Origin of the sequence: Pantoea sp. S61 (assembly GCF_016625145.1) — a bacterium.
GTDB lineage: Bacteria > Pseudomonadota > Gammaproteobacteria > Enterobacterales > Enterobacteriaceae > Pantoea > Pantoea rwandensis_B.
Window position 1 is genome coordinate 1,020,665 of the sequence record NZ_JACVUO010000001.1, and the last position, 54,468, is coordinate 1,075,132.

The window sequence follows — 54,468 nt, forward strand, 5'->3', positions numbered from 1 at the left end:
GCAACGCCATATCAATGGTGTGTTGCAGTTGAACATCGCGAAATATGCTCTGCCAGCCAAGATTGGCAGCGTTGTTGCGGTTTGAAACTGTATAAGTATCAGCAACGGGTAATGCTGGCTTTTCCAACGGCGGATTTAATGAGCACCCCCCAAGCAATAAAACGGCGGCGATCCATGGCTTATGCATTGGTGCCTCCTTGCGTTTTTGCACGCCATCTTTGACGTGATTGCATTACCACCACAAAGAACACCGGAACAAAAATCACCGCCAATATGGTCGCGCTGACAATTCCACCAAAAACGCCCGTGCCAATCGCATGTTGTGTTTCACTACTTGCGCCGCTTGCAAACATTAGCGGCACCACGCCCAAACCAAAGGCTAACGATGTCATAATAATCGGGCGCAATCTCAGTCGTGCAGCCGTCATGGCAGAGGCCATAATGCTTTGCCCCTCTTCATGCAGCTGTTTAGCAAACTCAATAATCAGAATGGCATTTTTCGCGGAAAGGCCAATTACCGTGATTAACCCCACTTTAAAGAACACATCATTAGGCATTTCCCGCATCAGGACAGCCGCAACCGCCCCAATTAAGCCAAGCGGAACCACCAGCATCACGGCGAGTGGAATTGCCCAGCTCTCATATAACGCAGCTAATACCAGGAACACCACCAGCATTGAGAGCGCCATCAGCATCGGTGCCTGGGCAGCAGATTGTTGTTCCTGTAACGATTGCCCCGTCCATTCAACCATAAAGCCCTTAGGTAACTGTTGCGCCAATCTTTCCATCTCTTTCATGGCATCACCACTGGAGACGCCAGGCGCTGCACTGCCCGACAGGCGAATCGCAGGATAACCTTGGTAACGTACTTGCTGGAGCGGCGCGTCAGACCAGACTGGGTGAACAAAGGTTTTTAATGCGACCATATTGTTGTCACTGTTACGGACATACAGGTTAAGAATGTCATCGACTTGCATACGATCCTTCGCATCAGCCTGAATGATCACTTGTTGCATACGACCTTGGTTCGGAAAATCATTAACATACAATGACCCTAACGCTGCAGTGAGGGTTTCACTGATGGTGGCAAAGGTCACCCCCATGGCATTCGCTTTTTCTCTGTCAATCTCCAGCCTGACGCTATTACCGGGCGGCAAACCATCGGGATAGACCTGCGTGACCTTGTCACTTTTTGCTGCTAGTTGTAGCAATTGCATTTGTGCAGCTTGCAGTGCGGCATCGCCTTGATTCGCGCGATCTTCAAGGCGCAGCGTAAATCCTGAAGACGTCCCGAGGTCTTCAATCGGCGGCGGCATCAAGCTCATGACCGAACCTTCAGGAATGTCAGCCATTGCCTGTTGCGCGTGCAGCACTTCTTGCTGGGTTGAGGTTGCACCGCGATGTTGCCAATCCTTGAGTACGGTAAATGCCAGCGCAGTGTTGGCACCCGAGCCAGAGAAACCAAATCCGACAATTGATTGATTGGTAGCAATACCAGGTCGTGTGTCCACCGCCGCTTCATATTTCTTCACCACCTCAAGTGTGCGTTGCTGGGTCGCATCGGCAGGCAGTTGAAATGACGTCATGAAATAGCCTTGGTCCTCTTCGGGCAGAAAGCTGGATGAAAGCTGATTAAACGCCAACGCCATAGCGGCGCTAATGGCCAGAAATGCCAGCATCATGCGACCGGAGCGTTTAAGACTGGTAACAACCCATCCCTGATACCGCCCTGTCAGTCGGTCAAACCCCCGGTTAAATGCGGCAAAAAATCCACGAGAAGCGTGGGCGGGTGGTACAGCCGTGAGCAAAGTAGCGCACAGTGCAGGCGTTAAGGTTAACGCCAACAGTGCGGAGAACAGAATGGCGGTTGCCATCGAGAAGGCAAACTGACGGTAAATGACCCCGACCGAACCGCTGGCGAAGCCCATAGGAATAAATACTGCCGTCAGCACCAGCGTGATGCCAATGATCGCACCGGTGATTTCACGCATTGCCCGCTGTGTTGCTGCGCGCGGTGGTAACTGCTCTTCACGCATGATGCGCTCCACGTTTTCCACTACCACGATGGCATCATCAACGATGATGCCAATCGCCAGCACCATGCCGAACATGGTCAAAACGTTGACGGAGAAGCCAGCGAGCAACATCACGGATAGCGTGCCCAATAACGCAATCGGCGCGACAATGGCCGGGATAAAGGTGTAACGGATGTTCTGCAAAAACAGGTACATCACCAGAAACACCAACACCATGGCTTCGAGCAGTGTGTGAATGACCTTCTCGATGGATATCTTTACGAAAGGTGCCGCATTGAAGGGCACGGAAAAATGAATATCAGCAGGCATCGCTTGGCTCAATGCGTTCATACGCGCGATGACGGCATCTGCCGTTTTAACCGCATTGGCCCCCGGTGACAGTTGGATCGCCGCACCGGTAGAGTTTTGCCCGTTTTCTCGCATCATAAAGCTGTAGCTCTGAGCACCCAGTTCGACACGCGCCACATCACCCAACGTCACTTTTGACCCATCGCTATTGGCACGTAATACAATGGCAGCAAACGCTTCCGGCGAACTCAGTTGGCCTTCCACCGTCAGGGGAATGGATACCTGCTGCCCTTCCAGCGCGGGCTCATCACCTACACGACCCGGTGCAATCTGCGCATTTTGTTGGCTAATGGCGGTTGAAAGATCGTTCATGGTGAGGTTGAAAGCCACCAATTTGGCAGGTTCGACCCACACACGCATAGCACGCTCAGCGCCAAAAAGCTGAATACGCCCGACGCCTTGGACCCGGCGTAGCTCTTCGACCACGTTACGCGCCATATAGTCGCTTAACGCCTCGCTGCTGGTCTTTCCCGCTTTAGATGTCAGGCTAACAATCATCAAGAAACCTGAGCTGGCGGCTTCAACCTGCAAGCCATTCTGTCGGACGACTTGCGGTAGTCGCGGCTCAATGGTTTTGATACGGTTTTGCACATCCACCTGTGCCAACTCTGGATCGGTTCCGGGCTTAAAAGTCACCGTGATGGTTGCCTGACCTGAAGTGTCTGTGGATGACTCGAAGTAAAGTAGATTTTTGACGCTCGACAGCTCGCGTTCAATCAGCCCCACCACAGCATCATTCATCGTCTGCGGTGATGCACCGGGATAGGTGGCGTAAAGCGACACGCTGGGAGGCGCGACCGAGGGATAACGCGCAACAGGGAGTTGAGGGATAGCGATGGCACCAAACAGAATGATGAACAGTGCCAATACCCATGCAAACACCGGACGTTTAATAAAAAATTGCGCCATGATTATTGCCCCCGTACCAAGGCATAGTCACTGGCCACTGCAGCAGGTAGCACCGCTGCTACTTTCACACCATCACTGAGTTTATCCATGCCCTGGATCACCACGCGCATGCCGGGGCTGAGCCCACGGGTAATGCGGTAATGACCCTGGAGGATGTCGGCGACATCAACCTCGATCCGCCTCACCCGCTGTTGATCGTCCACCACCCATAGCGCTGGTTTACCGTTTTCACGGACTATCGCCTGCTGCGGAACCAGCAGAGCGTCATCAACATGTTGTCGTGGGATTTGTACTCGAACAAACATTCCTGGAAGCAATATGCGATCTGGATTAGGCACCTGAACACGCAGCATCACCTCACCCGTTCCACTGTCCACGGCGATACCCGAGAACAACACTCTGCCTTGCTGCACATACGCGGCGCCACTGGCGCGCAATACGGTCACTGGCAATGCCGTTGTTGGATTTTGACCGCTGAACTGCGCACGCAACGCATCGTATACCTCTGCGGGCTGGCGCACATCAATGTAAATGGGATCAGTTTGATAAATACGCGCGAGTGGCGTGGTATCGCTAGCGGTAACGTAAGCCCCTTCGCTCACCAGCGTTTGATCGATCCTCCCGGCAATCGGGGCATCTACCGTGGCGAAACTGAGATCCAGCTGCTTACGCGCCAGGGTGGCTCGTGCCTGCGCGACATCGGCTGAAGCCTGCTTCTCAGCGGAGAGAGCATCGTCGAAACTTTGACGACTCACTGCCTCACTTTTCATGAGCGGTCGTAAACGCGTAGTTTGCTGCCGAGCCTTTTCCCACACTGCCTGCGCGCGCAGCAACGCGGCTTGGGCACTTTCAACATCGGCTTTAAAGGGCGCAGGATTGATTTGATACAACGGCGTGCCTGGTTTTATTTCAGCACCCTGCTCAAACAGTCGGCGCTGAATGATACCGCTGACTTGCGGGCGAATTTCCGCCACGCGCAATGCGGTTACGCGGCCAGGTAAAGTTTCACTGATGGCAAGAGACTGTGGCTGTACGACGGTAACGGCAACCTGCGGCACCGCTGCGGCAGGGGGCTCTGAGGTTGGATGATCGCATCCTGAGAGCAGGATAGCTGAGACGAACAGCCATCCTGTCAGAGTGAGCGTTTTGCAAGTAAGCATCTGCGAGTTCTCGTGGCAAAGAATAGAAAAACCAGTCAAGCGCCGATGTTAACGAAGGGGTGTTGGGCAAGCGTCGAGGTTGTGTTGCGATTATGTGGAGAGCGTAAAAAAGGCGTGATACACGCCGTTTGGTAGAAAATCGATCAGAAAAAAGAGAGCGAGTTGCGTTGTAAAAACGCCAGTTCTTCCGCTGTGGATGGGCGATTAAGGCGCTGATTACGATGTGGATAGCGACCAAACGCCTCGATAATCTGTCGATGTTCTAACTCACTCTGATAGTAAGAGGATCCTTTCAGCGCACCGAATAGCACTTCAGCTTGTTGATGGACAACACGAGACTCGGCATGCATCCAGGGAATCAAGAGAAAGCCTTTTTCATCCAGGCTCAGTGATTTATAACCCGGAATTTTCACCGCTTCCTGCGCGAGCAATAGCGCCATGCCATCTTGCTGCCAGGCGAGAGCACTGTCCCGATGGAGATTGCGGGAGAATTGATCCAGCACGATGATTTCGGCCAATCGCCCTCGAATGTCTTTCCGCCAGGCCGATAATTCACCGCGACGAGCCGCTTCCCAGCAATCATAAAAACCACCTCGTATCGCTTCATCAAACCCGTCATTCTGTTTGAACCAATAGTTTTCATGGCGCGCGTTAAACCAGAATGCCAATACGGTTTCATACTCCATCCTATTCCCCACAGATAATTCCCCTGATAACCATAAAGGTTAGGCTAAAATCGTGGTGGTTATCTGTTAGACTCGCGCGGGCGAAGTAGGGATAAGGAAACCACTGAGGTGAATACATGAGTAATCAACTGGATGAGCGACTACAAACCGAGCTGGATAGAATCAACGTAGAAGAGCAGCGTAATGACCGCCCCTACTTTGATATCTCTTTTATCAAAAATTATCCCGGTTTATTCAGCCTGATGTGGATACTGTTTGTTCTTACCATGGCGCTGCTGTTGTACTCCGACTCTTTCGGCACCATCGAATATGTGGTCTGCATCCTGATTTTTGCGGTGTGTAATTTTTTCTTCTTCTTCCATGTCAATCCGTCGTACAAAGCGAAGGATATCGATAAAGGTGCCTGGAAGAATTGTTACACCGGTGATTGGTATATGGAAGTCCATGTTCGGGGCGCTTTTGTCGATGAACTGCTGGACAGCGCCATTCTGACCGAGAGTGAAAAAACACGGCTGAAAGAGATGCGCGCCAGGAAAGGTTATCTGTACTTTGCTGATATCTATCGTTTAAGGCATTAAACCCTTACAGCGCGTCGCTCCCACGACGCGCTTTCCATGCTATTTCACCACCGGATGCTTAGCAAACTGCAGTGCCTGCATAAATTTATCGTCCAGATGCAGATGCTGCCGCACCAAATCTGCTGGCGTACTGGCCAACCATTGATTCAATGAAATATCCGCGTAGTAATCGCTTTTAAATAATTCTAAAAACCGCAGCGGCTTATCGCCGATATTTTCAATGTAATGCCCCATGGCGAAAGGAACATAGCCAACATCACCCGCGCGGAAATCGAAGGTCCGAGCCTGCCCCGATGAGGCAAACACGCCCATGCGCCCTTCACCTTCCAGATAGTATTGCCACTCATCGTTGTTGGGATGCCAATGCAATTCCCGCATAGCGCCGGGCTCAAGTTCCACCAATGCAGCGGCGACGGTTTTTGATATGGGGAAATTGCTGGTATCGGTGATGCGTACAGTGCCACCTGGAAGTGAGATCGGTTTTTGAGCCAGCATTTTGTGTGAGAAATTCAGCGCAGATTTCACGCCACCTTTAACAGCGGCTGAAGCTTCGCCTTCCGGCGCTTTCCCGGCAAAAATATACTCGTCTGCCGGTGATGGCAGCGTGTTGAAAACGTCCGCTGAGACGCCAAAATTTTTGGCGAGCACTTCAGGCGGAATGTGTTTAAACCAATCGCTAAGCAGGAAAGTGCTGTCCTCATCAAAGTTACCGTTATCAAAGGCCAGTAAAAACTCACAACCGTCGGGACCGAGTCCCTGGATTGAGTGCGGTACGCCAGGCGGGAAGTACCACAGGTCACCCACGCCAACATCATCCACAAACCATCCACCCTGGGTGTCCAGTGCAGTGATACGTGCATTTCCATAGAGCATGTACGCCCACTCGCCCTCTTTATGCCAGTGCAGTTCACGAATGCCACCATTATCAAGCCGCATATCTACACCTGCGATGGTGGTGGAAATCCCTAATTCGCGTTGTGTCACCTGCCGCGTCCACCCTCCGCTACCTTTGCGTACATGCGCATCGCTAAAAGAGAAGCGCAGATTCGGTAATGTACCGCTGTCTGTTGCGGGTGGATCGACAATATCGGGATTGAGCCCTTCACGGATAGGATCGTGTGGACCGGGGTCGCGGGGATGGTGGGGATCGTTTGCTGGGTAAGTGGCCACTGTTGCATCGTGGGCATGAACTTTACCCGCTGCCAACGCCACGGTGCCACCCGCTGCAAATGCCATGAAGGTTCGACGAGATAAGTTTTCTAATTTCATACCTGTTGTTTCCTCAGTTTCTTATGGTCTTAATAGAGCTCATTAACCATAGTGAAACTGTGGCATTGCGATGTAACAGCCTGCGGGTCGGTTCAAATTAAGGATTTAATCGAGCAAAGAAACTAATCTCATCAACAGGTTAAAATAAACAAATTGTTGATTAAATATTGAGGTTCTGGCACGTATCCAAAGGAATATAAGGCACAAATAGGTTAATTCAGCCCAAATAAACATTAGGAAAAATTATCAAAAACCATTGCAAGGTTAATGGAATGTTACAAATGATAAGCTATTCGCTTCTACCCACCTGCTATTTGATGAGGTTTAGCAGACAACCCACTGTTGTCTGCTGCTGTGAATCTATTGTTGCCGCTGGAGGCATCGGGATAAACGGAAGAAGGCTTTCAGGATTGGAAAGCCAAACTTTCTAATTGAGATGTTCTGGTTTTTCAGTTCTAAACCCCAAGCCAATTAAACGACCAAACAGATGGCGCAAGAAAGGGAAACGGCTGATCATCTGCGGCACTTTACTCGGCGTAGTGCGCTTACGTTTATTACTGCTCATTTTAATTTGCAGGAATTGCGTGGCAACAGTGGGAAACTGTCGACGCTGTTGCACTTTCTGCAGATCACGTACTGTGACATGGCCTTTTTTCAGTGGAAGAGTGAGGCAATTGGCCGCTGCCACCGCATCCTGAATCGCCAGATTGACGCCAACGCCGCCAATCGGCGACATCGCATGGGCGGCATCACCAATGCACAGCACGCCGGGCTTCATCCACTGATCCAGCCGGTCGATGCGAATCGACAACAGCTTCAATTGATCCCAACCGTCGAGTTCCGCCATGCGCTCAGCGCTGAAGGGGGCGACTTCAGCGATAGCCTGTTTTAGCGTCTCCAGACCAGCGAGCTTTAATGCGTCAAACTCTACTTTATGGATGGTGTAGCCGCACTGCCAGTAGTCACCGCGATCAATCACAATGAAATTCTGCTTTGGCCCTTTATGACCCATACCCCATTCGGGATCGGTTTCCTGTTTGCCCAGCCGGAACCACAGCACATCACGGGATGAGCCAAAGCTTTTACTCTGCAATCCGGCTTTGGCACGTACCTGCGAGTTACGCCCATCCGCGCCAATCACCAATGAGGTATGAATGATGCGCGTCTCGTTACCCTGTAACGTTTTAACACCCGACACCACACCCTCTGCATAGATCAAATCATTAAAAGCGGTGGATTGTAAGAGCGTGAAGCCGGGAAAAGCGGCCGCTTTGCGCGCGAGAAAATTGAGGAAATCCCATTGCGGCATAAAGGCAATAAAGCGGCACTGCACCGGCAAGCGCGAGAAATCAGCCATCGTGATCTCCTGACCGGCTACTTCTGCCTGTAATTTTTCGGCTCGCTGATGCGGTAAGGTCAGTAGCTCATCCAGCAACCCGAGATGGCGCATGATCTCCAGCGTCGAGGGATGGATGGTATCGCCACGAAAATCGCGCAGGAAGTCGGGATGTTTTTCAATCACCACGACGCTTAATCCTGATCTCGCCAGTAAATAACCCAGCATTAATCCTGCTGGACCGCCGCCGACGATACAACAGTCGGCGGTGAGTTCTGTTGGTTTCATCCTGACCTCAGTACAAAGCAATTGATGATAATCGTTATCATTTATATAGCATCGTGATGAGGTTTAAGTGGGAATAAATGCCGCAGTATCTACACGTGCATTTATCTGAGGTGCGTCAGACGGGTCGTTCTCCGCTCCTCAGAATTTCTTAGTTAGGCTGTACCCGCTCATCAAGCTGAAGCTGCAAAAAGGTCAGATCGAGCCATCGGCCAAATTTGCAGCCTACCTGATTTAATCTGCCGCCATCACTGAAACCCAGCTTCTTGTGCAGCGCGATTGAAGCGCGGTTCTCCGACTCAATCCCGGCAATCATCATGTGTTTGCCCTGCTCGCGCGCCCGCTCGATCAAGGCGGTCATCAGCATGCCACCCACCCCTTTGCCGCGCCCGTTTTTATGGACATAGACTGAATGCTCCACGGTATGACGGTAACCGTCCCAGGGACGCCAGTCACCATAGGAGGCGTAGCCAATGACGGCTTGCTCCTCAACCGCCACCAATACCGGAAACCCTGCGGCCTGGCGTGCAGCAATCCACTGGATGCGGTTAGCAATATCCACGGTATTCTCATTCCAAATCGCGGTGGTGTTGAGTACTGCGTCGTTGTAGATCTCCGCGATCGCCCCTGCATCGCCCTCTTCTGCTGCTCGTATTTGCATGATGTCTTCCTCGTCACTATAGTGGATGATTCGTTTACTATCGTAGTTATCCATTATGTTAGATGAATTGTCCAGTAAAGAAGATGACATCAATGCGCGCATTGGTCAGAACATTAAAATCGAACGAGAAAAGCGCGGCTGGTCGTTAACCGACCTGGCAGAACAATCCGGTGTTTCACGGGCGATGATTCACAAAATAGAGCGAGGTGAAAGTAGCCCTACCGCGACTTCACTGGCGCGCCTCGCCGGTTCATTCGCGATGAGCATGTCACAGCTGATCGCGCTCACCGAGGTACAAGCGGGTACATTGCTGCGTCATGCACAGCAACCGGTGTGGCAAGATCCAGAAACCGGCTACATTCGTCGCCATGTCTCGCCTGGCGAAATTCCGTTGGATGTCGTGAGTGTAGAACTACCGCCGCATACTGATGTGCCCATGCCAGCAATTTCCTACCTTTCACGTCGCCAGTTAATTTGGGTGCTGGAAGGCACTTTACGTTTTCAGGAAGGCGATAATCTGTTCGAAATGAATGTGGGTGATTGCCTGGAGTTGGGCGATCCCATGGATTGCGTGTTTAGCAATGCTACCGATGAAATTTGCCGCTATGCGGTATTGGTGCTGAAACCGGCAGTATGAGCCTTAATGCGAAGAGACAAATTCAGAAGCCTGTTGTGCAGGCGGCACCGCGAAATTGCGCTGCATGCGTTTGATCTCCTCCGCCGGTGGCAGCCCGAACAGACGTTTAAATTCACGGTTAAATTGCGAGGCACTTTCGTAGCCCACCGCATGACTTGCCGCCGCCGCCGTCATCTCCTGACGCACCATCAGCATACGCGCCTGATGCAGGCGGACCGATTTCACGTATTGCATCGGTGATTGCTGCGTGATGGTTTTGAAATGCGCGCAGAACGTCGGCACGCTCATGCCTGCCTCATCCGCCAACTGCGCGAGATTGAGCGTCTGCGCATAGCTGGCATGAATGTGGCGCAGCGCTTTGCCTACCTTGCCGAATTGCCCCTGCAACGTCAGCGCGGCACGCAGTGCCTGACCTTGTGCACCCGTCAACACACGATAATAGAGTTCACGCACCAGTGCAGGGCCGAGGATCTGTGCATCCAAAGGATGACTCAGGGCCGTCAGGAAACGTAGCACTGAATCTCGAAGCGGCTGATCCATGGGACTCGACATCATGCTTTGCGCCGCTTTCGCCGTAAAAGGCACTTGCTGCTGCTCTAATTCCAGCAACAATGCTGTCGCCACACTGAAATCAAGGTGCATGTAGATCGCCAGCAACGGGTGTTCTTCGCTCGCCGCGGTTTCCATGGTAAAGGGAACCGGCACAGAAACCGCCAGATAATGTTGCTCATCGTAGAGATAGACCTGATCACCGAAGAATCCGCGTTTACTGCCCTGACAGACAATCACAATACCGGGATCGTAAAGCACCGGCGTGCGCGCTAATGGGCGATCTGAACGCAAAATGCGCACATCAGAAAGTGCCGTCAGGTTGTATCCCTCGCATGGGGCGAGATTCTTGAGCAATTGCACCGTACGCGTTTGCACATCTGGTTCTATCACCACTCCTCCTCACTCATAAGATTAGGCAATAAAAATAGAAGATACGGCCTTATAGCACTGACTTACAGAGAATATTATGCATGCATCATTCATGTCGGGAGAAAACGATGTCACCTTCTAAAACCCTTTTGATTACCGGTGTCAGCAGCGGATTTGGCCGTGCGCTGGCGCAGGAAGCCTTAGCAAACGGCTATCGTGTGATCGGTACAGTGAGAAATGCCGAAGCAAAAGCGGCGTTTGAACAGCTTCATGGGCAAAACGCGCTGGCTTTTGAATTGGATGTCACCCATTTCACCGCTATTGATGCGCTTATTGCTGACATTGAGGTACAGCAAGGTCCGATTGATGTTCTGGTGAATAACGCGGGTTATGGACACGAAGGAATTATGGAGGAGTCTTCACTGGAGGAAATGCGCCGCCAGTTCGACGTCAATGTGTTCGGTGCCGTGGCGATGACCAAAGCGGTATTGCCTTTCATGCGCCAACGCCGTCGCGGGCATATCCTTAACATCACGTCGATGGGCGGATTTATCACTATGCCAGGCATTAGTTATTACTGCGGCAGCAAGTTTGCGCTGGAAGGTATTTCAGAAACCCTGAGTAAAGAACTTGCGCCCTTCAATATTCATGTTACTGCTGTTGCTCCCGGCTCATTCCGTACTGATTGGGCTGGCCGCTCCATGGTGCGCAGCGCACGCAGCATCAGCGATTATGACGCGCTCTTCGATCCTATTCGTCAGGCACGCGAGGAGAAAAGTGGTAAGCAGCTTGGTGATCCACAAAAAGCCGCCCGCGCGATGCTGGCTATCATTGAAAGCGATAACCCACCTGCGCATTTGCTGCTTGGTAGCGATGCATTGAAGCTAGTGCAGGATAAACTGGCAGCGATGCGTGCAGAGATTGAAGCGTGGGAAGCGCTGACACGTTCTACCGATGGGGAGTAGCGGTATTGTCAGCATAAAAGACAGCGAGTGGGCCAGAAAATAAAGTTGGCGCACTTGAAACAGAAATGTAAAACAATGAAGCCCCATGATGAAGGGGCTTCATTATCACTGAAGAACACTTAGACCTTTACGATCCATGATGTTAAGTAAACGGATCGCAGCACCGTTAGGTTTTTTTTCTTCGCGTTCCCATTTGATCACCGTTGCTACTGACATTCCAACGCAAGCAGCCAGCATGGCTTGGCTCAGCCCCAAACGCTCACGCAGTTGCCTAATCGCTTGACCTGACATCATAGGCAGAACAGGAAGAGCCGCACGTAACTCACGCAATCTTACCCTTGAGTCGATTTTTTCTTTTAGCTCATCGGAGACCGCGCCAATTTCATTAAAATCATGCGCGATTTCTTGAAGATCCTTGAGGTGATTAACCATCACATTTTACCTCTCGCATTTTCCCCATATTGATAGCCTGCGTTGCCTGATCTGCAGTGAGATTGAACAACTCTTTAGCAAGCTGCTTATAAAGTATGAGATCAGATTCTGCCATTTCTCGCATTGTGCTTTTCACGGTTGATTTAGCATAACCGTTAACGAAAAAGAGGTGTTTACCCATTTTGAAAGCTATGACAGCTCTTGCTCCGCTACTTTTACCTTTGCCCAAAGGAATGCGTTTCTTATATACCCCACCGCCCAGATTAGCTTCATACTGGCCCGCAATAACCTCTAACGCTGCAGTGCATAACCTGCCGTCGTCAAGACCCTCAGTTTTCGTGTTTCTATCGAATGGCTTTAACACATAAATTGCCATGACGTCTCCTTACTGTGATTCGATTAGGACGCTCCTTGTCCCCACATACAAAAACTATGATACTGAGTATCACACCTTCACTCAACACCGTGTTTTTAGCAAAAATGATTTTTCATGATGCTCAAAACTGCGGCTTTTATATAAGCATTTGTAATTAATGGACTAGCATTTTTTGCAAAAACAGCCTTCCTAATGTTTGGCCATATTCCTGTACAACAGGCTTTTCTTTGTATAACTTTATTGGGCCTTGTGCTCATTAGTTAACCTGGAGGATGGAACCATGCGTCAGGATAAAAACCTCTCATCAACGTTGGATGCGATTACACGTTACTTTAATGAAGCCTCTCTGCCTTCTCAGCAGGAAACCTTGGGGAAAATAGTGGTGGAGATACTGCGATCAGGACGTTCGCTGAGCCACAAGACATTGTGCACCAAGCTTATTTGCCGGCTGGAGCAAGCCAATAGCCCGGAAGAAGAACTGCATTTGCAACAGCTTATTGGCCTGATGTTTACCTCCGAACGATAACCCTGAGAACATGCGCACCGACCTGACATCGGACAAAGTGGCTTCCGCCTCATAGGTCATTTCACGTTAGACTGAATCCACTTTGTTACCTGTCGCAGGTCTGTTGCGGTCAACAGAGAACGTGTATGAACAGAAGTGATGAAGAAAGATTAACGGATATCGTCATGGGCGATGCCGTGTTGCAACTGTTGCAAAAAGCGGGGCCCGTCACCAATAGCGCCCTACTCGATAAGCTGCGTTTTATGGCGTCAATGGAATCTAATTCAACCCGCCAAAAAGCACTGCAGCGCGCCATGGCAGAAGTGATGAACAACATGCAATCATCCAACACCGAAGGCGTCACGCTTAAAGATACTAATAACGTCACACACATTTTTCGCCATCGCGATAATACGCGCAAAGACACACAGCATTAAAAAAAGGCCTCAGGGCCTCAACGTGTTATTCAATTCACATTATTCAAGGCTGCAATGGTTATCCATTCCAGCCTTTTCTTTTGCTGCGGCGGCTCACTTTTCCTGCAAACAACGATGCTGTTGTAGCTCATAATCGATAAAGGCTGCAATCATCGCACGGTAAACCTGCTCAATAATCTCTTCGGATAACCCCTGCGCTTTTGCCTGACCTCTGACTTTATCAATCACCTGTTGGACACGGTCGGGGGCGCGCACCGCTGCACGGTCTTGTTTAAACTGTGCAGCGGCCTTAACACACTCTCCACGCCGAGCAATCAGAGCCACCAGTTGATGATCCAATTGATCAATTTCTTCACGAACTGCCTCAATAGAGTCAAATTCCATCAAGATTTCTCCTTTATAAATGGGTTATCGCGAACTTTAGCGCCTTTTTCTTTCAGCAGATAAAAACCGCAGGGATTTTGTACGATGATGTGCTAACGTCAGATTTATTCCCCAATCTGCCGCGAGCCGATGATGTCTTGGTTCATTACGTTGACCACAGTGACCACCACCACCGCATTCGTCGGCGGCGTGAGGGCATCTGTAGCGAAAACGTAAGCGTACAGAATCCTCAACCCGTCAGCCAATGGACGGGGATCGTCTCCGTTCATCACCCAGTGAAAGGAGACACACCATGCCATCCCCAGGTAAAAAAGCGCTATTGATTGTCGATATGCAGCACGGCTTGTTTTTTGCGCCGCAGCAGCCATTTGCCGCTGAAACTCTGCTGAACAATATCAACAGGTTGATTGCCCGAGCACGCGACGTAAAAGCCCCGATCTTTGCTGCCCGCCATACCGGACCGGAGGGATCACCTCTTGCCGAGAGCAGTCCGCTCACACAGCTTATTCCACAATTGGCGATAGATGCCGGGTCGGATGGTGTGTTTGTGAAGCGCTACCCCAACTGTTTCCGTGGCACGACGCTTTTGGCTTCGCTACAACTTGCCGGAATAGAAGAATTGGTGATTTGTGGTATGAAAACAGAATATTGCGTGGATACGACTTGTCGGGCAGCGGCGGATTTAGGCTTTCGCGTGGTATTAATCAGCGATGCACATAGCACGACAGACAACGGGCAGATTAGCGCATCCCAGATCATTGCCCATCACAACCAAACGCTATCGGGTCCGTTTGCCCAACTGGCGGCAACGGCTGACGCACTATTTTAAATGTTTGGGCACGGTCAATACCGCGCCCTGACCTCAGTAGCGCGCCCGCCCGCTGAATCCTGCACCTGGCACAATACTTTGATAAACCTGGGTGCTGGATTCTCCCTCCTCATTCATTAAGCGCGAGATAAATCGATCTGCCCACCAATGACAATCATACAGATGGATGTTTTTCATCAGCCGCGCATGTCGGTTTTGTCGTTCTCTGAGCGGCAATTTCAGAGCGGTATGGATCGCATCGGCAATGGCATCCGGATCGTAGGGGTTAACGATCAGTGCGCCGTCCATATGCTCGGCGGCACCCGCAAATTGTGAAAGGATCAACACGCCAGGATTCGCAGGGTCTTGCAGTGCGGCGTACATTTTTGCCATTAAACTCATCCCTGCCATGAGTGGCGTCACCAACGCCACGCGCGACGCACGGTACACTCCGGCTAACTCTTCGCGGCTGTAGTGATGGTTAAGATAGCTAACGGGATACCAGTTGAGCATCCCGTGTACGCCATTGACTTCCCCGCAGATATTTTCAAGATCGTGGCTGATTTCCTTTTGACGGTGCGCATGACCGCTGGCGGATGACGCCAACTGCAACAGCATGACGTTACCCGCATATTGATTGTGTTGACGCAACAACACTTCGATAGCACTGATGCGATAAGGTAAGCCAGCGCTGTCATCAAGATGGCCGCCACTGAGAATGCTATTTTCCGGCAGTCGCTCCCGACACTGCTGCTCCATAAACTGGCAGCTGTTGCTCTCCTGCAGTGCCAGCACATCATTCAAATCGATGCCAACCGGGAAGACACCGGTCGAAATCAGACGACCATGAATACGAAACAGGGTTTTACCCATGCGTTCTGCGCGGAACTCGCTTTCAATCCACAACAGGAAGTTATTCATATCCTGCGCGGTCTGAAATCCCAGCACATCGCAGCATAACAACGATTCCACCAGCCAGCGCCAGTCGGGGATCGCTTCAAACATCTGCCCCGACGGAAACGGTTGGTGGAAAAACAGGCCAATGCGCTGGGTTAACCCGGCATCGCGCAGCATTTTTGCCACGGGGATAAAATGGTAATCCTGAATCCAGATCGCATCATCAGGCATCGCATATTCCGCGATAGCACGTGCATACACCTCATTGAGTTGGCGATAGCTGTGCATGCTTTGTGGCGTGAAATGCGCGAGGTCGGGCCGTTGATGGAATACCGGCCATAACCCCTGATGGACATACCCTTGATACCCCTCTTCCCGTTCACTACGCGTTAATGGGAAGCTGAGTGTGTCGTAATCGTTGCCATGTCGGAATGACAGATCACGGGTGATTTCCGAAGTCGGCGGTGCTTTTTTACCGTCCCAACTGATCCACAATCCGCCACGCCGCGTCAGGATGCGATCGTAAATAGAAGCGAGCGTCGATGATTGATGCTGATTGTGTGATACGAGAATGAGGCCGCTCATACTTTCTCCTGATTATGCCCTGGCATCCGGCGATGCTCTGATTAGACCGCTCGCCATATAAAAAAGGCGTAAAGAAAACGGGAACGGGCATAAAAAATCAGGAAAAATCAGACTACATCAACTGTATGCCAAAGCGCTTTAGCAACGTTGCCCACAGGACAAAAAGCACGATAGTTAACAGGCAACTCGCCACCAGCGTGGGCCAAAATCCCCAGCGATGATAGAGAAATGGAAAGGCGACAAACATCGGCAGGGTTGGCACCACGTACCAGAAGGTATACCAGGCGTGGCTGGCGATCTTTGCCTGGCTCTGACCTTCCAGTTTCATCCAGATCAGCACCAATACCGTCACTAATGGCAGCGCCGCAATCAACCCTCCGAGACGGTCACTGCGTTTCGCCACTTCAGAAATCAGCACCACCATGCCCGCCGTGATGGCGTATTTTACGATGAGCCACAGCATGGTTTGCTCCTACTTCAGATAGGAACGAATAACGCTGACAATCTCTTCCAAATCCTGACTACGCTCCGCTTCGGTGGCAGATTCATTCATCAGGTGCTCTTTGATATGCCCCTCCAGCAGTTCTGCCATCAGACCATTAACTGCCCCGCGTACCGCTGCTACCTGCTGCAACACTTTCAGGCACTCCTCACCCGATTCCAGTGCGGTCTCGAGCGAAGCTGCCTGCCCTTTAATACGACGTACGCGGGTTAACAGGCTTTTCTGATGCTTGAGTGTATGGCCCATTCTCGGCTCCTGTTGATCTTAATGTATACTGGGGTATAGTATATTTTCTTTGAATTTTTTGATTTTACGGCACTGCAATGCCGCTTTCAACTTATCACGACACGAGATGCACACCATGAATGATTTCGCTGCCCTGCTTAGCCAGGGCACGTCTAGCGCGTTGCTGTTTATCCCCAGCGCCATCTTGCTTGGGGCGTTGCACGGCCTGGAGCCGGGTCACTCTAAGACGATGATGGCAGCATTTATCGTCGCCATCCGTGGCAGTGTTCGCCAGGCGGTGATGCTGGGTCTGGCAGCCACTTTTTCCCACACTGCGGTGGTATGGCTGATTGCGATGGGCGGGATGTATATCAGTCGGCAGTTTACCGCCGAAGCTGCCGAACCCTGGCTGCAGTTGATCTCGGGCCTCATTATCATTGCAACAGCCGTCTGGATGATCTGGCGTACCTGGTCTGAAGCACAAGCGTGGCATCAGCACCACGATCATCACCAAACGCATGAGCATCATCATGAACATGGGCATCATTATGAGCATGGACATCATCATGAGCACGGGCATCATCATGAGCACGGGCATCATCATGAGCATGGGCATCATCATGAGCATGGGCTTCATCATGAACATGGGCATCATCATCTGCATGGACATCGCCATGCACATGGACATCATGGCGAATTGGCCAGGTTCGCGGAAGGTTCTCAAGAATATCAGGATGCACACGAGCGCGCGCACGCGGAAGACATCCGCCGACGCTTTGATGGCCGTGAAATCAGCAATCTGCACATTCTTCTCTTCGGTCTGACGGGGGGGCTCATTCCCTGCCCCGCAGCGATTACGGTCCTCCTTCTCTGTCTGCAGGTTAAGCAGTTCAGTCTTGGTGCGGCGCTGGTGGTCTGCTTCAGCATCGGCCTCGCGCTTACGCTGGTTACCGTCGGCGTAGGTGCGGCGCTTAGTGTTCGGCATGTATCCCGTCGATGGAAAGGTTTCGCCGATATTGCACGCCGCGCACCTTACTTCTCTGGTGCCCTCATTGCCATCGTGGGCGTCTATATGATGTTCCATGGCTACAGTGGCCTCACCCAATAAGGAATTATTTCCATGTCTGTAAAATCACCCTGTACTGATGTCTGTATTTTTGAAGGAAAAAATGGCTGGTGTCGTGCCTGCGGCCGTACGCGTAAAGAGGCACAGGAGTGGCGGAAAATGTCACCCTATCACCGCAAGGCGATTGAGCGCGCATTGAAAGATCGCGTTGCGACGTTGCAAATAAAATAGTTAGGCGTTTCGTTCAATCATGCGCACCAATTTATTCACTGCGGGAGTCCGTTCGCGTTTACGATATAAGAACCAGATGGATGAAGGAATAACGGCACCGGGTATTTCGCGATAAGTAATACCCGGTAATTTTAATTGGGTCACCAGAATAGCCGGTATTACCGCGACACCATTCCCTAATGCGACATTTGCCAGCACTTCATTTAAACTTCCCGCCGACCAGCTACGACTAAGAATAAAACCACCACGCTGGGCAAAGGTAACGGTGCCAGACACTTGTTCGGGCAAAATAAAGGTTTCTCCTTTAAGTTGCGCAGGTTCGATGGGTTGTTCCTGCGCAACCAACGGGTGGTTATCCGGCAGCGCCAATGCGAAGTGATCTTGCTCGACTTCAATGTATCCGACATCGGCAGGCAATGGCACAGGACCGCGCACAAAGGCAACATCAATAGTACGTTCACTGACCTGAGTGGCCAGTGTATCCATGACTGATTCACGTGCATTGATTGAGATATCAGGCGCGCTGGCACTAAAGCACGTCAATAACCGGGTTAAAATGCCTGATAATAGTGCGGATGCCACATAGCCCACGCGGATATAGCCGCGTTCGCCGCGTGCGGCACTGCGCACTCGGGATTTGGCCTGCTCCGCATGTTGTAGCGTCTCGCGCGCCTCTTGTTGGAAAATTTCTCCAATCTGCGTTAACTCGACTTTCCGTTGAGTACGGTAAAATAACGGCGCACCTAATTCTTCTTCCAATTGATTAATCTGCACCGACAGCGTCGGAGTGGATATATTGAGATTCTCTGCCGCCACGCCATAATGCAGCGTTTTTGCCAATTCCAGAAAATAGCGTAGATGGCGCAATTCCACGTTTTAACTCCTACTTATCTTGGGTGATGAGCCTGTCGATCATTACCTGAAATCAAAACTCCAGCAATAAAAATGTTGTTAGGTTTTACCTAACAATAACTCCAGTGCGGTTTATTGAATGACTTCATTGATAGATTCAAGCTGTAGTGCATTCACCACCTTACTCGCGGGAGAAAAGATGTCCTCTGCTACCATCGTGCTCGACCATCGCCATCTGAATCGTGTTTTACTCGTCGCCTCAATCGGGTGCGCATTGACGGTAATCGACACCAATATCGTTGGCGTCATGTTGCCGACCATCGCTAAAGGTCTGCATGCTTCTTTTGCAGACATGGAATGGGTTATTGGCGCTTACGTGCTGAGCTTTTCTTCACTTCTTTTGCCGGCAGGGTCGCTGGCAGACAAATTTGGCCGGCGCCGTCTCTTTCTCGGCGGCATCTTACTGTTTGCGCTGGCCTCACTCGCCTGTGGCATGGCGACCAGCGTTTTGGCACTCAATATTGCCCGTGCGGTTCAAGGTATGGGCTCCGCATTTCTGCTGGCGCCAGCGCTGGCAATTATCGCGCACAGCTTTCGTGATAGTCAGGCTCGTAACCGCGCATGGGCGATTTGGGGCGGTGTGATGGGATTGACCATGGTGCTGGCACCGTTGGCTGGCGGCATGATCAGTACGTTGCTTGGCTGGCGCTGGACATTTTTTGTCAATATTCCCATTTGTGCCCTGCTGATGCTGGCCGTCACCCGCCACATTGAGGAATCCAGGCATGAACACGCGGGTAAACTCGATTTACCCGGTATCGCGCTGTTTATCGCAGGCATGTTCTGTTTGACCTGGGCATTGATATTAGCGCCGCAACATGGCTGGGTGAGCCGTGAGGTGGTGGGCAGATTGTGTCTCAGCGCGTTGTGGTTTGGCCTGTTTATTCGCGTAGAAAGTGGCAAAAGCAGGCCGATGTTGAATCTGCAACTTTTCCGCTCGTTCCCCTTTATTGGCGCAGTATTAGCGATGTTTGCTTACGCTGCCACCGCGCAAGTGATGACCTCATTGCTGCCGCTGTTATTACAGAATGTTGAGGGAATGACGCCGTTAATGGCCGGGGTGGGTATGCTGCCTTTCGCTTTGGCAATGCTGCTGTTTCCTGTTGTGGCGCGCTGGCTCGGCAAACGCCTGCATGCCGCCACTTTACTGGCGCTTGGCCTGGTCACTGTTTCCTTTGGCAACATGGTGATTGCGACTGCCGTATTCCACCACCATTTGCTGCTGAGCCTGGCGGGTATGGCCATACTCGGCAGCGGCGGTGGGCTACTCAATGGCGAAACCCAAAAGGCGATTATGGCAACCGTGCCTCCGCAACAAGCAGGAATGGCATCGGGTATCAGCACCACAGCCCGTTTTTCCGGCATTTTGTTAGGATTTGCCACGCTGGGCGCGATTCTGGCGGCCAGCACACAGTGGCATTTACAATCAGCGATGCTACACGCGCAGTTGCCCCTTCAACCCGGTTTTAGCGCACAGGTTATCGCCGGTGATTTCAGCCATGCACTGGCAATGTATGACGCCGTTCATCAGGTCTCGTTACACCCACTCATCATTACCAGCTACGCCGATGGATTTGCCAGCATGTTGTTGTGTGCTGCCGCATTTGCCCTGTTTTCCGCCATCGTCATGCTCTATTCGGCGCGCAGTTCGCGTCAGCCAACGACGCTAGCCCAGCGCTAATTTTCACGCGTGGGATCGACTGTCGCACGCATAACCCGTCCTTGTTGAGGAGCAATAATGAAGAAGTTAATCACCCTACTCTGCTTAAGCAGCCTGCCACTGTTTGCCCATGCGGCGACGTTTTCGCTTAAGTCAGCAGACTTTGCCGATAACGGCGTGATGAAGAAAGCATTGGGTGGCAATGATAAGAACAATCTCTCCTGCAGCGGCGAAAACCTGTCGCCCGCACTGAACTGGGCCAACCCGCCCATCGGCACCCAAAGTTATGTGCTACTGCTGACCGATCCAGCTGGTGCTAAAGGCTTGGGAGTGACGCATATGCTGGCATACAACATTGATGCTACGCGTAATAAATTCCAGCAGGGTGAGTTAAGCAAAGGGGGAGACTTTAGCTATGGCACTAATACGCCCGGTACCCAAAGCTATTATGGCCCCTGTCCACCCGCGGGCGCAGGCTATCACCACTACAACTTCGTGCTGGTGGCGACCGACCTTGCGAAAGGCAGTTTACCCGCAGGGCTCAGTCACAATGAGTTAGTCGCAAAATTGAAAGGTCACGCGCTAGGTTCCGCAAGCCTGGTCGGGCGTTTAGGGAATTGATTGCAGCGGGTCGCCCGCGTGGCGACCCAATAAAATTAGTGTCGAATCGCACAACCACACTGCGACATTTCACCCGGCACATATTTACCGTGATGGGAGTGGCGCACCTGCAACTCACCCTGCTGCCAGGCGTTGCCTGTATCAGCACGGTTTTCCAGTAAGCGATTCAGTGCTTCGTTGACCAGCAAGTCACGACGCTGTGCCCAACTGGTCAGATGCCAGGTTGAGGCGCGCGCTTCATCCACATCGTCAAAGCCTGCGACCGCCACATGTGCGCCCTGGCCAAAATCGCGCACTGCCTGCAATGCACCAAAGGCCAGCACATCACTTTCGCAGAACAGTGCATTAATGCGCTCCGCTGCACGGGTTTTCTTCAGGTAGGCCATCATGGCCTGATAAGCCAGTTCACGATCGTTAGCCCCGGCCACCAGCTGAATGTTCAGCGTTTTGTGTTCTGCCTCGAGACTGGACACCAGGCCTGCCATTTGACGCGCGGGATCGGCGTGCTGCTGGCTGTGCATAAAACCAAAGCGCTGATGTCCTTGAGACAGTAACAATAACCCCATCTCGGCGCCCGCATCGAAACCATCAGCCATCACGACCTCAGCACCTACTTCACGGCTCTGGCTTAAATGCACCGTCGCCACGTCAGGCAGTAGTTTTGCTGCGGTATGCAATTCATCCTCAAACAGGGATGTCAGAAACACCAACCCCGCCAGCGGCAGAGATGCGGCATTCTGCAACATACGTTGATAGTTTTCTGCTGAATCAACATTCAGCAACAGCGTCACTAAACCACGCGCATTTAACTGGCGCGTCATTTCATTCAGCATCGTGACAGTATTGGGGTTGGTGAATTCATCGCTGACGATGCCGATGATATTAGGATTAACGGCCATGAACGAGCTCTCCTGCAACTTAGCGTGCGGTCATTATTTTGTAGGTAACGTAAGACACTTCACGTTACCCGATTAAGCCACTATCGCCAATCATCAGACTTGCTGTCTCTTCTGAATTTTAACGTCGGGTCAGGGCCAGGCGAATTCCCAGGCCAATGAATGTCATACCGACGATACGATCTAACAGCTTTTGCAGGGTAATGTTGCGCGATACTGCACTCGCAGCACCGCCCGCCAGCAGGGCAAACGTCACATCAGTGATCAGCCCAATCACCGCGTATGTCAGTCCCAACAGCAGGAAGGAACTCGCATGATAGTGACCATCGACCACCACGAATTGCGGGAAGAAAGAAATGAAAAACAATAACACTTTGGGATTAGTGATAGAGGTAATAAAACCTCGGACTAAAAGATTACGCGTATTGGAGCGTGGCAGCTGATTCTGTGAGCTGCATTCCTGTGGTTTGGTGATAAACGTTTCCCACATCATCTTGCTACCTAAATAAATAAGATAAGCAGCCCCGATATATTTAATCACTGTAAATAAAATCGGCGAGGCGGTAATTAACGCCGTTAAGCCTATTGCACTGGCCAACGCATGAGTACAGCTGCCGAGCGCCACACCGCTCGCAGATATCACGCCGCTCCGTCGCCCATTGGCCACGCTTTGCCCGACCACATACGCGAGGTCCGGGCCCGGCGTGATACACAAAAGGAATACCGAAACGAGAAACAGGGGGAAATGAATGATATCCAGCATGCTAACTCCTTGTTGATTTAGTATTTATTGTACTGATTACAATCTTGCGATCCAAAGAGAAGCCTATTTCATTTGATTATGATGTGATGAAGGTCATTTCCCAGACTTCCCTCAATTAAATCGACGATTTAGCCACATCAATACAGAATGCGCACGCATTGCGCCATCACACTTTTGTCGCCGCTAAAGTATGAGTGACAGAACTAAACCTCATCGTCATGGAGATCAACTTGTGGCAACACTTACCCTACGCGTAGCGCGACCGGTTTCACAACTGGAGCGCAGTCGTAAACTTTATCAATCAGGATTGGGACTGGATGTGATTGGCGCCTTTGAAGACCACCAAGGCTTCAATGGTGTGATGCTGGGAAAAGCAGATGTGCCCTGGCATCTGGAATTCACACAATGCACTTCGCATCCGGTCATCCCTTCACCCTCATCAGAAGATCTGTTGGTGCTGTATTTACCCGAGCGTGATAGGTGGCAGCAAACATGCCAGCAAATGGTATTGGCGGGATTTGTACAGATTGAATCATTCAACCCATATTGGGATCAAAACGGAAAAACGTATCAAGATCACGATGGTTATCGAACCGTCATACAGTGTCAGCAGTGGCCGTAAACTCTCGCATGCCTGACCGTGACAGAAATGCGCGGGGCGCCAACGCGCCCTGCGCATTACTCTTCGAGTAGAATCGAGAAACCGCCGTAAATCATTCTTTTGCCATCAAAAGGCATGTTTTCGCCCATCTCTTTCATTCGCGGATCGGACATCATTTTCTGATTGGCCGCATCACGCACTTCACGTGAGGGATATTCAATCCAGCTGAACACCACTGTCTCTCCCTCTTCCGCTTTCACCGACCTATAAAAATCCGTGAGCTTGCCTTCAGGTACATCATCTGCCCAGCACTCCACGATGCGTGTGGCACCAAACTCTTTAAACAGCGGCGCTGCTTTGGCCGCCATGGCGCGGTAATCCTCTTTATTGACTTCAGGCACCGCAACGACAAAACCATCTACGTACGACATAGGCTATTCCTCCGTCGTGCTGTATACGGCCGACACTGGCCGCAGAGTAAAGTGTACAAATGATGTGCAAATCATGAGCAACTGCAGCACTGAAACTGCGTGTTGCCTCGCAGATTCCTGCCTGCGGCTGAAATTGCGTTACACTGTGCACCTCGATAGTTACGCCATCAGGATAGTTATGCGCATCACCATTGATTCGGCCGATCAGCCGTTTATTCACCGTTTGCTCGGAGAAGAGATAGAGCAAGTGGATACCCAATCCAGCGACACGCGTTTGCAACAAGCCCTCGACATCGCTCGCCAGCAGAAAAATCACGAAGCGGAACTCGACTGGAAACGCAATACGGTGTTTATAGCGTTGTTTATTTTCCTCTATGCCGTCCTGGGTGCCTCGCTGACGCTGGATCTCACCGCACAAGCACCCAGCCACAAAAGTTTGGTGTATGCATTAGAAGCGGTCCCCGTGCTGATTGCCTTTTCCGGTCTGTTTGTCTCGTTGTTATTCCTGTTCTTCACCCGCAGCAGCGCACGACGCCTGCGCAGTTGGGATCAGGGCATATTTGTGCTGGAGAAATACGTTGGCACCAACCTCTATAAGCAAATCAATGAGATGGGCGCTCGCACCACCAACTATTCGCAATCAGCCATTAACGTTGCGCTTGCCCTGTTTATTTGTGTGACCTGGGTGGTGATGTACAACTACTTCACCTTCACCACCAGCGGCGTGATTGGCAGCGTGATTTCTTTGTTCATCACCACCATGACCTACGTGATACTCGATATTCAGTTGCTGAAGTCAGGCACCTCTATTGCGATTGATGAGCCGCTGATTCCGGCTGACGAAGATAAAGAGAAGAAATAATCCCCTGCATCAGGTGGCCTGAGGGCCACCTCGATATTTCTTGCCTATAATCATGCTGACATACCCTTAAATACGGATCAGGATCGACTAAGGAGCAGCAATGAAAATATGGCCAATCGCCGCACTTGCCGCGTTATCGTTAACGCTGGTTGCCTGTAAATCCCCGACGCCGCCAAAAGGTGTCACGCCCATCAGCCCTTTTGATGCCAATCGCTATTTGGGCAAATGGTACGAAATCGCCCGTCTGGATCACCGCTTTGAGCGCGGCAAAGATCATGTCACAGCCACTTATACTCAACGCAACGATGGCGGCATAAACGTGCTGAATCGTGGATATGATCCGGTGAAAAAAGAGTGGAGTGAGAGCGACGGCAAAGCCTACTTCACCGGTAAATCGGATACCGCAGCGCTTAAAGTCTCCTTTTTTGGTCCGTTCTATGGCGGCTATAACGTGATCGCTTTGGATGATGATTATCAATATGCGTTAGTGAGTGGACCAAATCGGGGCTATTTATGGATCTTGTCGCGAGAGCCGAAGATTCCGACTCAAGTGAAAAAACACTATCTGGCTGTCGCGCAGAGACTTGGGTTTGAAGTGGATAAGCTGATCTGGGTAGATCAAGGTTAAAACTGCACTCGGGGATAAAGTGATTTTATCTTCATCCCTGTTTAGTTCAGCATAACCGGGCGTGAGATTCTGGTTATGCTGCAGAGAATCTTCAATCGGCGTATGACCAAACACTTGCAGGCTTGCAACATATCACGGGTTCCCCCTGATTGGATGAGGGGCACCTCATTCCGTGATAACAGCTGATAAATGATTCATTTAAACGAATCCCTTATTTATTAATCATATAACCTTGCATATTTATAATGCGCCTCTCTTCGCAAGATTACCCTTTCAAAAAACCTGCTAAAATACGTCATCGTCTATGTTTTATCAGTATCAAATACTCTTATCTAAAAATTTCAGAGCTCTGGTCATTCTGACTTAACAATCAACATGTTGAGTCAACACATCAGGCTGCTGATAGCTTTTTTTCATTATCGCATTGCCAGTGGTGAGGAAAAAATGAATGAAATAACAGAAGAATACCCCAGAATAAATTTCAGATTAGTATGGGGCTTACTGATTGTATTAACACTCTTTTCGCTACACTGCCCAGCGAGCGAAATTAACCTTTATTCCATTAACACGGGTTCCTACGTTTATCACCTGACCGGGAATCATGGGCAATACACTGAAAATTTTGAGAATAACTTCTTCTCGGTTGAAAGAAAGTTGTCCGAAGATTCAACCTATAGCGTACTGATCGGCACCATGAAAAACAGCTTTGATGACCGCTGTCTTGCGTTAGGGGTGAGAAAAGACTGGAAAACCTGGGATGATGGCTGGACCTTTAAAGGTATCTACGGCTACACCGGTGAGTTTTTTTTCGATGCCTTTAAGGATTGTGGCGACCACGGTTCCTATCACGACTTTAAAAAGGCCACCGGAATAGGATTCTCACCCTATATTTATCATGGCTTTCAATATAATTTCACACCCTATTTCGGCATTGAATCGGGGATTATAATCCCCTCGGTATTTGTCATCACCATTCAATGGAGTTTTCGATAAGCTCTGAACTTTTTTATTCAAAGTGTTGTTTTTTTAAGCCAATCGGCGATAACAGAGGTGAGTCTAATAGGTTGCTCGAGGGGTAGCATATGACCACTGTCACCGATAATTTCCATATCGCCCCCCAATAGCGTGACAATTTCTCGGGATTCTTCAAGACCACGCAAGCCATCCCCTTCAGATGCAATGACCAATATTGGGCAACGAATCGGTTGCTGCGTGACACCACTGCGATCAAGCATGGCTTGTGTTCGAAAAACATTTGCACCGAGATGTTTCCCCATAACACGAATTTTATCAATTAGTTGGGCATCATTCTGTCGAGAGGAATGTAACGATGGCTTCAGCACCGCCTGGCTAAAGCCATTAAAATCACCCATCAAGGCCGCTTGTGACGCCTTATCCAGTAACTCACGTTGTTCAGGTGGGTTTTCACGAAGTGAAGTGGCAACCAAAACCATTCCTGCAGTGCGCTCGGGAAAGGCTTCGGCGATGGCTCTTGCCACATAGCCGCCCAGTGAAAAACCAACCACAATAAAGCGCGGCGGTAAGGTTGCCACGATATTGTAAGCATATTCAGTGATGCTTTCGCCATGGCTCAGGCTGGCTCTGATACAGGTTCTGTCATCGGGATAGACCCGAACAAAATCATCCCAAAGTGTTTCATCAAGCATGAAACCCGGAATTAATACGAGGGGTAAAGTTTGACTCTTCATCCGTGAATCCTTCAATGTGTAAAGTTAACTAGATTACGTGACGTCAGGCGCATATAAAGGCTGTGGCTTAACAACATCGCGAACAATCTATAGAAAATACCCGCCCAGAAGACTATCATCATCTCACCCTACTACTCACTAATAAATAAGGAGGATTACTATGCCATCGTGTGAATTGTTTATTTACTCACACTTTTATAGTAATTGGCCGCGCTCAGCTATCTCTGCATTCGTGCTGCGATAATCCGCCTGAGCGAAGTCTACTGAAAATCTCATCCCTTCCTCCGGCTTACCGGGTTGTCGTCAGCAGTTTTTGACGTCAGGCGTTCGCACGCCTGCAACTTATGAGTAAGCACATGAGCACATTACTATCCGCACACGCTGTCGGCTTTGATAACGCCTTCGGTACGCTATTTCACGACATCAATTTCAGCCTGAAAAAAGGCGATCGTATTGGGTTGCTCGGTGATAACGGCACGGGGAAAAGTACCCTGCTAAAAATCCTCAGCGGTGAACTTGCAAGCAGTCAGGGCAGCGTTACGCTAGCCAACCACTGTTTGCTGGCGCGAATTGAGCAACATCTTCCCCCTCAGCTCCAGCAAGCCACGTTGCTGGCAGGCGTGATTGCGCGTCTGCCACAGCAGCAACAGGTCAGTGAAGCCTGGCGCGCGGAAGCGCTACTCTCTTCGCTGGGGTTCAATACTGAACAGCATACCCAAACGGCAGCCACGTTGAGTGGCGGTCAACATATGCGGTTACTGCTGGCGCGTGCACTGATTCTCCAGCCCGATCTGCTATTACTGGATGAACCCAGCAATCACTTAGATCTTCCAACGCTGCTGTGGCTGGAACAGTTCCTTATAAGTTGGAAAGGCAGCTTTGTGCTGGTCTCACATGACAGCACCTTGCTGGATCAGGTCACCAATTGCAGCTGGATCCTGCGCGATCAAACCCTGCAATTCTTCCGTCTGCCCTGCTCCGCAGCCCGACAAGCGCTGGCACAGCAGGATGAAACCGATGCGCAACGTTTTCAGGCAGAACAGAACGAGATTGAGCGCGTCGAAAAAAGTGCCAAACGGCTGGCGATCTGGGGACGCACTTACGACAACGAAGGTCTGTCGCGTAAAGCGCAGCAAATGGAGAAACGCGCCAGTTGGCTGAAAGAGGCACAAACCACGTTGACCGAAGGCAGCTTATGGCGTCTTCAACTGCTGGGGGAAGCACTGGATGCCGATCGGGTGCTGGCGCTGACTGAAATGCGCATTCGCCCAGCGGAGAACGCGCCTGCGTTGTTTTCGTTACCCAGCCTGCAGGTAAAAAGTGGCGATCGCATCGCCATAGTGGGTCGTAACGGCAGCGGGAAGTCTTCGCTGCTGCGCCAACTCTGGCTGGATTACCAGCGTGAGACCACCACGCTGTTTCATCCACGTGCAACGCTAGGTTATTACGACCAAAGCCTCACACAATTGCAGGATGAGGAGAGCCTCAACGAGGCACTGGCGCATTTTGCCCCTCTCAGTGACGACCAGCGAAAGATGGCTCTGATAGGTGCGGGATTCCCCTACCTCCGCCATCAGCAATTAGTAGGCTCACTGAGTGGCGGTGAACGCTCACGCCTGCTGTTTGTCGGACTGACACTCGCGCGCTATTCTCTATTGCTGCTGGATGAGCCCACCAACCATCTGGATATGCTGGGCAAAGAGGAGTTGGCTGCCGCCCTTAATCAGTTTGAGGGCGCGGTGTTGCTGGTATCGCACGATCGCAATCTGATCGCCAGCAGCTGTAATCGTTTCTGGCTAATTCAGGATCAGCAACTGAGCGAGTGGCATGACTTTGAACCGGTCATTGAGCAGCTGAGCGTCAAACAACCGTCAGACAGCGAGAGCGTAAATGTTCTGCCTGTGACATCTGAATCCTACAACGATGAAGATGCGCTGCTGTTGGCGTTGTGTGATCTGGAAAACAAGCTGGATGAGGATAGAGAACGTAAGCCCAAACATCAGAAACCGGCGTTGCAGGCGCAATGGCGCGATGAGATTGCGCAACTGAAACAGCAGTTGGGCATCCTCTAAACAAACACCCCTAAATACGCCCCTGTGATATTTGTATCCTGCATCCCAGGGGCATAAGGGGTGATCACTGATAAATTACACCAGAGCGGCGCTCAACACCTGTGCCGCTCGTTTTAACTGATCAGCAGGATTGCGCCCAATCAACACGTACTGATATCCGCTGCGATGCCACCACACCAGATTCATGCCGTGCCGTTTTTCCTGCGCCAATGCACTCTGTTTAATAGGATCTTCCCGCGAAATACACAGTGCCATCGGACCGTAACTGCTGTGATTCCAGGCGATTTGAGTGATCAGTGAATCGTCGTAGCGCAACATACGCACACTTTTCAAGCTCGCTTCAGGAAGCGCCAATTGCTCAGTCGTCAGACGCAGATCGAGGTCGCGCGCCGTGCGTTGTAATGAACGCGCTAACACCTGTGGGGAACTGTCGACATCCGCCAACGTTTCCGGGCTATAAAGCGACATATATTGTGCTTCCAGTTCACGTATTCGCGCGCTCTCATCCTGTTCAGCTTTCGCGACGGGTCTGGCCCAAAAACCGACGGCACTACCCACCAGCAGAAAACTGACTGATGCCGCGATCAACGCACGACGGCTAACCTGAACAGCCTCTTTTACCGGTGCGGACGGCGTGTTGTCCAACAGGTAAGCCAGTCGTGACTCCATACGCTCCAGCGGCGCCTCATCCAGCATTGGCGCGAACGCATCCGCAAAGGGTTGATTGCTTTTCATTAGCTCAGCCGTCCGTGCTGACAACGTTTCACTGCGCTTTAGTTCGGTTTCAAACGCCTGCGCATCCTCCGCACGCATTTCGCCATCCAGCCAGGCAACGATAGCTTCATCGGCATAGGGCGAGGTAAATCGTGGTGCATTCACAAGCGTTTCTCCTGTACCGTAGGCCGCGCTGTCACTGCGCTGGCTAAAGTGGTGCGTGCCGCAGCGAGGCGGCTCATGATGGTTCCAATCGGCACGGCCAGCGTGTCGGCGGCTTCCTGATAGGTAAAGCCCTCGACATAAACTAAAAATACCGCGTTGCGCTGCGCCTCTGGCAACTGCCCAACCCGTTGCATCACTTTGGCGTACTGCATGCGCTGTTCATTGTGTTGCTGATGGTCGGGAGCGAGCAATTCATCACTCTCGACAAATCCCTGCCCCATGCGTACCCGCTGCGCGCGCAGTTCGTTGATCCACACGGAATGCAGCACGGTAAACAGCCAGCGATCGATGCGTGTGCCCGGTGTGAACTGGGCGCTGCGTTCCAGCGCCCGCACACAGGTGGACTGCACTAACTCTTCGGCGACATCTTTATTACGCGATAACACCATCGCGTAACGCCACATACGCGTCAGATGCGCCGCCAGATGTTGACGGACTTCAGTGCTGGTAATGTTTCTATCCTCCGTCAACAACGGTCATCAGGACTCAGGATGGCCATTAATGGCCGCGTGTAAATCCTGATACTCTTCACAATTCACACCGCAAAGCGATTTGATGATAGTGAGCTGCTCTTTAGCCAGATCCGGACGGCCTTTGATCATCCAGGCTTCACCTAAATATTCACGCACTTTGGCATATTTGGGGTCCAGTGCGATCGATTTCTGATAGTAACGCATCCCTTCGTCGGTGCGACCCAGTTTACGCGTGGCGTAACCGCGATAATTCCATGCCTCTTTAGTGTTCTGATTGTGCAACGTATCCAGTAACGTCAGCGCAGCTTGATACTCGCCTTTTTTCGCCAGGTGGTAGGCGTAATTCGTCTTATCCTCATCGCTCAGCATGCTGGTTTTTTCCGGCACGCAGGATTTGGTTTTACTGTCATACACTTGCCCTTTCGGACAATCCGGGGTTTTCTTGTCGCTGTCGTCATCACCCATGGCGAATGCAGTCGGTGCATGTAACACCATCAACAATACCGGCACGGCAAACCAGCGAATCGGAGTCATCATCTTCATCATTCATTTATCCTCACGGAGTGGCATCGAATCGCGCAACGGCAGCATGCGGCGCAGCACGTTGTCACGCAGAACGTAGTGATGGAGTAACGCCGCCAGCGCATGCGCGCCTGCCAGGCTAATCAGCGCCCAGGCAACGTTATTGTGTAATCCCGCCAGCGTATGACGCAGTGCGGTATCGACATGGATAAAGGTTGGAATATCGAACAGGCCAAAGAAATTAAACGGTTCCTGTTGCGACCAGCGAAACAGAAAACCCAATACAACCTGCGTGAATAACAACAGGTACAACAAGCCATGGACGGCATGCGCGATGATGCGCATCGGCGTGCTGTTTTCAGCTGGCGCCACGGCCAAATGCGTCTGACGTTGGCAATAGAATCGCCACAATGGGCGCACAATCATCACCAGGGCCAGCAAAATGCCAAAAGAGATATGCCACGCCTGTAAACCCTTACGCAGCGGTGTGCCTTTTTCCAGTTGTTCCCAAATATGCGCAGAGGCAAACAGAAAAATGACGCTAAACGCAGTGATCCAGTGCAACGTCATGCTGAAAGCGTCATAGCGTTGACGTGAGTGTTGACGGGTCGAAGCGGACATAACATTTCCCAAATAGTGTGTGGTTTAGCGGTAAACAACCCAACGACGATTTCTATTCGGAAAATTTTCATTTTTTTCTCAACACAATCCATTTAATGCAAGAATCCTGACGAATTTTCTCCTGTTTGTTGCATTTAGTGATTACTATTCTCGCTTCATTAAAGGGATGCTTATGTTGAATACCTCTAAAAAGCGGCTTGTTGTCGCGATCGCTCTTTTAGCGATCATTATTCTGGTCTGGGCCTACCGCAGCGCCCAACCCAAACCGAACCCACTGGTCACCGCCGTTGTGCGTCAAGGCAACATCGAAAACGTCATCGCCGCGACGGGCAAGATGGACGCTATCGAACGCGTCAACGTCGGTGCTCAGGTGTCTGGGCAGGTGAAAAAGCTCTATATCAAAGCGGGTGATAACGTCAGTAAGGGCGAACTGATCGCTGAAATTGACGATCAGCCACAGCGCAGTGATTTACGTAATGCGCAGGCCGCGCTTAGCGTGGCACAAGCCGATTTGGAGACACGCGAAGCGACCTTAGTCCGACAGGATGCGCAGTTCAAACGTTTGCAGCAAATGATCAAAGCCAATCTGGTGTCGCGCCAGGATTTTGACGAAGCGGCAGAAGCGTGGAGCACCGCACGTGCTGAGTTGACGGCGCAAAAGGCGCGCGTCATTCAGGCACAAATTGAGGTGGACAAGAAGCAACTCGATCTCAGCTATACCCGCATCATGGCACCGATGGATGGCTCGGTGATCGCCATCGTGACCAAACAGGGCCAGACGGTTAACGCCGCGCAGAGCGCACCGACCATCGCCAAGCTAGCGCAACTTGGCACCATGACCATTAAAGTCCAGGTTTCCGAAGCGGACATCACTAACATCCATCCCGGCCAGCAAGCCTGGTTTACCACCTTCGCCAATCCCGATAAGCGCTACAACGCGACGCTGCGTAGCATTGAACTGGCACCTGAATCGGTGATGAAAGATGATGCCTTGATGGGCAACAGTGAAAGTACGCCGACCAGCAGTACCAATGCTGCCATTTATTACAATGCCTTACTCGATGTTCCCAATCCCGACAACACCCTGCGCATCTCCATGACCGCACAAGTCAATCTGCTGCGCGACACCGCGAAAGACGCGCTGTTGATTCCGGTACAGGCAACGAAAAAAGACGCGGAAGGCAAGACCTTTGTCGAGGTGGCGAACAAGCAGAACCAGCCAGAGAAACGTATTATCACCACCGGGATTTCAGACAGCGTTGATATTCAGGTTCTCAGCGGCTTGAACGCCGGTGAGAAAGTGATTCTCGCTACTCAGGCCGTGGGTGCGGACAAGGTGGTGATGTGAGCCTGATCGAACTGAAAAACATTCAGCGCAGCTATGTTAACGGTTCAGAATCTCTGCATGTGCTGAAAGATATCAATTTGCAGATCGCCAGTGGCGAGATGGTCGCGATCATAGGCCCTTCAGGCTCGGGCAAATCCACATTGCTGAATATTCTCGGCTGCCTGGATGCCGCCGACAGCGGTCACTATTTTATCTCAGGCCAGAATACCGCTTCACTCTCTCCGGACGCGCTGGCGAAAGTCCGTCGCGAACATATTGGCTTCATTTTTCAGCGCTACCACTTAATGCCGGACCTGACTGCATTAAGCAACGTCGAAATCCCGGCGATTTATGCCAATTTGCCGGGGCATGCGCGGCGGGAGCGCGCTGCTCAATTACTGGAGCGACTCGGGCTCAAAGGCCGTGAACACCATAAACCGGGTGAACTCTCTGGCGGCCAGCAGCAGCGCGTCAGTATTGCGCGAGCGTTGATTAATGGGGCCGAGATCATTCTCGCCGATGAACCGACCGGGGCGCTGGATTCGCACTCTGGCGAGGAAGTGTTACGCATTCTTCATGACCTGAATCGTGACGGTCATACGGTGATTATCGTCACACACGATATGAAAGTGGCGCAGCACGCTGACCGCATCATCGAAATCCAGGACGGCGAAATTTTTGCTGACAGCGGGCCAAAAACAGAGGCGACGCGAGCGCGTTATCAGCCAATGGCGAGCAGAAGTCAGAGCAAGCTGCGCGGATTGATTGATCGCCTGCGCGAGTCAATGCGTATGGCGCTAAATGCCATGAATACGCATCGCTTGCGCACCGCACTCACCATGACCGGAATTATCTTTGGTATTGCCGCTGTTGTCACTGTCGTCGCGCTTGGACAAGGTGCGCGTGAAAAAACGCTGGAGAGTATTTCCGGTCTCGGGACGAATGTGGTCTCCGTGTATGCCGGCGGCGATTTCGCCGAAGATGATGCGCATCCGGTGTTGACACTGGTGATGGCTGATGCCGATGTGATTGCTCGTCAGCAGTTCGTCGACAAAGTCAGTCCTGAGCTGCTCTCGACGCAGCCGATCCGCTATCTCTCCAACTCATCGAAAGCATCCGTATCGGGCGTTGGCAAAGATTACTTTGAGATTCAGGGCATCAAACTCACCGAAGGCAGCAACTTCAGTGATGAACGCCATGCCCGGCAAGAGATCATCATTGATACGAATACGCGCAATAAGCTGTTTGCAGCCAATGAAAACCCCATCGGCAAAATGATCGTGTTAGGGTCTGTGCCGGTGCGAGTGATTGGTGTGGCGCATGAAGATAACGGCATTTCGCCCAATCGTCTCAGCGTGTGGTTGCCCTGGAGCACCATGATGTACCGCATCAGTGGGCAAACAGCGCTCACGAGTATCAGCGTGAAGCTCAAAGATGATGTGGTCAGTGGTCCGGCGGTGGAATCTCTCACACAATTATTGACTGCGCGCCATGGCACCAAAGACTTCCTGATGTTTAACCGCGATAAGTACCGCAAAGCGATTGAAGGGGCAGCCGCCACCTTGACCTTGCTGATATTGATGGTTGCATCAATTGCGCTGATGATCGGCAGCATCGGCGTGATGAATATTATGCTGGTGTCCGTCACCGAACGAACGCATGAAATTGGCGTGCGTATGGCGGTGGGTGCGCGGCGTGGCGATATCATGCAGCAGTTTATGATTGAGGCGGTGCTGGTATGTTTGGTTGGCGGTTCACTCGGCGTGGTGCTCTCACTGGTGATCGGTCCGCTGATTAGCCTGATGGCAGGCGGTGTACTGACAGCCATCTATTCCTGGGAATCCGCGGGGGCAGCCTTCGCCTGCTCCACCATTATCGGCATGATTTTTGGTTATCTGCCAGCCCGCAAAGCGGCTCGCATGGACCCGGTCGCCGCACTGGCAAGTGAGTAGATTTGTCTTCGCAGGGTGCGCATCACTGCGCACCGATTTTTACGTCATGTTGGAATTGAGAGCGAAATACCCAACGATCAGATTAACATCGGCAACGTTGCACTGGCCGTTTGCTGACTGGCTGTGGCGTAATCTGCGTCATGCGTCATCAGCTCCCCCATCAACACTTCCACCAACAGCATCGCACCTACTTTGCCACTCAGCGTACCCGCGTTCAGCGGTCCTTCCGGACGCGCTGCCACCAGCAACATATCCGCCAGATTGCCCATGGGGCTGCGCAACGTGTTACTCAACATCAGGACTTGCGCTTTGCGTTTCTTCGCGACATTGACCACGTGCATCAAATCTTTAGTCGAACCGGAAGCCGAAATCGCAATCACCACATCACCTTCACCCAGGGTCGACGCGTTCATGGCCGCACGATGCATATCGCCAAACAGTTGCGCGGATTTACCCAGACGAAGCAGGCGATAATGCAAATATTCGCCGGTGATGGCGCTGGCTGCCACGCCGTAAATTTGGATAGAACGCGCCTGATGTAATGCCGTGGCGGCCTGCTGTAAAACCTCGCGATTGATAAATTTACCGGTGTCACGCAGCGCCTGCACCGACTCTTCCACCAGCACATCGACGGGATCGCCACTCGCCGGAACCATTGGCTGGCTCTGTTGCACATCCAGTGCCAGCGCCATTTTAAATTCGGTGTAGCCCTTGCAACTCAGGTTGCGGCACAAGCGTGTCACACTGGCTTCGCTGGTGTCCGTTTCTTTCGCCAACTCGGTAATAGTGAGATACAGCACTCTTTGCGGTTCGGTCAGGATGAAATCGCCCAGCTTTTGCAGCGCCGGACTGTAACCCGGCAGGCCCTGCTTCAGATGCAGCAAAATATTTCCATTGTCCGTCATGACATCCCTCCGTTCGCCAATATTGATGGCGTCTAGTGTGCGTAAAGGCCCTGATTTGTGCCAGCAGAATTGATTATAAGTGAAAGCTATCACACTAATGGTAGTTATTTTCATCAAATGAAGTATGTTGTGATAATAATTTTTACCACAACAATCATTCGGGGATGAAAATTTATGTCAATGTTCAGTGGAGCTTCCTCTGGAAGCTGGTTTGAAAAAGCACAGCGCTTCGGAAAATCCTTTATGTTACCGATAGCCGTATTACCCGCGGCCGGTCTGCTGTTGGGCATTGGCGGAGCGTTATCCAATCCCAACACGGTAAAAGCTTATCCCTTCCTGGACATCGCCTGGTTACAAGGTGTCTTTACCATCATGGCCAGCGCCGGTTCAGTGGTATTCGCCAATCTTGCGGTGCTGTTTGCGGTAGGCGTGGCGGTAGGACTCGCTAAAAGCGATAAGGGTACGGCTGGTCTGGCCTCTCTGCTGGCTTATTTAGTGATGAATGCCACCATCAACGCACTGCTGACGCTCAACGGTGTACTGGCGAGTGGGAATCTAAGCGCTGTAGGTCAAGGTATGGCGCTGGGCATTCAAACGCTGGAAACCGGCGTGTTTGGTGGTGTTGTGATCGGGCTGGTCACCGCGTTGCTGCACAATCGCTATAACAAAATTGCCCTACCACAATTTCTCGGCTTCTTCGGTGGCTCACGCTTCGTCCCGATTATTAGCTCATTTGTGGCGATTATCGTTGGCGCGGCAATGACCATCGTCTGGCCGCATTTTCAGAAATTGATATTCGGTATGGGTGGACTGGTCGATGCCACGGGGTATTTCGGCACCTTCATATACGGCTTTGTGTTGCGCATGCTCGGCCCGTTTGGTCTGCATCACATCTTCTATCTGCCTTTCTGGACTACCGCTTTGGGCGGCAGTGAAATGGTCAATGGTCATCTGGTTGAAGGCACTCAGCGCATCTTCTTCGCTCAGTTGGCCGATCCCAATACGCAGCAGTTTTATCTGGGAACGGCGCGCTTTATGTCGGGCCGCTTTATCACCATGATGTTTGGCCTGATCGGGGCTTGTCTGGCGATGTATCACACCGCCAAACCCGAGAACCGCAAACGTGTGGCCGGTTTGTTATTATCCGCTGCCCTCACCTCATTCCTGACTGGAATCACCGAACCGATTGAGTTCTCGTTCCTGTTTGTGGCGCCAGCATTGTATGTGATTCACGCGCTGTTCGATGGTCTGGCCTTTATGATCGCCCACATCCTGCACATCACCATTGGACAGACCTTCTCCGGCGGTTTAATCGATTTCATTCTGTTCGGTGTATTGCAGGGTGAAGCGAAAACCCACTGGCTGTATGTGCCGTTGGTTGGCGTGCCGTGGTTCCTGCTGTATTACTTCACCTTCCGTCTGCTGATCACACGATTCAATTTCAAAACGCCAGGCCGTGAAGATGTCAGCATCGATACCTTGCCAGTTGCCGCTGGCGAACGCCCTTTGCAGGTGATTGAAGCGCTGGGCGGTAAAGACAATATTGCCGAACTTGACTGCTGCGCCACACGTTTGCGCATCACGCTAAACGACAGTTCTAAACTTAATGAAGCCGCATTGAAGGCCACGGGCGCTCGCGCGGTTATCCAGCGTGGCAACGGCGTACAGGTGATATATGGCCCGCACGTCACCATTATCAAAAATGAAGTTGAGGAGTTACTCGCGCTATGAAAGCAAACATGCTGGAGCAGATTAGAGGGAAACTGGTGGTGTCTTGTCAGGCACTGGAAAATGAACCCCTGCACAGCGCCTATATTATGTCGCGTATGGCATTAGCCGCGATGCAAGGTGGCGCGTCGGCAATCCGCGCCAACAGTCTGATCGATGTAAAGCAGATTAAGCAAACCGTGGATTTGCCCATTATCGCCATTATCAAACGCGATTATCCAGGCAGTGATGTGTATATCACTGCCACACTTAAAGAGGTCGATGAATTGATGGCGGCGAATCCGGCGATGGTCGCGCTGGATGCGACTCAACATCAGAGACCTGGCGAACTGCAGTTGCCGCAGTTGGTGGCGGCGATTCGTCAACGCTATCCGCAGTTATTGCTAATGGCGGATATTGCGACAGTTGATGAGGCGCTGCTGGCAGATGAACTCGGCTTCGACTGCGTAGGGACTACGCTGCATGGCTACACGGCGGAAACGCGCGGCAAGTATCTGGCGGCAAATGATTTTCACTTCCTGCGTGCAGTATTAACAGCAGTGAAGGCGCCAGTGATTGCAGAAGGCAATGTGGAAACACCTGAGATGGCGGCGCAATGTTTAAAACTGGGCGCGCATGCTGTGGTGGTCGGTGGCGCGATTACCCGTCCTCAGCAAATAACGCAGCGTTTCGTCAACGCTATCAGCTGATACGTTTTATCAGGCCTTAAATAGCAAAGCCGCCCGTAGGCGGCCTTAACGCTGAAGCGGAAACTGAACTTATTTGTACAGTTCTGCAGTCATGTGCACACGGTTGTTGGTGTTCGCTTCAGTGATTTTGTACTGTGCGCCCTGCTGCTGTGCGACTGCGGCCACTTTCGCTTCTGCACCGTCAAGAGTTGAAGACTCAACGGAGATGCTCTGGGCAAAGCTGGCAGCAGACATCAGTGAAAGAGCGGCGGCAGCGGCGATGGTCAGTGTTTTGATGGTTTTCATGGTCTTATTCCTTTGGGTTGTTTATGAAGGCTGTGTGCCTTCGATGAAATAATAATACCCTAGGTTACCATTTCATTATTAACCATTAGTGCGATCATCATGATCGCGCTAACCATAAGCCCCATTACAATAACCTCATTGATCGGCAGAGTTCCATCTTATCCACATTACAGGTGAAAAGAGCGCTCGCTAACCTGTGGATAAATCAGCTTTTCCCGCCTGCAGTGCCCGCTCCCGCGAAGTGCTGTTTTTTTGTACGCTTTCACGAGTTTGTCGCGGGCTAAACTGAATCTTCTTTTTCAATCACCAACACGCGTGCCGCACCCTGGGGATGAGCGACATGTTCGGTACCCACGCTGGCAAAGAAAATGTCACCCACGTTGAGCATCACTTTATGCACTTCCGCCCGCTCGCGGTAATGCATCTCGACCACGCCATCTAACACCACGAAGACTTCTTCACCGTCATTGATGTGCCAGCGATAAGGCTGATCAGTCCAGTGTAATCGCACGCTGGTGCCATCAAAATTGGCAATATCGAGAGCCTCCCACGCACGCGCTGGGGAAAAGTTTTTGCCGACGATGATTTTCATGAGATGCCTGTTTTTGCTGAGTGAATATTCAACATGCTACAGGCCAGTGGGCTGAGGTGTGAGACAAGGCAGGGACATTTCCGGCCAAATCACTGCACGCGATGACAGACTCCAGATTCCAGACTCCGAACGCCAGACTCCAGATTCCAGATTCCAGATTCCAGAAACAGCAAAGCCGCCCGGAGGCGGCCTTAACGCTGAAGCGGAAACTGAACTTATTTGTACAGTTCTGCAGTCATGTGCACACGGTTGTTGGTGTTCGCTTCAGTGATTTTATACTGTGCGCCCTGCTGCTGTGCGACTGCAGCCACTTTCGCTTCTGCACCGTCAAGAGTTGAAGACTCAACGGAGATGCTCTGGGCAAAGCTGGCAGCAGACATCAGTGAAAGAGCGGCGGCAGCGGCGATGGTCAGTGTTTTAATGGTTTTCATGGTCTTATTCCTTTGGGTTGTTTGTGAAGGCTGTGTGCCTTCGATGAAAATAATACCCTGGGTTATCATTTCATGGTTAACCATTAGTGCGATCATCATGATCATGCTAACTACATCTCACCCAGACCTTACGCATCGCAATGATGTTGATGCCCGCTAATACGGCGGCGGTAAAAAAGGCCATCGATAAGTGACCTGGAAGGTATGTCATGAACGCCGCCATAAATTGTCCGCCAAAAATGGCCATTGATAAGCGTGCCAATTGGCGCCCACGTTCCTGAGGTTGGCTGATTTCAACTGTCATGTGATTCACCAAAGGCACTGACAGCCCAAACCCCATGCCTAATAAGATGCCGCCTGGCAGGCACAACACGACATCGGGGGCTGCTGCAAATTCAAGATGTGCCAACAGGTAGCAAATGAACGCCATAATCAGCGTGGAATAGTTACCGAATTGCAGCGCAACATGCGGCATCAGTGCTGCTGCCAGCACCGCCACCAGCGAGACAAATGAGAGAAAATAGCCAATATGTGCGGCATTCACACCCATCAAAGCAAACCGTTGCGGCAGCATAATGACGGCGGTGAAAAAACAGATCATGGAACAGAACGCCGCCAGCCATACCGGCCGCAACCGGCGATCGCTATCCGTTACGCCCTCTTCTATTGTTTCCGCTCTCATCTGTTGCTGAGGGCGCGGGACACAAATGAGCACCAACACCAGCAGCAACCAGGAGAATAGATACAGCCCATACGGATAACGCCAACTTGCGGAGGCCAGAATCCCACCCACAAAGAGAAACACCACGCCACCCAACTCTATTGCCATGCCTTGTCGCGCGATCATCTTTAATCGTGCTTCGGCCTGATAAAAACTGGCAATTAAGCCGGTCCCGGCAGACATCACCACCGCTGTTGCGCCCCCCAGTAGGATGCGGTCGATGATTTGTGGCACTGCGCCCGGCAACCAAACACCTGCCACGCCCAATCCGCCATAGCAGAATAGCCCAATCAATAGCATGGGATAGGCACCAAAACGATCTATCGCGCGCCCCGCTAATGGCCCTGCCAGTATCACGCCCAGCGCAGGCAGCGTTACCAACCAGCTTGCCAGATAAGAAACCCTTAATTGCGCGGCGATGTCACTCAATCCCGGCACAATGACGCATCCCACCATAATGGTCAGGCAACTGACAGCCAGGAGCGTGACTGCACCTGCGGGTTTAACTGATGTCATGATTTTTATTTATCCGAATAATGGAATGATTAACCATATAGCGGACGTGAGTGTTACGACATCGGCGCATATTGTCAATGGCTGCCGTGCTATAGTGGCGGCCATTAAAATCGATAAAGCGGAAGAGTGATGGCTGCAGATACAGAGGCTAACGGTTCGCAGGTTATTGCACGTGCAGCGACTATATTGCGGGCGTTAGAAAATCGACCAACGGGATTAAGCATGTCCGAGCTGTCAAAACTGACAGCGCTACCGCGCACCACTGTACATCGGCTGGTCACATCGTTGATTTCTCAGCAGTTGCTGCTGCAGGCCAATGAAGGCATTAAGCTGGGTCCGGCGCTAGCAAGACTTGCCGCTTCGGCACATACCGATATTATCGCGCTCTCTCAACCAGCGATGGAAACGCTTGGACGTCGTACGCGAGAAACGGTCGATTTATGCGTCTGGCGCGGCAGCCATACGGTTCTGGTCAGCCAATATGCTTCCGATCAGGAGTTGCGCGTCGTCTCACCCATCAGCACTGCCTTTCCCACGCACTGCGCTGCGCATGGTAAAGCGTTATTGTCTGAACAAACGGATGATGTCATCTCGGCATTACTTCCACAGTTGAACGATGTGCGCACCCAAAATACGCTGCGAGATCCGCAGCTTCTATTAAAAGCCATTCAGCAGGTTCGTGAGCAAGGCTATGCGGTAGATCGCGAAGAACATGCGCGTGGTGTATGTGGTATCAGTGTCGCCCTGAACACCGGGCCAGGGGAGCGTTATGCGCTGGCCATTGCAGTGCCATCATTACGCTTTGATGAGCAGTTTCCACAGCTTCTCGCGGCTTTATTGCAGGCAAAAACTGAAATCGAGTCGCTGCTTGTCGGTTAGCATAAATGACAAAGCCGCCCGTAGGCGGCCTTAATATCGTGGGTGGCGAGCTTATTTATACAACTGAGCCGTCATGTGCACGCGGTTGTTGGTGTTGGCTTCAGTAATTTTGTACTGAGCACCCTGTTGCTGAGCAACGGCGGCGATTTTCGCTTCTGCACTGTCCAGAGTTGAAGCATCAACAGAGATACTTTGTGCGAAGCTCGCGAATGAAACCAGGGTAAGAGCAGCAACTGCAACGAAAGTTTTGATAGATTTCATGGTCATTTCCTCAGAGTAATTTTCAGTTTTGAAGGCGTATCGCCTCGATGTGAGAAATAATAGACCTGCTTCTCGTTGAGTAAAAGCTGAAGGATTTGCTGATAAAATTCAAAAAATTTGAATATGATTTAATGCGACCTCTTCTTAAGTTGCATCGGTCAAAACCCTGAAACTCTCATCGTCACAATCAAATCGCGCCACCTCCTGCATGCCAAGATGCTGATGCGCACGTAATGAGGGAATATTGTTGGATTGGATGAATAACACCGGAGTTTTTGAACCATAATGTTCCCGCATTGCCGCATACAATGGCCGCAATAATCCCTGACCGCGTTCACTTACTGCAATACATACCGGACCATACAGCCAGCACTCTCTGCCGGGTTGCCAGGCCTCCAACATGGCTGATACCACAGGAGGGGAATGTTCCGCGGATAACGCACTGAACAAGACGCCCACCACCGTTCCCTCGCGTTTAGCCACCAGCGTATGGGCAGTGGCGCGATCGAGCATACCGGCCACACGCTCTGGCGGATAATTCCCGTTTAAAGCGCCGCCATTGCCAGCTGCATTCTTTTGAAGCAATGCAACGATTGCATCAATGTCTGCAGGCTGTGCGCTGGTAATAAGATAATCACTCCTCATCAAGGTTCTCCTTTGCCATTTCGCTGTTGTGGTAAAGCATAGCGAAAGACGCTCACAAAGAAGAACAACGGTTGGTAAGGTGAAACGACTATGCCCCCCAAAGGCGGCCATCATTAAGGCCTTGCTGCTGAGCCATCCGGCAAGCGCGCTGTCCGCAGAACTGCCTATGGACCAGGCGGTTGACGCACTCGAATTGGCCGCTGATAAGGAAAGGACCGCAAAAGAACAGTTAGTGTTCCAGATTTCAGAAACAGCAAAGCCGCCCGGAGGCGGCCTTAATGCTGAAGCGGAAACTGAACTTATTTGTACAGTTCTGCAGTCATATGCACACGGTTATTGGTGTTTGCTTCAGTGATTTTGTACTGTGCGCCCTGCTGCTGTGCTACTGCGGCAACTTTCGCTTCTGCACCGTCAAGAGTTGAAGACTCAACGGAGATGCTCTGGGCAAAGCTGGCAGCAGACATCAGTGAAAGAGCGGCAGCAGCGGCGATGGTCAGTGTTTTAATGGTTTTCATGGTCTTATTCCTTTGGGTTGTGTGTGAAGGCTGTGTGCCTTCGATGAAACAATAATAACCCTGGTTATCATTTCCATATTAACTATTAGTGCTGTTATTATGATCGGGCTAATTGTTGTTCGCGAGCAGGGTGCGTACTGTCGAGATAAAATGCGGCCACTGATGGAAACGCATCACTGGCATGTGTGCATGGCGCTGCGATCGCAATGCTGCAACAAACGCATTGGCTTGCTGATCAATCTGGTCATGATTCTGTTTCATGATGCTGTCTCCATTTCTTTAGCCTCTCTACGGAAAAAGCCGCCCCGTAAGGCGGCCTCTTCCGGCACTTCCCTGTGCAACCATCCGATACTTATTTGTACAATTCTGCGGTCATGTGCACGACGTTGCCGTTGCTGGCTTCAATGATTTTGTATTGTTCGTTTTGCTGATGAGCCTGCGCTGCGATTTTCGCTTCTGCACCATCCAGAGTCAGTGAGGTTGCGGTCACAGTTTGTGCAAAGCTGGCAGCAGACATCAATGAAAGAGCGGCAACAGCGGCGATTGACATAGCTTTAATAGTTTTCATGGTCATATTCCTTGATTTGTTTGATGAGAAGGCTGTGTGCCTTCGATGGAAACAATAATAACCACGTAAACTATATCGATCTTAACTATTAGTGCGAAAACTATGATCTCACTAATAGTTAACTGAGCTAGGTCAACCCCAGCGATCTCATCACCTGAAGGACTTCCCGTTGATGCTCACTGGATAAAGCACGCAGCGGGCGCGGCAAGTTATTTTCCTCCGCCAGCCCAAGCAGTGCCGCTGCGGCCGCTATCACGCGAATACTGCCGCCATGTTGACGGAACAGCGTCCAAAGCGGCTCCAGTCGCTGGGATTGCTCAACGACAGCAGCGAAATCGCCCGCCTGAGCGGCTCGTGTCAGCGCTAATGCAGTGTTGGGAAATAAGCCGCCACAGACGGAATACCAGACATCGCATCCCGCCATTAAACCGTTGCCGGCAGAAGCATCACCACTGACACCAATACTTATCTCTGCGGGGAGTTGCGCACGTAATGCGCTCACCCGCTGGGCGGCGGAATCCATGTCGGCAGGCACACCCGGTATTTTGATGGAAGCGATATTGGGAAGCGCGGCTATCCGTGCGTAAAGATCATTTGAAAACTCGGTGTGTGTCGTGCCTGGATTATCATAAACGCAGATGGGCAGTGAAACATTCCGCGCGACCTCGGCATAGAAGCCAAATACTTCGTCTTCAGTGAGCTTTTGGTAGGAAACCGCAGGTAATAACAAAGCGCTTACGCCTGCATGCTGCGCATCTTCCGCCAGTCGCAACACCTCATCCGTGCTGGTTGCGCCAATGCTAACCATCACCGGAATGCCATCCGCATGCTGTACGGCCAACGTCGCCACGCGCTTGCGCTGCTCGCGGGTGAAATAGGCGTAGCTACCGGTTGAACCCAGCACGCCCAGTGAATCGACTTTTGCCGTTGTTAGACGCGCGAGAAGCGAGAGAAAGGATTTTTCATCGATGCCAGTCGCATTGACCGGGGTCAGCGGGAAGGCACTAAGACCTGAAAACATAGCCAGCTCCTGTTAGATAACGTAAAAACGCATCTTAACAACAGCTGACTATTTGTCATAGGACAAAGCCGTTAGCGTTTGTTCTTTCTTCTAAAACCTAGCCAGAATAGCCCCAGCACCACGATGAGCCCGAGAGCGACCATGCCGATGCGCGACACCAGCATCAGCGGCGAAGCATCACCACCAGCACGTAGCGATTTCACCCGCTCCTCGCTGATCTGTACTTTGCTGTGCCCGATATCTTGCATCACATAGTTAGTCAGCGTAGCGATTTGGTGGTCGTTGAGTTGATCGGCAAAGCCAATCATCCCTTGCCCCTTTTCAGGCCAAACACCTTGCAGGACTGCCATCGCCACATTGTCTGCATTGGGCTTATTCAACACCGGATGATTTTGCAGTGCCGGCAGTCCATTGAGCCCCTCGCCTGTCAGGTTATGGCAAGATGCACAGTTATTGCGATAAATCTGTGCGCCTTCGCTTAACACCGCCTGCGGCGTATCGTCACCTCTTACCGGCGTCCAGCGATTGGCCTGCGCAGGTTCAGCAGTGGCGCTATCCTGAGGTAACAAATAAGTCGCAATAGCCTGGCGGTCTTCTGGCGTCATACGCGAGAAGCTCTTATCGATCGCTTCCAGCATCGGACCGCCCGCGGTTGCGCCGTTGCTGGCGTGGCCAGTGGCAAGATACTGCGCCAACATTTCACGTGTCCAATGCGGTTTGCCCTGCAAGGTTGCCGCCGTGATATCAGGTGCAAACCAGGTACCGAGTGACGCGCCCTGCAAGTTTTTGTCCTGCTGTTCCGCCATCAGGAAATTACGTGGTGTATGGCACGTGCTGCAGTGGGTTAACCCCTGAACCAAATAGGCACCGCGATTCCACTCTTGTGACTGCTTCTCATCTGGCTGGAAGGTCTTGCTGTCCATAAACAACAGATTCCAGGCTGCCATGCTGAAACGCAGATTGAAGGGGAACGGCAATGCCGTTTTCTCTGGCTGAATATCTACCGGCTGCACACCCTGCATAAAGTAGGCATACAATGCAGCGACATCTTCATCGGTGAGCTTCGCGTAAGCGGTATACGGCATCGCCGGATAAAGCTGGCTGCCATCACCGCGAACCCCTTTACGCAACGCATCGGCAAACTGCTGCTCGCTGTATTGGCCAATCCCCGCCGTTTTAGAGGGGGTGATATTGGTACTGAAGATCGTGCCCAGCGGGCTGGCAATCGCGTGGCCGCCACTGAAAGGCGCTTTACCCTCTTCGGTGTGACACGCGCCGCAGTCACCGGCAATCGCCAGATACTCTCCGCGCTTAATCAGTTGCTCATCCGCTGCATGCGCTTGTGAAACAGCCAACGCCAACGTGCCTGCTGCAAGCAGGGCTTTCCAGTGCTTAGCCATGTTGCGTCTCCTGCAGGATTTTGTCGGCGGTACGAAGAGCCAGCGCCATTGCCGTGAGCGTGACGTTACAGGTGCCCACTGTTGGCATCACACCGGTGCCAACCATAAACAGGTTCTGATGATCATGTGCGCGCCCCCATGCGTCAGTCACACTGGTCGCCGGGTCGAGGCCCATAGAGAGCGTGCCGGTGATGTGCTGACGATTAGAGAACTTGCCGGTTTTGCTGTGCTTGATGTTGGTTGCGCCGAGCTTGGCCGCAATCGCGTCATAGCATTCACGCGTTTTTTCGGTGCCTTTCGTGACGTAATCGCTCACGTCCCAATACAACGAAGGTGTTGGCAAGCCCAGCTCATCTTTGTTGCTGCTTAAAGTCACACGGTTGTTCGGATCGGGTAACTGTTCCAGCGCATTCTTGATGCTGAGTCGTCGGGCAGCACGGAAGCGAATCTCTTCTTCCAACTTCTTGCCGAATAAACCTTCAGCCAGCACTTCTTTCGTAACAGCAGCGACTTGAGACGCGTTAGAAATATCGATGCGGAACGGGGCATGTTCACTACGGAATTCGCCGTCACGGAATTGACCGATTGAGCACGGGCTAACAGGACCACGGCCTGGCCAGATCTCTTCATCGACATCAAAGGTGACGCCAATCGCGGGGTGATCGCACAGGTTACGACCCACATTGTCATGCGCATTCGCAATGCCGTTAGGGAACTTGTCACTGACCGACATTAACAGCAATTTCGGTGTTTCAATGGCGTTAGCGGCCAGCACAAAGGTTTCTGCCGTCACGCGGTGGCTGACTTTGTTCCAGTCATAATAATTCGCCGCCACGATATTGCCTTTAGCATCGTGCTCGAGTAGATACACCACCGCTTCAGTAATCACTTTCACGCCACTGTTCTCTGCCTGCTGTGCCGCAATACCGCCATGGTATTGCGCATCAATCGGGCAAAGCGGCATACAGTTGTTATTGCCGCAGCATGCCGGACGCCCGTCATAGCTATGGCTATTACGACCGGTGCTGTCATCCAGAACGGTAAAGTCTGGCGCAAGGCGGGCCGTCACACGCTGTTGCAGCCAGGAGGCTGGTACGCGTTCCATCGGATAGGGTTTGCTGCGCGGTGAGCCATTGTCGGGTGAGCCGCCTACCCCCGCAATCACTTCAGCCTGATAGTAGTAATCTTCCAGGTCCTCATAACCTATCGGCCAATCTTTACCTACACCATACTGGCTGTGCTGACGGAAGTCGTTGGGAACAAAACGCCACAATTGTGCCGCCCAGTGCCAGCTGGTGCCACCAAACATACGGATATATTGCGCAGCAAAGGGATGTGGCCCCGCCTGATGCAGATAATCATTGGGCTCCGGCGTATAGCGCGGATGAGGTGCCTTTGGCGAGAAGGGATACGGTGACATAAAGTCAGATTTAAACGCCGACGCGCGGAAACGCTCAACGAGTTGATCGCGTCCAACTTTCGGACCCGATTCCAGTAACAGCACCGATTTACCGGCTTTTGCCAGACGTGTCGCCAGCAGCGAGCCATTGACGCCCGCGCCAATCACGACCACATCAGCGGAATTATTATTTTTCATAACCGACATTACTCTCTGAATCAGGGCTGTTGTGCCCAGCTACCACACTCGCCGTAAGAAAAGCCCGGCGGCACTAATTTGTCATCCACCAGCAGATTGGCGAGTGTATTCACGTAAGTGACGTAAAGTGCGTTATTGCCTTTGCCGACCACACCGTTATACCAACCCCCGAGGATCGCCTTTGCCAGCTTTTCGCTGTCTGCATCAGCGGCAAATGTCAGATGATCCTGTTGCAACAGCTCTGGCTGATTCTGTAACAGCGTTTTCAACTGCGTGAGCGCCTGAAGAAAACCTTTTTGCGTTTGGGTATGAGCGAGCAACAGCGCACGCCCCACCGTGGCATTGAGGTTTTCTTGTTGCGTCAGCAACTGTGAGACCTGCATGAAATCGTCCAGCCCAGTCACATTAATCAGTGATTGCGCGGCATTCAGTCGCGGCAACGGTAAAAGCTGGCCTGCGGCGCTGGCAATCGTCACCAGGCCGACCATCTTCAACACGCGGCGGCGTGAGTAGTGCGTCATAATGTCTTCCAGTAAAAGCGTCGCCCGCGAGCTCGTGGGCGACAGAGTCGAAATTAAAGCTATTTTTTATTTCTGCGGCGCAGCAACCACCACGCCAGCAGCACAACAAACACAACAGCACCGAGGCCAACACCAACCTGCGCCAGCATCACCAGCGGCGATGAAGGGCCGCCACGGCGGATCTCAGCCACTTGCTCAGGTGAAACTGTCACTTCCACGTTACCGTAATGGTGCAATATCCAGTTCGATAGTGTGGCAACCTGTTGGTCATCAAGGTGATTAAGCGCATTCGGCTGGGATCCGAAGGGTGGCATAAAGACATCACCTTTTGCGGTAGGACGCTGCACACCGTAGAGAATGGTGGCGATAAGGTTCGAAGGATTGCGCTCCGCTGTAGCACTATTATGGAATAGGCTTGGATAATAGGCGTCTTTTGTTCCTTCACCGCTGCTGCCATGACAAGACGCGCAGTTTCCAGAGAACAAACGCGCACCCTCATCGCTGGTGGGTGCGGTAAACGCATCTCCACGGAACGCCACTAAATTTTGTGCGGCCTTGCCCTGTTCGAAACGTGATGCACCGCTAGCAGGTGCGTTTTTATCTGTCACGCTACTCATATATTCGGCTATCGCCGCTAAATCTGCGTCGGATAAATGCTGGAAGCTATGGGTAATCGCTTCAGCCATGCTACCTGCGGCCTGGGCTTTATCCGCAAGACGCCCCGTTTTTAAGTAGGTCATCAGATCCTGATGCGACCACTGACCAATACCGCTCACTGCGTTAGCGGTAATGTTTGGAGCAAACCAGGGTCCCACCTGCGCACCGGTAAAGGCCTCTCCCTCTTTCTCTTGCATCAGGAAACCACGCGGCGTGTGGCAGGTACTGCAGTGTGCTGCACCATCAACCAGATAACGACCGCGATTCCAGCTCGCCGACTGAGAGGCATCCGGCGTGTAGCCCGGTGCTTTTAAGAACAGCGCGTTCCAAAACATCATTGAGAAGCGCAGATTAAGCGGGAATGGCAGATGCGTCTCTGCGGTGGTCTTATCCACCGGCTGAACACCAGACATGAAGTAGGCGTAGAGCGCGTGGATATCATCATCCGTCAAGGTGGCGTAGGCGGTATAAGGCATCGCCGGGTAGAGATTGGCGCCATCAGCACGCACACCTTTGCGTACTGCATCAGCAAATTGCTGCTCGCTGTACTGGCCAATGCCCGCAATTTCAGACGGCGTGATGTTAGTGGCGATGATTTCACCGACCGGTGATTCGATCACTTTCCCACCCGCAAAAGGCTGTCCATGTTCTGCGGTATGACAGGCGGTACAATCTGAGGCTACCGCCAAATATTCGCCTTTTTTGACCAAGGCTTCATCAGCGGCATGAGCGGCCCACTTGCCAGGGCGAGAAGCAGCGCGATCTGTTTTAGCTTTAACATGATTACGCCTCCTGTGCCTGTTTGACGATGGCATCAGCGGCTTTAAAGGCGAGCGCCACCATCGTCAAGGTGCTGTTACCGCAGGCGGTACTGGCCATCGCCCCGCCGCCCGGCAGGAACAGATTGCGGTGATCGTGAGCGCGACACTCGTTATCCACTACCGAATTAGCCGGGTCGTTACCCATGATGGTGCCACCCATGATGTGCTTGCTCTGGTTGTATTGTTTCGAGAACTTCTTATCGATCGCGCCCATCGCTTCGGCAATCTTGTCAGCGATTGGTTTGGAGTAGTTCTGGTACGAACGACGAACATAGTCGCCCACATCGTAGTGAATGGCCGGTTTCGGCAGACCGAGCCAATCCTTTTTATCACTCAACGTCAGGCGGTTATTGGCATCAGGCAGGATCTCATGCGCCAGCACGATATCGGCGGTACAGGCAGTCATGCGGCGGATCTCTTCATCCAGTGCTTTACCCACCAGCCCTTTCTCCAGTGCGCCAAAGGTGACGAAACGGTTGCGCGCAAAGTTGTTGAAGCGGAAGTAAGCACCAGCATGCTCAGAACGGAAATCGCCTTGCGAGGTTTCCATAATGCCGCTGTTCACCACCGGTCCTACGCCCGCCCAATAAGGTTCATCCAGCGTCACGGTCATGGTGATTTGTGGATGATCCATCATATTGCGGCCGACTTGATCGGAGCTATTGGCAATACCGTTCGGGTTGCGTGAATCAGCAGACATTAATAGCAGCTTGGGTGTTTCCAGCCCGTTACACGCAATGATGAACAGCTTGCCGCTGACACGATGGGTTTGCTTGTGCTGATCGTAGTAATGCACCGCTTCGATTTTATTGCCGGCATTGGTTTCAATACGCCACACCACGGCGTTATCAAGAATGGTGGCACCTTTGGCTTCGAGGCGGGAAAGTGCAGTCGCACCATCATACTTCGCACCAACCGGACAAACCGGCACACAGTTGTTATTGGCGCAGCATGCTGGGCGGTCGTCATAGGACATGCCGCTGTTACGGGCCTGCGCGGTAGGGATGTTGTGCAACCCCAGCTTCTCGCGCACCACTTCGGTAAAGCGTGCTTCACCCGGTCCAAACGGCAGCGCGGGCATCGGATAAGGTTTCGAACGCAGCGGAGGCCATTGCAGTGCCGGATCGTCCGGTCCACAAATGCCGAGTTTATATTCAGCACGGGCGTAATAAGGTTCCAGCGTCTCATAATCAAACGCCCAGTCACGGCCAACGCCGTAGCGAGAATGCAATTGCATATCCGCAGGCGTTAAGCGCCAACATGTGCCCGCCCAGTGCCAGGTTGATCCACCCGCATAGCGCACATAGCTTTGTGCATAAGAGTCTTCGCCGCTTAATTGCAGATACCCTTTGCCCGCCCCTGCCGGTTCCGGATGCGGAGCCCAATCGCGTGACGGGTAGCACTCAATCGGATTACCTTTGGCCGCCAGGGGTAGATTGCGATAATTTTCAACAATTTCGGCACGCGAAACGCGCGGGCCGGCTTCCAGCATCAATACCGGAATGCCGGCATCAAGCAGTTGCTCAGCGATCACCACACCGACCACGCCGGTGCCAACGATCACCACGGGTGACTGAGAAGGAGCTGCCATATTTAATCTTCTTTTATTGGTCAGAATTGCGGTACGGGGAGAACCGGTGTGTTGGTGCGCTGCCAGTTATTTGGCCCACTGATGCCGTAAGACGGAATCGTGATGGTGTCCATCGTGGTGTGCCAGGTCAGCGCCTGTTCATAAGCGAACGCTTTTGCCGAACGTTTCGGTTCGAGGCAGCCGGTGTACCAGCCAAAGATGATCTTGTGCGCCAGTTGCTGCAAAGCACCTTCCGGAATCGCCGGGAAGAAGTCTTCAACGATCTGCGCCTTATTGGCTTTGGCAATCGCCAGCAGATGATTGAGATTTGTCATTAGATCCGGCTGATCGGGTTCCAACAGCGCCAACATACGCTGCCCGACCGCATCATCCAGTTTGTGATTGACCAGAAGACGAGATATCTGCATGAAAGGAATGAAATTTTTCGACGAGTCTGCAAACGCTAAACGCGGAAGCGCCGAGGTGATCAGGCCGCCTGCCACGATCACAGCGCCGGACAGTAATACTCTCCGACGTGACAACTGGACCTCGCCAGGCGGCAGGTCTTGCAACTTACTCATGGTGTATCCCTGGTTAGTGACACGGCTCAAAACCCATCGCAAAGCGAAGGTAAGAAATCTAATTATTTGAATGACGTAACAGCACCGCGAGTTAACAATCACATAACGCAATGTTAATCAGATGCGTTATAACGACACGGATTTTTAATATAATAAATGGTTCTTAAACAAAAGCCATACGTAGTGATGTTTTAAAATCAAAAATGAGTGAAGTTGGGCATTTAAAGCTAATGCATAATCACTTTGAGTGATGTAAGTCGCATTACAGATGGGGGATGCGAGATGGGAGCGGTGAGGATTTATCATGACCATTAAAAAAGCCGCCATCCCAAAGAGATAGCGGCATGCAAAACAGCAGAATCTTACTTACTCAACGTTGCATTCAGCGCATCAATGGAAGTCTGCAAACCCGCTTCTACGCTCATGGTCAGATCTTCCATCTCCAGCGACACGTCGCCGTTGTAACCGGTCATGCGCAACACAGAGAAGAACTCTTTCCACCACTTCAGATCCTGACCGCAACCGACAGCCACGTAGTTCCAGGTACGGGTTTTCGTATTAGTCACCGGTTGATACTCCATCAAGCCGTCAACGTCGGCCAACCCCCGCTCAATGCGCGCGTCCTTGCCATGGACGTGGAACACCGCCCCTTCCAGCTTACGTGCAGCAGCAATCGGGTCCGCGCCCATCGCAATCAGGTGCGAAGGATCGAGGTTCATGCCGATCATGTCATCCACCTCGTGACGCAGGCGCAACAATGTCGAAGGGTTGTACACCAATTGGCATGGGAACTCTTCAATCGCGATTTGTTCTACGCCATGCTGTTTGGCGTGCTGGACAAATTTCTTCCACCATGGAATCGCCACCTCATTCCACTGATAATCAATCACACCCGGCATATAATCTGGCCATGAGATGGTAGAGGTAATCCAGTTTGGCACGCGATCTTCTGGCCCCCCACCTGGCAGGCCACTCATCATCACGATCTTTTTCACGCCCAACTTGCCTGCCAGCTCAACCGCGCGATAGCTGCTTTTCGTGTGTGTCTCACCCAATTCACCCGGCGCCAACGGGTTCCCCGAGCAGTTTAGCGCCACAATCCGCATGTCACGTTCAGCCAGCTCTTGCTTGAACTTCTCCAGTTTCTCTGGCGATGCCAGCAGTTCCTCTGTTTTCACGTGCGGGCAGGGTGACCATCCACCCGCCGTCATTTCTACGCCCTCAATACCGTAGCTTTTAACTTTATCCAGCATCGCCGCGAAAGGTAAATCCGCCAGAACGTCAGTACATAATGCAAGCTTCATGGTTTAATCCTTCATCTGGTGCGTAAATCACGCTTTCTCAAATTGTTCGATAAATTCTTGTTTGGTTTTTGCATTGGCTAATAACGTCGTTTTCACTTCATCGCCGAGCAAATTGGCAATATCAGCCAACAGTGGAATATGTTCATTTTCGGTTGCCGCTACAGCAACGACGACAAACACCACTTTTCCAGCCCCCCAACTCACACCATTTGGAAATTGGAAAACCTGATATCCGGTTTTAATCACCTGGTCGAGGTTCTCTTTCGCACAATGAGGGAAAGCAATACCCGCTCCAATATAGGTAGAAACGCTTTTTTCACGCGCTAACATGCCATTGATAAAACCCGATTTTACATAACCGGATTGCTCTAACGCCTTTGCCGCAATCTCAATGGCTTGGGTTTTATTCGCTGCCCGACATTGCAAATGCAGCGCATCTTCCGTCAGTTTCAACATCGTCATTCCTCACTTTTCGCGAGAAGTTAGGTTATTAGCGATAAAGCGCGGGCTGCTCTGGAATCACCACGCCATGTTTTTCGCCATCTTTCAGCGATGCCAGACCGGCATCACAGACCAGCGCGACGACGTAGCCATCCCAGGAGGAAGGGCCGCTCATTTCGCGACCATCACGCACGCTGTCAACAAAATGCTGAACTTCGCGATCGTAAGCCGTTGCAAAACGTTCCATGCAAGATTGCGCAATGTGCTGTGCATTGCCGTTCAGTGAACGGGTGCTGATGAACTGTTGCTCCGTCAAGGCGGCAATAGCATTTTCGCCGATCACCTCGCAGCGGATGTCGTAACCGTAGTGGCAGTTCACAAACAGTTCATCGTCAATACGAACACCGGATTCGGTTTCGAAGATCACAATCAGCGGATCCTGCAAGTGCGGCAATGCGCGGCTGGTTTTCTTACGCGGCTTGTCTACACGCACAGACGTGATGTTTTCGTTCAACAAATAGCGAATGATGTCGATTTCGTGAGTGGCGGAGTCGTTCACCGCCATCTCGAGCGTGTAGCTCTCTGGCACAGA

Annotated in this window: 63 protein-coding genes (2 of these 63 only partly in view); 20 read left to right on the forward strand and 43 right to left on the reverse strand. The window is 51.8% G+C overall.

Going from position 1 to position 54,468, the window contains the following annotated elements:
• From IAE30_RS05040 to IAE30_RS05055, 4 genes are all read right to left on the reverse strand, one after another.
• Positions 1–187: the 5' portion of an efflux transporter outer membrane subunit gene (locus IAE30_RS05040; protein ID WP_200538420.1), read on the reverse strand. Its footprint begins 1,178 nt before the window's first position; 187 of the gene's 1,365 nt are visible here — the first part of the coding sequence; the start codon lies at positions 185–187; the stop codon falls past the left edge of the window.
• On the reverse strand, positions 180–3,293 hold the full coding sequence (locus IAE30_RS05045; RefSeq protein ID WP_200677694.1) for a multidrug efflux RND transporter permease subunit: 3,114 nt from the start codon (positions 3,291–3,293) through the stop codon (positions 180–182). Before IAE30_RS05045 ends, IAE30_RS05040 begins: the two co-directional genes overlap by 8 nt.
• A 2-nt stretch (positions 3,294–3,295) precedes the next feature.
• Positions 3,296–4,453: an efflux RND transporter periplasmic adaptor subunit gene (locus IAE30_RS05050; protein ID WP_200538418.1), complete on the reverse strand. Its 1,158-nt coding sequence runs from the start codon at positions 4,451–4,453 to the stop codon at positions 3,296–3,298.
• 143 nt (positions 4,454–4,596) lie between these two features.
• Positions 4,597–5,139: a DUF924 family protein gene (locus IAE30_RS05055; protein WP_200677693.1), complete on the reverse strand. Its 543-nt coding sequence runs from the start codon at positions 5,137–5,139 to the stop codon at positions 4,597–4,599.
• A gap of 116 nt (positions 5,140–5,255) precedes the next feature.
• Between IAE30_RS05055 and IAE30_RS05060 the strand changes: the two genes are divergently transcribed.
• On the forward strand, positions 5,256–5,717 hold the full coding sequence (locus IAE30_RS05060; RefSeq protein WP_200538416.1) for a YlaC family protein: 462 nt from the start codon (positions 5,256–5,258) through the stop codon (positions 5,715–5,717).
• A 39-nt stretch (positions 5,718–5,756) separates the two neighbouring features.
• Here IAE30_RS05060 and IAE30_RS05065 read toward each other — a convergent pair whose 3' ends face one another.
• From IAE30_RS05065 to IAE30_RS05075, 3 genes are all read right to left on the reverse strand, one after another.
• Positions 5,757–6,953, reverse strand: coding sequence for a cupin domain-containing protein (locus tag IAE30_RS05065; protein WP_200678319.1), 1,197 nt, complete (start codon positions 6,951–6,953; stop codon positions 5,757–5,759).
• 460 nt (positions 6,954–7,413) lie between these two features.
• Complete coding sequence (locus IAE30_RS05070; protein WP_200677692.1) at positions 7,414–8,610, reverse strand: FAD-dependent oxidoreductase; 1,197 nt, start codon at positions 8,608–8,610, stop codon at positions 7,414–7,416.
• A gap of 148 nt (positions 8,611–8,758) precedes the next feature.
• On the reverse strand, positions 8,759–9,268 hold the full coding sequence (locus tag IAE30_RS05075; protein ID WP_200677691.1) for a GNAT family N-acetyltransferase: 510 nt from the start codon (positions 9,266–9,268) through the stop codon (positions 8,759–8,761).
• 55 nt (positions 9,269–9,323) lie between these two features.
• On the opposite strand from IAE30_RS05075, the gene IAE30_RS05080 reads away from it, so the two are divergent.
• Entirely contained in the window at positions 9,324–9,905 is a 582-nt protein-coding gene (locus tag IAE30_RS05080; RefSeq protein ID WP_200677689.1) for an XRE family transcriptional regulator, read from the forward strand.
• A gap of 3 nt (positions 9,906–9,908) precedes the next feature.
• Here the strand turns inward: IAE30_RS05080 and IAE30_RS05085 are convergent, their stop codons facing one another.
• Positions 9,909–10,844: an AraC family transcriptional regulator gene (locus IAE30_RS05085; protein WP_200678317.1), complete on the reverse strand. Its 936-nt coding sequence runs from the start codon at positions 10,842–10,844 to the stop codon at positions 9,909–9,911.
• A 110-nt stretch (positions 10,845–10,954) separates the two neighbouring features.
• Here IAE30_RS05085 and IAE30_RS05090 point away from each other — a divergent pair, with 110 nt between their 5' ends.
• Positions 10,955–11,791: an oxidoreductase gene (locus IAE30_RS05090; RefSeq protein ID WP_200677688.1), complete on the forward strand. Its 837-nt coding sequence runs from the start codon at positions 10,955–10,957 to the stop codon at positions 11,789–11,791.
• Between the two features lie 105 nt (positions 11,792–11,896).
• Here the strand turns inward: IAE30_RS05090 and IAE30_RS05095 are convergent, their stop codons facing one another.
• The gene (locus tag IAE30_RS05095; protein ID WP_045815646.1) at positions 11,897–12,223 is read right to left on the reverse strand and encodes a DNA-binding transcriptional regulator; all 327 of its coding nucleotides are present in this window, start codon (positions 12,221–12,223) and stop codon (positions 11,897–11,899) included.
• Positions 12,216–12,599 carry a type II toxin-antitoxin system RelE/ParE family toxin gene (locus IAE30_RS05100; RefSeq protein ID WP_200538409.1) on the reverse strand — a complete coding sequence of 128 codons (384 nt, stop codon included), beginning with the start codon at positions 12,597–12,599 and terminating at the stop codon, positions 12,216–12,218. The genes IAE30_RS05095 and IAE30_RS05100 overlap by 8 nt, the downstream gene beginning before the upstream one ends.
• 280 nt (positions 12,600–12,879) lie before the next feature.
• Between IAE30_RS05100 and ycgZ the strand changes: the two genes are divergently transcribed.
• Positions 12,880–13,125, forward strand: a complete 246-nt coding sequence (ycgZ, locus tag IAE30_RS05105) for a regulatory protein YcgZ (protein ID WP_200677687.1) — start codon at positions 12,880–12,882, stop codon at positions 13,123–13,125.
• A 125-nt stretch (positions 13,126–13,250) separates the two neighbouring features.
• Positions 13,251–13,541: a hypothetical protein gene (locus tag IAE30_RS05110; RefSeq protein WP_200677686.1), complete on the forward strand. Its 291-nt coding sequence runs from the start codon at positions 13,251–13,253 to the stop codon at positions 13,539–13,541.
• A 93-nt stretch (positions 13,542–13,634) separates the two neighbouring features.
• Here IAE30_RS05110 and IAE30_RS05115 read toward each other — a convergent pair whose 3' ends face one another.
• Positions 13,635–13,925, reverse strand: a complete 291-nt coding sequence (locus IAE30_RS05115; protein ID WP_200677685.1) for a chorismate mutase — start codon at positions 13,923–13,925, stop codon at positions 13,635–13,637.
• Between the two features lie 292 nt (positions 13,926–14,217).
• On the opposite strand from IAE30_RS05115, the gene IAE30_RS05120 reads away from it, so the two are divergent.
• Positions 14,218–14,754 (forward strand): cysteine hydrolase family protein, encoded by a 537-nt coding sequence (locus IAE30_RS05120; protein WP_200677684.1) that lies wholly within the window; start codon positions 14,218–14,220, stop codon positions 14,752–14,754.
• A 33-nt stretch (positions 14,755–14,787) separates the two neighbouring features.
• Here IAE30_RS05120 and IAE30_RS05125 read toward each other — a convergent pair whose 3' ends face one another.
• From IAE30_RS05125 to IAE30_RS05135, 3 genes are all read right to left on the reverse strand, one after another.
• On the reverse strand, positions 14,788–16,215 hold the full coding sequence (locus tag IAE30_RS05125; protein ID WP_200677683.1) for a trehalose-6-phosphate synthase: 1,428 nt from the start codon (positions 16,213–16,215) through the stop codon (positions 14,788–14,790).
• Between the two features lie 112 nt (positions 16,216–16,327).
• Positions 16,328–16,678 (reverse strand): DUF3147 family protein, encoded by a 351-nt coding sequence (locus IAE30_RS05130; RefSeq protein ID WP_200677682.1) that lies wholly within the window; start codon positions 16,676–16,678, stop codon positions 16,328–16,330.
• A gap of 9 nt (positions 16,679–16,687) precedes the next feature.
• Complete coding sequence (locus IAE30_RS05135) at positions 16,688–16,963, reverse strand: metal/formaldehyde-sensitive transcriptional repressor (protein WP_039332333.1); 276 nt, start codon at positions 16,961–16,963, stop codon at positions 16,688–16,690.
• Between the two features lie 115 nt (positions 16,964–17,078).
• Here IAE30_RS05135 and IAE30_RS05140 point away from each other — a divergent pair, with 115 nt between their 5' ends.
• Together IAE30_RS05140 and IAE30_RS05145 are read left to right on the forward strand one after the other, a co-directional pair.
• A complete protein-coding gene (locus tag IAE30_RS05140; RefSeq protein ID WP_200677681.1) occupies positions 17,079–18,050 on the forward strand; it encodes a nickel/cobalt efflux protein RcnA in 972 nt (323 codons plus the stop codon).
• A gap of 12 nt (positions 18,051–18,062) precedes the next feature.
• Positions 18,063–18,239, forward strand: a complete 177-nt coding sequence (locus IAE30_RS05145; protein WP_034829866.1) for a DUF1289 domain-containing protein — start codon at positions 18,063–18,065, stop codon at positions 18,237–18,239.
• Here IAE30_RS05145 and IAE30_RS05150 read toward each other — a convergent pair whose 3' ends face one another.
• Positions 18,240–19,112 (reverse strand): LysR substrate-binding domain-containing protein, encoded by an 873-nt coding sequence (locus IAE30_RS05150; RefSeq protein WP_200677680.1) that lies wholly within the window; start codon positions 19,110–19,112, stop codon positions 18,240–18,242.
• A gap of 178 nt (positions 19,113–19,290) precedes the next feature.
• On the opposite strand from IAE30_RS05150, the gene IAE30_RS05155 reads away from it, so the two are divergent.
• Both IAE30_RS05155 and IAE30_RS05160 read left to right on the forward strand, forming a co-directional pair.
• A complete protein-coding gene (locus tag IAE30_RS05155) occupies positions 19,291–20,832 on the forward strand; it encodes an MFS transporter (protein ID WP_200677679.1) in 1,542 nt (513 codons plus the stop codon).
• Positions 20,833–20,889: 57 nt separating this feature from the next.
• A complete protein-coding gene (locus IAE30_RS05160) occupies positions 20,890–21,432 on the forward strand; it encodes a YbhB/YbcL family Raf kinase inhibitor-like protein (RefSeq protein ID WP_200538401.1) in 543 nt (180 codons plus the stop codon).
• Positions 21,433–21,467: 35 nt separating this feature from the next.
• Here the strand turns inward: IAE30_RS05160 and IAE30_RS05165 are convergent, their stop codons facing one another.
• Positions 21,468–22,331, reverse strand: a complete 864-nt coding sequence (locus IAE30_RS05165; RefSeq protein ID WP_200677678.1) for a substrate-binding domain-containing protein — start codon at positions 22,329–22,331, stop codon at positions 21,468–21,470.
• A 118-nt stretch (positions 22,332–22,449) separates the two neighbouring features.
• Entirely contained in the window at positions 22,450–23,091 is a 642-nt protein-coding gene (locus tag IAE30_RS05170) for a LysE family translocator (RefSeq protein ID WP_200677676.1), read from the reverse strand.
• A gap of 232 nt (positions 23,092–23,323) precedes the next feature.
• Between IAE30_RS05170 and IAE30_RS05175 the strand changes: the two genes are divergently transcribed.
• Positions 23,324–23,713: a VOC family protein gene (locus IAE30_RS05175; protein WP_370585421.1), complete on the forward strand. Its 390-nt coding sequence runs from the start codon at positions 23,324–23,326 to the stop codon at positions 23,711–23,713.
• Positions 23,714–23,769: 56 nt separating this feature from the next.
• Here the strand turns inward: IAE30_RS05175 and IAE30_RS05180 are convergent, their stop codons facing one another.
• Positions 23,770–24,123: a DUF1428 domain-containing protein gene (locus tag IAE30_RS05180; RefSeq protein ID WP_034829871.1), complete on the reverse strand. Its 354-nt coding sequence runs from the start codon at positions 24,121–24,123 to the stop codon at positions 23,770–23,772.
• Positions 24,124–24,301: 178 nt separating this feature from the next.
• On the opposite strand from IAE30_RS05180, the gene IAE30_RS05185 reads away from it, so the two are divergent.
• The 3 genes from IAE30_RS05185 (at position 24,302) to IAE30_RS05195 (ending at position 26,606) form a co-directional block, all read left to right on the forward strand.
• On the forward strand, positions 24,302–24,985 hold the full coding sequence (locus IAE30_RS05185; RefSeq protein ID WP_200677674.1) for a hypothetical protein: 684 nt from the start codon (positions 24,302–24,304) through the stop codon (positions 24,983–24,985).
• Between the two features lie 100 nt (positions 24,986–25,085).
• On the forward strand, positions 25,086–25,613 hold the full coding sequence (gene blc / locus IAE30_RS05190; protein WP_200677673.1) for an outer membrane lipoprotein Blc: 528 nt from the start codon (positions 25,086–25,088) through the stop codon (positions 25,611–25,613).
• A gap of 444 nt (positions 25,614–26,057) precedes the next feature.
• A complete protein-coding gene (locus IAE30_RS05195) occupies positions 26,058–26,606 on the forward strand; it encodes a hypothetical protein (protein WP_200678315.1) in 549 nt (182 codons plus the stop codon).
• Positions 26,607–26,623: 17 nt separating this feature from the next.
• Here the strand turns inward: IAE30_RS05195 and IAE30_RS05200 are convergent, their stop codons facing one another.
• The gene (locus IAE30_RS05200; RefSeq protein WP_200538396.1) at positions 26,624–27,322 is read right to left on the reverse strand and encodes an alpha/beta fold hydrolase; all 699 of its coding nucleotides are present in this window, start codon (positions 27,320–27,322) and stop codon (positions 26,624–26,626) included.
• 356 nt (positions 27,323–27,678) lie between these two features.
• Here IAE30_RS05200 and IAE30_RS05205 point away from each other — a divergent pair, with 356 nt between their 5' ends.
• Positions 27,679–29,394, forward strand: coding sequence for an ABC-F family ATP-binding cassette domain-containing protein (locus tag IAE30_RS05205; RefSeq protein ID WP_200677671.1), 1,716 nt, complete (start codon positions 27,679–27,681; stop codon positions 29,392–29,394).
• A 75-nt stretch (positions 29,395–29,469) separates the two neighbouring features.
• On the opposite strand, the gene IAE30_RS05210 is transcribed toward IAE30_RS05205, so the two are convergent.
• The 4 genes from IAE30_RS05210 to IAE30_RS05225 form a co-directional block, all read right to left on the reverse strand.
• Positions 29,470–30,273: a hypothetical protein gene (locus IAE30_RS05210; protein WP_200677670.1), complete on the reverse strand. Its 804-nt coding sequence runs from the start codon at positions 30,271–30,273 to the stop codon at positions 29,470–29,472.
• The gene (locus IAE30_RS05215; protein ID WP_234472664.1) at positions 30,270–30,737 is read right to left on the reverse strand and encodes a sigma-70 family RNA polymerase sigma factor; all 468 of its coding nucleotides are present in this window, start codon (positions 30,735–30,737) and stop codon (positions 30,270–30,272) included. The genes IAE30_RS05210 and IAE30_RS05215 overlap by 4 nt, the downstream gene beginning before the upstream one ends.
• 75 nt (positions 30,738–30,812) lie before the next feature.
• The gene (locus tag IAE30_RS05220; RefSeq protein WP_045815691.1) at positions 30,813–31,349 is read right to left on the reverse strand and encodes a tetratricopeptide repeat protein; all 537 of its coding nucleotides are present in this window, start codon (positions 31,347–31,349) and stop codon (positions 30,813–30,815) included.
• 3 nt (positions 31,350–31,352) lie between these two features.
• Positions 31,353–31,949, reverse strand: coding sequence for a cytochrome b (locus IAE30_RS05225; protein WP_200677668.1), 597 nt, complete (start codon positions 31,947–31,949; stop codon positions 31,353–31,355).
• A 172-nt stretch (positions 31,950–32,121) separates the two neighbouring features.
• On the opposite strand from IAE30_RS05225, the gene IAE30_RS05230 reads away from it, so the two are divergent.
• Both IAE30_RS05230 and IAE30_RS05235 read left to right on the forward strand, forming a co-directional pair.
• Positions 32,122–33,297, forward strand: a complete 1,176-nt coding sequence (locus IAE30_RS05230; protein WP_200677666.1) for an efflux RND transporter periplasmic adaptor subunit — start codon at positions 32,122–32,124, stop codon at positions 33,295–33,297.
• The gene (locus IAE30_RS05235) at positions 33,294–35,228 is read left to right on the forward strand and encodes a MacB family efflux pump subunit (protein ID WP_200677665.1); all 1,935 of its coding nucleotides are present in this window, start codon (positions 33,294–33,296) and stop codon (positions 35,226–35,228) included. Before IAE30_RS05230 ends, IAE30_RS05235 begins: the two co-directional genes overlap by 4 nt.
• 77 nt (positions 35,229–35,305) lie before the next feature.
• On the opposite strand, the gene IAE30_RS05240 is transcribed toward IAE30_RS05235, so the two are convergent.
• Entirely contained in the window at positions 35,306–36,133 is an 828-nt protein-coding gene (locus IAE30_RS05240) for a MurR/RpiR family transcriptional regulator (protein ID WP_045832428.1), read from the reverse strand.
• A 174-nt stretch (positions 36,134–36,307) separates the two neighbouring features.
• On the opposite strand from IAE30_RS05240, the gene IAE30_RS05245 reads away from it, so the two are divergent.
• A complete protein-coding gene (locus IAE30_RS05245) occupies positions 36,308–37,864 on the forward strand; it encodes a PTS transporter subunit EIIC (protein WP_200677664.1) in 1,557 nt (518 codons plus the stop codon).
• Positions 37,861–38,550, forward strand: a complete 690-nt coding sequence (locus IAE30_RS05250) for an N-acetylmannosamine-6-phosphate 2-epimerase (protein ID WP_200677663.1) — start codon at positions 37,861–37,863, stop codon at positions 38,548–38,550. The genes IAE30_RS05245 and IAE30_RS05250 overlap by 4 nt, the downstream gene beginning before the upstream one ends.
• Before the next feature lie 69 nt (positions 38,551–38,619).
• On the opposite strand, the gene IAE30_RS05255 is transcribed toward IAE30_RS05250, so the two are convergent.
• The 4 genes from IAE30_RS05255 to IAE30_RS05270 form a co-directional block, all read right to left on the reverse strand.
• Positions 38,620–38,835 (reverse strand): YdgH/BhsA/McbA-like domain containing protein, encoded by a 216-nt coding sequence (locus IAE30_RS05255; RefSeq protein ID WP_034829885.1) that lies wholly within the window; start codon positions 38,833–38,835, stop codon positions 38,620–38,622.
• Between the two features lie 280 nt (positions 38,836–39,115).
• Entirely contained in the window at positions 39,116–39,427 is a 312-nt protein-coding gene (locus IAE30_RS05260; RefSeq protein WP_045834261.1) for a cupin, read from the reverse strand.
• A gap of 215 nt (positions 39,428–39,642) precedes the next feature.
• Positions 39,643–39,858, reverse strand: a complete 216-nt coding sequence (locus IAE30_RS05265) for a YdgH/BhsA/McbA-like domain containing protein (protein WP_034829885.1) — start codon at positions 39,856–39,858, stop codon at positions 39,643–39,645.
• Between the two features lie 106 nt (positions 39,859–39,964).
• A complete protein-coding gene (locus IAE30_RS05270; protein WP_200677662.1) occupies positions 39,965–41,095 on the reverse strand; it encodes an MFS transporter in 1,131 nt (376 codons plus the stop codon).
• A 129-nt stretch (positions 41,096–41,224) separates the two neighbouring features.
• Here IAE30_RS05270 and IAE30_RS05275 point away from each other — a divergent pair, with 129 nt between their 5' ends.
• A complete protein-coding gene (locus IAE30_RS05275) occupies positions 41,225–41,974 on the forward strand; it encodes an IclR family transcriptional regulator (RefSeq protein WP_200677661.1) in 750 nt (249 codons plus the stop codon).
• Positions 41,975–42,025: 51 nt separating this feature from the next.
• Here IAE30_RS05275 and IAE30_RS05280 read toward each other — a convergent pair whose 3' ends face one another.
• From IAE30_RS05280 to IAE30_RS05350, 15 genes are all read right to left on the reverse strand, one after another.
• Entirely contained in the window at positions 42,026–42,235 is a 210-nt protein-coding gene (locus IAE30_RS05280; RefSeq protein WP_045815676.1) for a YdgH/BhsA/McbA-like domain containing protein, read from the reverse strand.
• A gap of 144 nt (positions 42,236–42,379) precedes the next feature.
• Positions 42,380–42,994, reverse strand: a complete 615-nt coding sequence (locus IAE30_RS05285; protein WP_234472642.1) for a GNAT family N-acetyltransferase — start codon at positions 42,992–42,994, stop codon at positions 42,380–42,382.
• A gap of 185 nt (positions 42,995–43,179) precedes the next feature.
• Entirely contained in the window at positions 43,180–43,395 is a 216-nt protein-coding gene (locus IAE30_RS05290) for a YdgH/BhsA/McbA-like domain containing protein (protein ID WP_034829885.1), read from the reverse strand.
• 108 nt (positions 43,396–43,503) lie between these two features.
• Positions 43,504–43,656: a hypothetical protein gene (locus IAE30_RS05295; protein WP_197079597.1), complete on the reverse strand. Its 153-nt coding sequence runs from the start codon at positions 43,654–43,656 to the stop codon at positions 43,504–43,506.
• 91 nt (positions 43,657–43,747) lie between these two features.
• Positions 43,748–43,963, reverse strand: a complete 216-nt coding sequence (locus IAE30_RS05300; protein WP_058960987.1) for a YdgH/BhsA/McbA-like domain containing protein — start codon at positions 43,961–43,963, stop codon at positions 43,748–43,750.
• Between the two features lie 127 nt (positions 43,964–44,090).
• Positions 44,091–44,984, reverse strand: coding sequence for a dihydrodipicolinate synthase family protein (locus IAE30_RS05305; RefSeq protein ID WP_200677660.1), 894 nt, complete (start codon positions 44,982–44,984; stop codon positions 44,091–44,093).
• A 71-nt stretch (positions 44,985–45,055) separates the two neighbouring features.
• Positions 45,056–46,384 carry a cytochrome c gene (locus IAE30_RS05310; RefSeq protein WP_200677659.1) on the reverse strand — a complete coding sequence of 443 codons (1,329 nt, stop codon included), beginning with the start codon at positions 46,382–46,384 and terminating at the stop codon, positions 45,056–45,058.
• Entirely contained in the window at positions 46,377–47,981 is a 1,605-nt protein-coding gene (locus IAE30_RS05315) for a GMC family oxidoreductase (protein ID WP_200677658.1), read from the reverse strand. The genes IAE30_RS05310 and IAE30_RS05315 overlap by 8 nt, the downstream gene beginning before the upstream one ends.
• Before the next feature lie 20 nt (positions 47,982–48,001).
• Positions 48,002–48,502, reverse strand: coding sequence for a sorbitol dehydrogenase family protein (locus IAE30_RS05320; protein WP_200677657.1), 501 nt, complete (start codon positions 48,500–48,502; stop codon positions 48,002–48,004).
• A gap of 59 nt (positions 48,503–48,561) precedes the next feature.
• Positions 48,562–49,848: a cytochrome c gene (locus IAE30_RS05325; RefSeq protein ID WP_234472641.1), complete on the reverse strand. Its 1,287-nt coding sequence runs from the start codon at positions 49,846–49,848 to the stop codon at positions 48,562–48,564.
• 94 nt (positions 49,849–49,942) lie between these two features.
• On the reverse strand, positions 49,943–51,571 hold the full coding sequence (locus IAE30_RS05330; RefSeq protein ID WP_200677656.1) for a GMC family oxidoreductase: 1,629 nt from the start codon (positions 51,569–51,571) through the stop codon (positions 49,943–49,945).
• A gap of 20 nt (positions 51,572–51,591) precedes the next feature.
• A complete protein-coding gene (locus IAE30_RS05335; protein WP_200677655.1) occupies positions 51,592–52,131 on the reverse strand; it encodes a sorbitol dehydrogenase family protein in 540 nt (179 codons plus the stop codon).
• 362 nt (positions 52,132–52,493) lie between these two features.
• Positions 52,494–53,435, reverse strand: coding sequence for a sugar phosphate isomerase/epimerase (locus IAE30_RS05340; RefSeq protein WP_200677654.1), 942 nt, complete (start codon positions 53,433–53,435; stop codon positions 52,494–52,496).
• Between the two features lie 27 nt (positions 53,436–53,462).
• The gene (locus IAE30_RS05345) at positions 53,463–53,891 is read right to left on the reverse strand and encodes a PTS sugar transporter subunit IIA (RefSeq protein WP_200538378.1); all 429 of its coding nucleotides are present in this window, start codon (positions 53,889–53,891) and stop codon (positions 53,463–53,465) included.
• A 34-nt stretch (positions 53,892–53,925) separates the two neighbouring features.
• Positions 53,926–54,468: the 3' portion of a Gfo/Idh/MocA family protein gene (locus IAE30_RS05350; RefSeq protein WP_200677652.1), read on the reverse strand. Its footprint extends 468 nt past the window's final position; 543 of the gene's 1,011 nt are visible here — the last part of the coding sequence; the start codon falls outside the window, past its right edge; its stop codon occupies positions 53,926–53,928.

What these genes read in the sequence shown, in the direction of transcription:
- ycgZ (WP_200677687.1), top strand. Translation starts at nt 12,880, where the DNA reads ATGCGTCAGGATAAAAACCTCTCATCAACGTTGGATGCGATTACACGT.
- IAE30_RS05165 (WP_200677678.1), bottom strand. Translation starts at nt 22,331, where the DNA reads ATGGCCGTTAATCCTAATATCATCGGCATCGTCAGCGATGAATTCACC.
- IAE30_RS05315 (WP_200677658.1), bottom strand. Translation starts at nt 47,981, where the DNA reads ATGAAAAATAATAATTCCGCTGATGTGGTCGTGATTGGCGCGGGCGTC.
- IAE30_RS05220 (WP_045815691.1), bottom strand. Translation starts at nt 31,349, where the DNA reads ATGAAGATGATGACTCCGATTCGCTGGTTTGCCGTGCCGGTATTGTTG.
- IAE30_RS05180 (WP_034829871.1), bottom strand. Translation starts at nt 24,123, where the DNA reads ATGTCGTACGTAGATGGTTTTGTCGTTGCGGTGCCTGAAGTCAATAAA.
- IAE30_RS05120 (WP_200677684.1), top strand. Translation starts at nt 14,218, where the DNA reads ATGCCATCCCCAGGTAAAAAAGCGCTATTGATTGTCGATATGCAGCAC.
- IAE30_RS05215 (WP_234472664.1), bottom strand. Translation starts at nt 30,737, where the DNA reads ATGTGGCGTTACGCGATGGTGTTATCGCGTAATAAAGATGTCGCCGAA.
- IAE30_RS05145 (WP_034829866.1), top strand. Translation starts at nt 18,063, where the DNA reads ATGTCTGTAAAATCACCCTGTACTGATGTCTGTATTTTTGAAGGAAAA.
- IAE30_RS05065 (WP_200678319.1), bottom strand. Translation starts at nt 6,953, where the DNA reads ATGGCATTTGCAGCGGGTGGCACCGTGGCGTTGGCAGCGGGTAAAGTT.
- IAE30_RS05135 (WP_039332333.1), bottom strand. Translation starts at nt 16,963, where the DNA reads ATGGGCCATACACTCAAGCATCAGAAAAGCCTGTTAACCCGCGTACGT.
- IAE30_RS05125 (WP_200677683.1), bottom strand. Translation starts at nt 16,215, where the DNA reads ATGAGCGGCCTCATTCTCGTATCACACAATCAGCATCAATCATCGACG.
- IAE30_RS05060 (WP_200538416.1), top strand. Translation starts at nt 5,256, where the DNA reads ATGAGTAATCAACTGGATGAGCGACTACAAACCGAGCTGGATAGAATC.
- IAE30_RS05185 (WP_200677674.1), top strand. Translation starts at nt 24,302, where the DNA reads ATGCGCATCACCATTGATTCGGCCGATCAGCCGTTTATTCACCGTTTG.
- IAE30_RS05095 (WP_045815646.1), bottom strand. Translation starts at nt 12,223, where the DNA reads ATGGTTAATCACCTCAAGGATCTTCAAGAAATCGCGCATGATTTTAAT.
- IAE30_RS05225 (WP_200677668.1), bottom strand. Translation starts at nt 31,949, where the DNA reads ATGTCCGCTTCGACCCGTCAACACTCACGTCAACGCTATGACGCTTTC.
- IAE30_RS05265 (WP_034829885.1), bottom strand. Translation starts at nt 39,858, where the DNA reads ATGAAAACCATTAAAACACTGACCATCGCCGCTGCCGCCGCTCTTTCA.
- IAE30_RS05155 (WP_200677679.1), top strand. Translation starts at nt 19,291, where the DNA reads ATGTCCTCTGCTACCATCGTGCTCGACCATCGCCATCTGAATCGTGTT.
- IAE30_RS05305 (WP_200677660.1), bottom strand. Translation starts at nt 44,984, where the DNA reads ATGTTTTCAGGTCTTAGTGCCTTCCCGCTGACCCCGGTCAATGCGACT.
- IAE30_RS05300 (WP_058960987.1), bottom strand. Translation starts at nt 43,963, where the DNA reads ATGAAAACTATTAAAGCTATGTCAATCGCCGCTGTTGCCGCTCTTTCA.
- IAE30_RS05330 (WP_200677656.1), bottom strand. Translation starts at nt 51,571, where the DNA reads ATGGCAGCTCCTTCTCAGTCACCCGTGGTGATCGTTGGCACCGGCGTG.
- IAE30_RS05090 (WP_200677688.1), top strand. Translation starts at nt 10,955, where the DNA reads ATGTCACCTTCTAAAACCCTTTTGATTACCGGTGTCAGCAGCGGATTT.
- IAE30_RS05200 (WP_200538396.1), bottom strand. Translation starts at nt 27,322, where the DNA reads ATGAAGAGTCAAACTTTACCCCTCGTATTAATTCCGGGTTTCATGCTT.
- IAE30_RS05340 (WP_200677654.1), bottom strand. Translation starts at nt 53,435, where the DNA reads ATGAAGCTTGCATTATGTACTGACGTTCTGGCGGATTTACCTTTCGCG.
- IAE30_RS05050 (WP_200538418.1), bottom strand. Translation starts at nt 4,453, where the DNA reads ATGCTTACTTGCAAAACGCTCACTCTGACAGGATGGCTGTTCGTCTCA.
- IAE30_RS05320 (WP_200677657.1), bottom strand. Translation starts at nt 48,502, where the DNA reads ATGACGCACTACTCACGCCGCCGCGTGTTGAAGATGGTCGGCCTGGTG.
- IAE30_RS05080 (WP_200677689.1), top strand. Translation starts at nt 9,324, where the DNA reads ATGTTAGATGAATTGTCCAGTAAAGAAGATGACATCAATGCGCGCATT.
- IAE30_RS05280 (WP_045815676.1), bottom strand. Translation starts at nt 42,235, where the DNA reads ATGAAATCTATCAAAACTTTCGTTGCAGTTGCTGCTCTTACCCTGGTT.
- IAE30_RS05295 (WP_197079597.1), bottom strand. Translation starts at nt 43,656, where the DNA reads ATGAAACAGAATCATGACCAGATTGATCAGCAAGCCAATGCGTTTGTT.
- IAE30_RS05195 (WP_200678315.1), top strand. Translation starts at nt 26,058, where the DNA reads ATGAATGAAATAACAGAAGAATACCCCAGAATAAATTTCAGATTAGTA.
- IAE30_RS05115 (WP_200677685.1), bottom strand. Translation starts at nt 13,925, where the DNA reads ATGGAATTTGACTCTATTGAGGCAGTTCGTGAAGAAATTGATCAATTG.
- IAE30_RS05290 (WP_034829885.1), bottom strand. Translation starts at nt 43,395, where the DNA reads ATGAAAACCATTAAAACACTGACCATCGCCGCTGCTGCCGCTCTTTCA.
- IAE30_RS05255 (WP_034829885.1), bottom strand. Translation starts at nt 38,835, where the DNA reads ATGAAAACCATCAAAACACTGACCATCGCCGCTGCCGCCGCTCTTTCA.
- IAE30_RS05140 (WP_200677681.1), top strand. Translation starts at nt 17,079, where the DNA reads ATGAATGATTTCGCTGCCCTGCTTAGCCAGGGCACGTCTAGCGCGTTG.
- IAE30_RS05345 (WP_200538378.1), bottom strand. Translation starts at nt 53,891, where the DNA reads ATGTTGAAACTGACGGAAGATGCGCTGCATTTGCAATGTCGGGCAGCG.
- IAE30_RS05240 (WP_045832428.1), bottom strand. Translation starts at nt 36,133, where the DNA reads ATGACGGACAATGGAAATATTTTGCTGCATCTGAAGCAGGGCCTGCCG.
- IAE30_RS05160 (WP_200538401.1), top strand. Translation starts at nt 20,890, where the DNA reads ATGAAGAAGTTAATCACCCTACTCTGCTTAAGCAGCCTGCCACTGTTT.
- IAE30_RS05130 (WP_200677682.1), bottom strand. Translation starts at nt 16,678, where the DNA reads ATGCTGTGGCTCATCGTAAAATACGCCATCACGGCGGGCATGGTGGTG.
- IAE30_RS05270 (WP_200677662.1), bottom strand. Translation starts at nt 41,095, where the DNA reads ATGACATCAGTTAAACCCGCAGGTGCAGTCACGCTCCTGGCTGTCAGT.
- IAE30_RS05260 (WP_045834261.1), bottom strand. Translation starts at nt 39,427, where the DNA reads ATGAAAATCATCGTCGGCAAAAACTTTTCCCCAGCGCGTGCGTGGGAG.
- IAE30_RS05100 (WP_200538409.1), bottom strand. Translation starts at nt 12,599, where the DNA reads ATGGCAATTTATGTGTTAAAGCCATTCGATAGAAACACGAAAACTGAG.
- IAE30_RS05310 (WP_200677659.1), bottom strand. Translation starts at nt 46,384, where the DNA reads ATGGCTAAGCACTGGAAAGCCCTGCTTGCAGCAGGCACGTTGGCGTTG.
- IAE30_RS05045 (WP_200677694.1), bottom strand. Translation starts at nt 3,293, where the DNA reads ATGGCGCAATTTTTTATTAAACGTCCGGTGTTTGCATGGGTATTGGCA.
- IAE30_RS05075 (WP_200677691.1), bottom strand. Translation starts at nt 9,268, where the DNA reads ATGCAAATACGAGCAGCAGAAGAGGGCGATGCAGGGGCGATCGCGGAG.
- IAE30_RS05285 (WP_234472642.1), bottom strand. Translation starts at nt 42,994, where the DNA reads ATGATGGCCGCCTTTGGGGGGCATAGTCGTTTCACCTTACCAACCGTT.
- IAE30_RS05205 (WP_200677671.1), top strand. Translation starts at nt 27,679, where the DNA reads ATGAGCACATTACTATCCGCACACGCTGTCGGCTTTGATAACGCCTTC.
- IAE30_RS05070 (WP_200677692.1), bottom strand. Translation starts at nt 8,610, where the DNA reads ATGAAACCAACAGAACTCACCGCCGACTGTTGTATCGTCGGCGGCGGT.
- IAE30_RS05055 (WP_200677693.1), bottom strand. Translation starts at nt 5,139, where the DNA reads ATGGAGTATGAAACCGTATTGGCATTCTGGTTTAACGCGCGCCATGAA.
- IAE30_RS05170 (WP_200677676.1), bottom strand. Translation starts at nt 23,091, where the DNA reads ATGCTGGATATCATTCATTTCCCCCTGTTTCTCGTTTCGGTATTCCTT.
- IAE30_RS05275 (WP_200677661.1), top strand. Translation starts at nt 41,225, where the DNA reads ATGGCTGCAGATACAGAGGCTAACGGTTCGCAGGTTATTGCACGTGCA.
- IAE30_RS05250 (WP_200677663.1), top strand. Translation starts at nt 37,861, where the DNA reads ATGAAAGCAAACATGCTGGAGCAGATTAGAGGGAAACTGGTGGTGTCT.
- IAE30_RS05245 (WP_200677664.1), top strand. Translation starts at nt 36,308, where the DNA reads ATGTCAATGTTCAGTGGAGCTTCCTCTGGAAGCTGGTTTGAAAAAGCA.
- IAE30_RS05230 (WP_200677666.1), top strand. Translation starts at nt 32,122, where the DNA reads ATGTTGAATACCTCTAAAAAGCGGCTTGTTGTCGCGATCGCTCTTTTA.
- IAE30_RS05335 (WP_200677655.1), bottom strand. Translation starts at nt 52,131, where the DNA reads ATGAGTAAGTTGCAAGACCTGCCGCCTGGCGAGGTCCAGTTGTCACGT.
- IAE30_RS05110 (WP_200677686.1), top strand. Translation starts at nt 13,251, where the DNA reads ATGAACAGAAGTGATGAAGAAAGATTAACGGATATCGTCATGGGCGAT.
- blc (WP_200677673.1), top strand. Translation starts at nt 25,086, where the DNA reads ATGAAAATATGGCCAATCGCCGCACTTGCCGCGTTATCGTTAACGCTG.